General features: G+C 35.6%; 54 protein-coding genes and 1 pseudogene (1 of these 55 running past the window's edge). 26 read left to right on the forward strand and 29 right to left on the reverse strand.

Annotated features, from left to right (window positions below):
* Window positions 1-244: 244 nt before the first annotated feature.
* The 5 genes and pseudogenes from AC27VX_RS03540 to AC27VX_RS03560 form a co-directional block, all read left to right on the forward strand.
* Window positions 245-604 (forward strand): annotated as a pseudogene (locus tag AC27VX_RS03540) (RHS repeat domain-containing protein); the annotation flags it as partial.
* 945 nt (window positions 605-1,549) lie between these two features.
* Complete coding sequence (locus AC27VX_RS03545) at window positions 1,550-2,011, forward strand: hypothetical protein (protein ID WP_236859209.1); 462 nt, start codon at window positions 1,550-1,552, stop codon at window positions 2,009-2,011.
* Between the two features lie 40 nt (window positions 2,012-2,051).
* Window positions 2,052-2,258, forward strand: a complete 207-nt coding sequence (locus AC27VX_RS03550; RefSeq protein ID WP_488694324.1) for a hypothetical protein — start codon at window positions 2,052-2,054, stop codon at window positions 2,256-2,258.
* A 639-nt stretch (window positions 2,259-2,897) separates the two neighbouring features.
* A complete protein-coding gene (locus AC27VX_RS03555) occupies window positions 2,898-3,149 on the forward strand; it encodes a hypothetical protein (RefSeq protein ID WP_488693881.1) in 252 nt (83 codons plus the stop codon).
* A 146-nt stretch (window positions 3,150-3,295) separates the two neighbouring features.
* Window positions 3,296-4,327 carry an RNA ligase family protein gene (locus AC27VX_RS03560; RefSeq protein WP_488693883.1) on the forward strand — a complete coding sequence of 344 codons (1,032 nt, stop codon included), beginning with the start codon at window positions 3,296-3,298 and terminating at the stop codon, window positions 4,325-4,327.
* A gap of 165 nt (window positions 4,328-4,492) precedes the next feature.
* Here the strand turns inward: AC27VX_RS03560 and AC27VX_RS03565 are convergent, their stop codons facing one another.
* From AC27VX_RS03565 to AC27VX_RS03595, 7 genes are all read right to left on the reverse strand, one after another.
* Entirely contained in the window at window positions 4,493-5,665 is a 1,173-nt protein-coding gene (locus tag AC27VX_RS03565; protein ID WP_488693885.1) for a M28 family peptidase, read from the reverse strand.
* A gap of 189 nt (window positions 5,666-5,854) precedes the next feature.
* Window positions 5,855-7,030, reverse strand: a complete 1,176-nt coding sequence (locus AC27VX_RS03570; protein ID WP_488693886.1) for a M28 family peptidase — start codon at window positions 7,028-7,030, stop codon at window positions 5,855-5,857.
* Between the two features lie 68 nt (window positions 7,031-7,098).
* Window positions 7,099-8,274 (reverse strand): M28 family peptidase, encoded by a 1,176-nt coding sequence (locus AC27VX_RS03575; RefSeq protein WP_488693888.1) that lies wholly within the window; start codon window positions 8,272-8,274, stop codon window positions 7,099-7,101.
* 339 nt (window positions 8,275-8,613) lie between these two features.
* On the reverse strand, window positions 8,614-8,958 hold the full coding sequence (gene rplT, locus AC27VX_RS03580) for a 50S ribosomal protein L20 (protein WP_100375628.1): 345 nt from the start codon (window positions 8,956-8,958) through the stop codon (window positions 8,614-8,616).
* A gap of 118 nt (window positions 8,959-9,076) precedes the next feature.
* The gene (gene rpmI / locus AC27VX_RS03585) at window positions 9,077-9,274 is read right to left on the reverse strand and encodes a 50S ribosomal protein L35 (RefSeq protein WP_236859219.1); all 198 of its coding nucleotides are present in this window, start codon (window positions 9,272-9,274) and stop codon (window positions 9,077-9,079) included.
* A gap of 94 nt (window positions 9,275-9,368) precedes the next feature.
* Complete coding sequence (locus AC27VX_RS03590; protein ID WP_488693890.1) at window positions 9,369-11,138, reverse strand: DUF8728 domain-containing protein; 1,770 nt, start codon at window positions 11,136-11,138, stop codon at window positions 9,369-9,371.
* A 124-nt stretch (window positions 11,139-11,262) separates the two neighbouring features.
* Window positions 11,263-12,084 carry an alpha/beta fold hydrolase gene (locus AC27VX_RS03595; protein WP_488693892.1) on the reverse strand — a complete coding sequence of 274 codons (822 nt, stop codon included), beginning with the start codon at window positions 12,082-12,084 and terminating at the stop codon, window positions 11,263-11,265.
* A 283-nt stretch (window positions 12,085-12,367) separates the two neighbouring features.
* Here AC27VX_RS03595 and AC27VX_RS03600 point away from each other — a divergent pair, with 283 nt between their 5' ends.
* The 6 genes from AC27VX_RS03600 to AC27VX_RS03625 all read left to right on the forward strand — a co-directional run bounded on the left by AC27VX_RS03600 (window position 12,368) and on the right by AC27VX_RS03625 (window position 16,668).
* Window positions 12,368-12,493 (forward strand): hypothetical protein, encoded by a 126-nt coding sequence (locus AC27VX_RS03600; protein WP_488693894.1) that lies wholly within the window; start codon window positions 12,368-12,370, stop codon window positions 12,491-12,493.
* A gap of 74 nt (window positions 12,494-12,567) precedes the next feature.
* Window positions 12,568-13,095, forward strand: coding sequence for a hypothetical protein (locus AC27VX_RS03605; protein WP_488693896.1), 528 nt, complete (start codon window positions 12,568-12,570; stop codon window positions 13,093-13,095).
* A gap of 71 nt (window positions 13,096-13,166) precedes the next feature.
* Complete coding sequence (locus AC27VX_RS03610) at window positions 13,167-13,619, forward strand: hypothetical protein (protein WP_488693898.1); 453 nt, start codon at window positions 13,167-13,169, stop codon at window positions 13,617-13,619.
* Window positions 13,620-13,802, forward strand: a complete 183-nt coding sequence (locus tag AC27VX_RS03615) for a hypothetical protein (RefSeq protein ID WP_488693900.1) — start codon at window positions 13,620-13,622, stop codon at window positions 13,800-13,802.
* A gap of 26 nt (window positions 13,803-13,828) precedes the next feature.
* A complete protein-coding gene (locus tag AC27VX_RS03620; RefSeq protein WP_488693902.1) occupies window positions 13,829-16,036 on the forward strand; it encodes a tetratricopeptide repeat-containing sensor histidine kinase in 2,208 nt (735 codons plus the stop codon).
* 2 nt (window positions 16,037-16,038) lie between these two features.
* A complete protein-coding gene (locus tag AC27VX_RS03625; protein ID WP_488693904.1) occupies window positions 16,039-16,668 on the forward strand; it encodes a response regulator in 630 nt (209 codons plus the stop codon).
* A gap of 80 nt (window positions 16,669-16,748) precedes the next feature.
* On the opposite strand, the gene AC27VX_RS03630 is transcribed toward AC27VX_RS03625, so the two are convergent.
* Together AC27VX_RS03630 and AC27VX_RS03635 are read right to left on the reverse strand one after the other, a co-directional pair.
* Window positions 16,749-17,315, reverse strand: a complete 567-nt coding sequence (locus AC27VX_RS03630; RefSeq protein WP_488693906.1) for a hypothetical protein — start codon at window positions 17,313-17,315, stop codon at window positions 16,749-16,751.
* Between the two features lie 129 nt (window positions 17,316-17,444).
* Window positions 17,445-18,521 carry a resolvase gene (locus tag AC27VX_RS03635; RefSeq protein WP_488693908.1) on the reverse strand — a complete coding sequence of 359 codons (1,077 nt, stop codon included), beginning with the start codon at window positions 18,519-18,521 and terminating at the stop codon, window positions 17,445-17,447.
* Window positions 18,522-18,680: 159 nt separating this feature from the next.
* Between AC27VX_RS03635 and AC27VX_RS03640 the strand changes: the two genes are divergently transcribed.
* Window positions 18,681-19,241, forward strand: coding sequence for a hypothetical protein (locus tag AC27VX_RS03640; protein ID WP_488693910.1), 561 nt, complete (start codon window positions 18,681-18,683; stop codon window positions 19,239-19,241).
* Window positions 19,242-19,638: 397 nt separating this feature from the next.
* On the opposite strand, the gene infC is transcribed toward AC27VX_RS03640, so the two are convergent.
* Together infC and thrS are read right to left on the reverse strand one after the other, a co-directional pair.
* On the reverse strand, window positions 19,639-20,139 hold the full coding sequence (gene infC / locus AC27VX_RS03645) for a translation initiation factor IF-3 (protein ID WP_172625635.1): 501 nt from the start codon (window positions 20,137-20,139) through the stop codon (window positions 19,639-19,641).
* A gap of 164 nt (window positions 20,140-20,303) precedes the next feature.
* Complete coding sequence (thrS, locus tag AC27VX_RS03650; RefSeq protein ID WP_236859230.1) at window positions 20,304-22,223, reverse strand: threonine--tRNA ligase; 1,920 nt, start codon at window positions 22,221-22,223, stop codon at window positions 20,304-20,306.
* 618 nt (window positions 22,224-22,841) lie between these two features.
* Between thrS and AC27VX_RS03655 the strand changes: the two genes are divergently transcribed.
* Window positions 22,842-23,813 (forward strand): dipeptidase, encoded by a 972-nt coding sequence (locus AC27VX_RS03655; RefSeq protein ID WP_236859231.1) that lies wholly within the window; start codon window positions 22,842-22,844, stop codon window positions 23,811-23,813.
* A 181-nt stretch (window positions 23,814-23,994) separates the two neighbouring features.
* On the opposite strand, the gene AC27VX_RS03660 is transcribed toward AC27VX_RS03655, so the two are convergent.
* Window positions 23,995-25,539: a hypothetical protein gene (locus tag AC27VX_RS03660; protein WP_236859232.1), complete on the reverse strand. Its 1,545-nt coding sequence runs from the start codon at window positions 25,537-25,539 to the stop codon at window positions 23,995-23,997.
* A gap of 148 nt (window positions 25,540-25,687) precedes the next feature.
* Between AC27VX_RS03660 and AC27VX_RS03665 the strand changes: the two genes are divergently transcribed.
* The 4 genes from AC27VX_RS03665 to leuB are packed head-to-tail and all read left to right on the forward strand — an operon-like array spanning window position 25,688 to window position 29,999.
* Window positions 25,688-26,851 carry a 2-isopropylmalate synthase gene (locus AC27VX_RS03665; RefSeq protein WP_236859233.1) on the forward strand — a complete coding sequence of 388 codons (1,164 nt, stop codon included), beginning with the start codon at window positions 25,688-25,690 and terminating at the stop codon, window positions 26,849-26,851.
* 29 nt (window positions 26,852-26,880) lie between these two features.
* Window positions 26,881-28,269 carry a 3-isopropylmalate dehydratase large subunit gene (gene leuC, locus AC27VX_RS03670; protein WP_236859234.1) on the forward strand — a complete coding sequence of 463 codons (1,389 nt, stop codon included), beginning with the start codon at window positions 26,881-26,883 and terminating at the stop codon, window positions 28,267-28,269.
* Window positions 28,270-28,285: 16 nt separating this feature from the next.
* The gene (gene leuD / locus AC27VX_RS03675; protein WP_488693915.1) at window positions 28,286-28,894 is read left to right on the forward strand and encodes a 3-isopropylmalate dehydratase small subunit; all 609 of its coding nucleotides are present in this window, start codon (window positions 28,286-28,288) and stop codon (window positions 28,892-28,894) included.
* Window positions 28,875-29,999 (forward strand): 3-isopropylmalate dehydrogenase, encoded by a 1,125-nt coding sequence (leuB, locus tag AC27VX_RS03680; RefSeq protein WP_300685924.1) that lies wholly within the window; start codon window positions 28,875-28,877, stop codon window positions 29,997-29,999. Before leuD ends, leuB begins: the two co-directional genes overlap by 20 nt.
* Window positions 30,000-30,095: 96 nt before the next feature.
* Here leuB and AC27VX_RS03685 read toward each other — a convergent pair whose 3' ends face one another.
* The 11 genes from AC27VX_RS03685 to AC27VX_RS03735 form a co-directional block, all read right to left on the reverse strand.
* Window positions 30,096-30,284 (reverse strand): hypothetical protein, encoded by a 189-nt coding sequence (locus AC27VX_RS03685; protein ID WP_236859237.1) that lies wholly within the window; start codon window positions 30,282-30,284, stop codon window positions 30,096-30,098.
* 74 nt (window positions 30,285-30,358) lie between these two features.
* Window positions 30,359-30,505, reverse strand: coding sequence for a hypothetical protein (locus AC27VX_RS03690; protein WP_236859238.1), 147 nt, complete (start codon window positions 30,503-30,505; stop codon window positions 30,359-30,361).
* A gap of 57 nt (window positions 30,506-30,562) precedes the next feature.
* On the reverse strand, window positions 30,563-30,703 hold the full coding sequence (locus AC27VX_RS03695; protein WP_300685919.1) for a hypothetical protein: 141 nt from the start codon (window positions 30,701-30,703) through the stop codon (window positions 30,563-30,565).
* A gap of 15 nt (window positions 30,704-30,718) precedes the next feature.
* Complete coding sequence (locus AC27VX_RS03700; RefSeq protein WP_488693918.1) at window positions 30,719-31,324, reverse strand: DUF4230 domain-containing protein; 606 nt, start codon at window positions 31,322-31,324, stop codon at window positions 30,719-30,721.
* A gap of 2 nt (window positions 31,325-31,326) precedes the next feature.
* Window positions 31,327-31,890: a TlpA family protein disulfide reductase gene (locus AC27VX_RS03705; protein WP_236859241.1), complete on the reverse strand. Its 564-nt coding sequence runs from the start codon at window positions 31,888-31,890 to the stop codon at window positions 31,327-31,329.
* A 3-nt stretch (window positions 31,891-31,893) separates the two neighbouring features.
* Window positions 31,894-32,361: a pyrophosphohydrolase domain-containing protein gene (locus AC27VX_RS03710; protein WP_236859242.1), complete on the reverse strand. Its 468-nt coding sequence runs from the start codon at window positions 32,359-32,361 to the stop codon at window positions 31,894-31,896.
* Window positions 32,362-32,462: 101 nt separating this feature from the next.
* On the reverse strand, window positions 32,463-33,080 hold the full coding sequence (locus tag AC27VX_RS03715; protein WP_488693920.1) for an energy transducer TonB: 618 nt from the start codon (window positions 33,078-33,080) through the stop codon (window positions 32,463-32,465).
* A 117-nt stretch (window positions 33,081-33,197) separates the two neighbouring features.
* Window positions 33,198-33,617 carry a hypothetical protein gene (locus tag AC27VX_RS03720; RefSeq protein WP_236859244.1) on the reverse strand — a complete coding sequence of 140 codons (420 nt, stop codon included), beginning with the start codon at window positions 33,615-33,617 and terminating at the stop codon, window positions 33,198-33,200.
* 10 nt (window positions 33,618-33,627) lie between these two features.
* Window positions 33,628-34,344, reverse strand: a complete 717-nt coding sequence (locus AC27VX_RS03725; RefSeq protein ID WP_236859245.1) for a glycohydrolase toxin TNT-related protein — start codon at window positions 34,342-34,344, stop codon at window positions 33,628-33,630.
* Window positions 34,345-34,930: 586 nt separating this feature from the next.
* Complete coding sequence (locus AC27VX_RS03730) at window positions 34,931-37,864, reverse strand: reprolysin-like metallopeptidase (RefSeq protein ID WP_488693923.1); 2,934 nt, start codon at window positions 37,862-37,864, stop codon at window positions 34,931-34,933.
* Window positions 37,865-38,201: 337 nt separating this feature from the next.
* Complete coding sequence (locus AC27VX_RS03735; RefSeq protein ID WP_488693925.1) at window positions 38,202-39,341, reverse strand: acyl-CoA dehydrogenase family protein; 1,140 nt, start codon at window positions 39,339-39,341, stop codon at window positions 38,202-38,204.
* 190 nt (window positions 39,342-39,531) lie between these two features.
* Here AC27VX_RS03735 and AC27VX_RS03740 point away from each other — a divergent pair, with 190 nt between their 5' ends.
* The 6 genes from AC27VX_RS03740 to AC27VX_RS03765 all read left to right on the forward strand — a co-directional run bounded on the left by AC27VX_RS03740 (window position 39,532) and on the right by AC27VX_RS03765 (window position 46,643).
* Window positions 39,532-41,445 (forward strand): endonuclease, encoded by a 1,914-nt coding sequence (locus tag AC27VX_RS03740; protein ID WP_300685906.1) that lies wholly within the window; start codon window positions 39,532-39,534, stop codon window positions 41,443-41,445.
* A 403-nt stretch (window positions 41,446-41,848) separates the two neighbouring features.
* Window positions 41,849-42,454: a SatD family protein gene (locus AC27VX_RS03745; protein ID WP_236859249.1), complete on the forward strand. Its 606-nt coding sequence runs from the start codon at window positions 41,849-41,851 to the stop codon at window positions 42,452-42,454.
* 2 nt (window positions 42,455-42,456) lie between these two features.
* Complete coding sequence (locus AC27VX_RS03750) at window positions 42,457-43,152, forward strand: DUF3307 domain-containing protein (RefSeq protein WP_488693927.1); 696 nt, start codon at window positions 42,457-42,459, stop codon at window positions 43,150-43,152.
* Between the two features lie 36 nt (window positions 43,153-43,188).
* Complete coding sequence (purC, locus tag AC27VX_RS03755; protein ID WP_236859251.1) at window positions 43,189-43,911, forward strand: phosphoribosylaminoimidazolesuccinocarboxamide synthase; 723 nt, start codon at window positions 43,189-43,191, stop codon at window positions 43,909-43,911.
* A 142-nt stretch (window positions 43,912-44,053) separates the two neighbouring features.
* A complete protein-coding gene (purF, locus tag AC27VX_RS03760) occupies window positions 44,054-45,553 on the forward strand; it encodes an amidophosphoribosyltransferase (protein WP_488693929.1) in 1,500 nt (499 codons plus the stop codon).
* A 142-nt stretch (window positions 45,554-45,695) separates the two neighbouring features.
* Window positions 45,696-46,643, forward strand: coding sequence for a glycerophosphodiester phosphodiesterase family protein (locus AC27VX_RS03765; RefSeq protein WP_236859253.1), 948 nt, complete (start codon window positions 45,696-45,698; stop codon window positions 46,641-46,643).
* A 113-nt stretch (window positions 46,644-46,756) separates the two neighbouring features.
* Here AC27VX_RS03765 and AC27VX_RS03770 read toward each other — a convergent pair whose 3' ends face one another.
* From AC27VX_RS03770 to AC27VX_RS03785, 4 genes are all read right to left on the reverse strand, one after another.
* The gene (locus AC27VX_RS03770; protein WP_488693931.1) at window positions 46,757-47,473 is read right to left on the reverse strand and encodes a porin family protein; all 717 of its coding nucleotides are present in this window, start codon (window positions 47,471-47,473) and stop codon (window positions 46,757-46,759) included.
* A 789-nt stretch (window positions 47,474-48,262) separates the two neighbouring features.
* Window positions 48,263-48,856, reverse strand: coding sequence for a porin family protein (locus tag AC27VX_RS03775; RefSeq protein ID WP_488693933.1), 594 nt, complete (start codon window positions 48,854-48,856; stop codon window positions 48,263-48,265).
* A gap of 429 nt (window positions 48,857-49,285) precedes the next feature.
* Window positions 49,286-49,882 carry a porin family protein gene (locus AC27VX_RS03780; protein WP_236859256.1) on the reverse strand — a complete coding sequence of 199 codons (597 nt, stop codon included), beginning with the start codon at window positions 49,880-49,882 and terminating at the stop codon, window positions 49,286-49,288.
* A gap of 264 nt (window positions 49,883-50,146) precedes the next feature.
* Entirely contained in the window at window positions 50,147-50,788 is a 642-nt protein-coding gene (locus tag AC27VX_RS03785) for a porin family protein (RefSeq protein ID WP_236859257.1), read from the reverse strand.
* A gap of 582 nt (window positions 50,789-51,370) precedes the next feature.
* On the opposite strand from AC27VX_RS03785, the gene AC27VX_RS03790 reads away from it, so the two are divergent.
* Window positions 51,371-53,227, forward strand: coding sequence for a tail fiber domain-containing protein (locus AC27VX_RS03790; protein ID WP_300685889.1), 1,857 nt, complete (start codon window positions 51,371-51,373; stop codon window positions 53,225-53,227).
* Window positions 53,228-53,325: 98 nt separating this feature from the next.
* Here the strand turns inward: AC27VX_RS03790 and aroB are convergent, their stop codons facing one another.
* Complete coding sequence (gene aroB, locus AC27VX_RS03795; RefSeq protein ID WP_488693936.1) at window positions 53,326-54,372, reverse strand: 3-dehydroquinate synthase; 1,047 nt, start codon at window positions 54,370-54,372, stop codon at window positions 53,326-53,328.
* A 102-nt stretch (window positions 54,373-54,474) separates the two neighbouring features.
* Between aroB and AC27VX_RS03800 the strand changes: the two genes are divergently transcribed.
* The gene (locus AC27VX_RS03800) at window positions 54,475-55,656 is read left to right on the forward strand and encodes a pseudouridine synthase (protein ID WP_236859260.1); all 1,182 of its coding nucleotides are present in this window, start codon (window positions 54,475-54,477) and stop codon (window positions 55,654-55,656) included.
* Between the two features lie 190 nt (window positions 55,657-55,846).
* Here AC27VX_RS03800 and pncA read toward each other — a convergent pair whose 3' ends face one another.
* Window positions 55,847-56,452, reverse strand: coding sequence for a bifunctional nicotinamidase/pyrazinamidase (gene pncA / locus AC27VX_RS03805; protein WP_236859261.1), 606 nt, complete (start codon window positions 56,450-56,452; stop codon window positions 55,847-55,849).
* Between the two features lie 214 nt (window positions 56,453-56,666).
* Here pncA and AC27VX_RS03810 point away from each other — a divergent pair, with 214 nt between their 5' ends.
* Window positions 56,667-57,671 carry the 5' portion of a DEAD/DEAH box helicase gene (locus tag AC27VX_RS03810; protein WP_488693939.1) on the forward strand. It continues 138 nt past the right edge of the window, so only the first 1,005 of its 1,143 coding nucleotides appear in the window; the start codon lies at window positions 56,667-56,669; its stop codon lies off the right edge, out of view.

Raw genomic sequence — 57,671 nt, forward strand, 5'->3', positions numbered from 1 at the left:
TTGGTTAGATGGCTTCAAGTCTTTGTTGATAAGATTTGAAACGTTGGATATTACTTGGAAGAATCTGCACTTTTTGGTGTTTTCCTTAAGACTAATCAAAAAATTAAAAGTTTAAAAGTTTAAACAACTTCATTGTTAATTTACCCGCTGCAAAGTTTGTAACTTTGAGCTAATAATAAAAAAACCACCGCAATTGCGGTGGTTTCTTGCTGTAAAAGTGTTCTGTTTTGTAGATGAAAAGCTATATATTTATTTTAAAAACAATAAGTATATTTACCATTATACTGATCATTTAGGCAATGTCCGTTTAAGTTATATGAAAAATACATCAGGAGCAGCCCAGCCTATTGAAGAAAATAACTATTATCCGTTTGGATTAAAATATACTTCGGGAGGGAATTCTGGAAATCCAGTATATCAGTACAAATACAATGGTAAGGAATTGCAAGAAAGTGGGATGTATGATTATGGCGCGAGGATGTATATGCCGGATGATATCGGACGATGGGGTGTGGTGGATCCGTTGGCGGAGAAAACAAGAAGGTGGACACCATGTGTTTACGCAGCAGATAATCCTATAAGATTTATTGACCCTGATGGAAGAACTTGGGGAGACCCAAAAGACCAAGAGAGGTTAACGAAAAATGTTAATAATAGAATTGAGAGTCTTAATAAAAGTAATGCTGATATTCAAAACAAAATTGATAAAGGAGGTTTGAGTGAAAAAAAAATTGGAGTTTTTATTGCTCAAAGTTGTAAAACGCAAGAATTTAAAAATGAATTTTTAATCGGTACATACGTAAAAAAAGGAAGAACCGATAAAATAGAACTCAAAGATAACAGCTTGTATATCTTGTATAATTCTAAAAATTTAGGAGATTTAGCTTTAGACCAGTGTGATATTTTGTCTAAAGGTCAATGGAAGCAAATAAGTACAGATGTAGTGGATTTAACAAGCGAAAATTACTATTCAAAAGAAGATGGTTACAAGTATGATTTGAAACAAGAAACCAAATTTTCAAAAGATAGTGTGTATATTAATATAAATCTTCATAAAGATTTTGAAACGTCAATACCAACACCTGAGTTTAGTATTTTATTCAATTATAAAACTTCTAAACAAATAGAAACAACGAATAATAAAATTGTAATCTCAAAAAAAGACTATTCTTTAATCGGAGTGAAAAACCAAGTGAATTTAGATTTAGTTTTTAAACCAAGCGGGCAAACCCGCTATTATAATCGTTTAAGATATGAGATTCTTCAAGATTTTCCTTTGGATGTAGAGAAAAATAATTATTTTACGATTAGTCTTCCTAACTTCAATCAATGTTTTTACGAGTTCGAGCCATATTACCATAGTTACATCTATGTAAAGGATAAAAAAACTCTAATGTGGCAAGGAGAAGAATGGATAAAACAATAAACAAAAATCAGCTACGGCATCACAAGTTAATTTTACTGAAGCAATAAGGCCAAGAACTAGAAAAATTGTACCAATGTGTGATAACTGCAAAGCAACTTTTGGAAAATAAAAATATTATTATTTATGTACACAGAAATAGAACAACAGACCTTAGATATAGATTGGTTTTTTACAGATGGTAAGTATATAGGGTTTATAGCGTCTGGAGCTGGTAAATTACCTGAATCAGTAGCTACATCATCGGAAAATAATGAAAAGCTAGTGTCATATTTTAGAAATTTACAAGAAATATCGGAGGTAATAGTAAATCCAAAACTGAATGATTTATTGATCGAAATATTTGGAACAGGTGCTGATGAAAGATATTTATACGATTTTGTTTCTATGACCAAAAAAGGGTTTTATTCGTTTGATAAAATTTATTTAAATAATTTTCTTGACTATGATTATCATTTAGTAACAAGTCCTATGAATCCTTTGACTATAGATGATTTGCCTCAGGATATATTAAATATTATTCTGCAAACTAAGTATTCAGATGGTATGAAGAATGTTATAAATATTGGTAAAATAAACTCAAAGTAGCAGACTTTGAGAAGATAACACAAAAACCACTGCGAAAACGGTGGTTTTATTGTTCTATTTTGTATGTGAAAACAAAACAACCGCCTTTACAGATTATCTGGATGGTTTCCAATATACGGAAGGAAGTTTAAAGTTTTTTCCTGCCTCTGAGGGGTATTTTAATTTTGAAAATAATAAGTATATTTACAATTACACAGATCATTTAGGAAATGTAAGATTGAGTACCGCTTCAGCAAATGGATTATAAATACAATATCCGGGGATGGATGACTCAGAACTGAATTAGATGCATCTGGAAATTTTGTATTGCCATTTGGTCAAAGAAAATCATATTCCCCGCTGCGCAAAGTTTGTAACTTTGAGCTAATAATAAAAAAACCATCGCAATTGCGGTGGTTTCTTGTTGTAAAGAATGTTGTGTTTTTTATATATGAAATAGAACTGCTTAGGTTACAGATTTGTATTAAAATGAGTTTGGTATTGTTCGGGTTTCCTTCGAGTCTCCTTCGAGTGTTCTTCGGTAAAATGATTCTTTTTCCGAAGCTCATCCGAAGAAAACTCGAAGAGCTATCGAAGAAAACAGATCTGAAACCTGTCAAAAGATGTCAAAACCGGTCATTATTTTCAGGAGTGATTGCCTATTGAAAATTCCTTTGTAAATTCGTTCAGGGAACTCAAAAAATACATTAAAATGGTAAGAATAACAAAAGGAATCCTCTCTACCGTACCTGCAGAGTGTGGGTAAAGTAACAATAACAAATCTACAACGATTTTAGAGATCGTTTTGTATTGTAAAAAACGTTGTGTTTTGCATTCTTTCCAAGAATATTAGTACATAAGACATAGAGTTTTTAAATTTGGAAGACTAAAAATCTTATAAATAATTATGACAGAGGGAGAGTTAAAGAATATTAGTGATATATGTAATAAAGCTACAAAAGCACCATGGGTTTCATATATTGAGGGCCGGGATTTTGCATCAGGTTCAGGTTTTATAATGACAGGTAGTAATGAGGAGAGAGATTATGATATGGAGTTTGTAAAAATAAAACCCGAAGATCAGGATTTTATTGCAATGGCAAGAAATGTAATTCCTGTGTTAGTTGATGAAATTATAAAATTAAGATCCTCAGAATAAAAAATGCTTTTGCTCTAAAAAAGTAACAGAATCGTACGAAATAATCTATTTATAATGGCATTTAATAGGCCTTCTTGCGGTTATTTACGATTTACTTTTTTGAAATTATTTATCTTTACCAGCTAATAACTAAAATAACCATTCTCATGAGCGAATTCTCAGGATATGAAAAGATGCCCGATTCTTTGAAAAAACTTGGCCTTACCGAAAAAGATTTATCAAACATGGATAAATTAAAATGGGTGGCAACAGAAAAGATACATGGGGCCAATTTTAGTTTTTCTTATGAGAATGGCCTTCTTAGATACTCCAAAAGAAGAGAATATCTATCCTGGAATGATGATTTTTTTGGTTTCCAGCTTGTTGTAAGCAGACTGGAAGACTCAATCCTCAGATTATTTGAGCATCTGAGTAGTGAAATAGCCGGCAGTAAATATATTCTTTATGGAGAGCTGTTTGGCGGAGAATATCCTCATTCTGAGGTAAAGATTCCAAATGAAAATCTGCGGGCTATACAGACAGGGGTTTACTATGCTCCTGATATTCATTTTTATGCATTCGATATAGCCGTGGAAGATGAGTATGGATCCAAATATTATCTGGATTATGAAACAGTAGTATCTTATGCTCAGCAATTCAATGTTCCTTATGTGCGACCATTATTTATTGGTAAATTTAATGAAGCGGTTAACTTTAATATCAGGATGAATTCTCCGGTTCCGAAAGAGTTAGGATTTCCTGAGCTGGAGCATAATTTGATAGAAGGGGTAGTGGTAAAGCCTTACCAAAAGGAGCCCCTGTTATTCTCCAAACGTCCGATTATTAAAATTAAAAATCCGGAGTTTGAAGAAGAAGAAAAGTTTCATAAAGCAGAAAAATGGTCCTTTATACCTGATATTGCTTCTAAATCTGAAAACCTTTCCTTTATTATTTCCGAAATGAGAACATACGTATCTCAAAACCGCCTGCAAAGTGTAATTTCTAAAATCGGAGCAATAGATATTAATAATTTTCATCGTCTTTCAGAAATACACGTTGAATTTTTACAGGACGTTATTAGTGACTTCAATGAAAACAATGGAAATCTTTTAGACGATTTAATACAGGAAGATAAAGACTGGATTATAGAGCGGATTAAACCTGAAATACAAAAAATAACAGTTGAAGTAAAGTCTTAATGACCTGTTTGGAATCATAGAATAATACAATATAATTAACTTTATATAATGTATGTATATTGTTGTAATATAGTTTTTTATTGCGTTTTAAATAGATTATACTTTAATTATATAAAAAAACAGAGCAAAGGTGCTCTGTTTTGCATTTTTATAGCTTAGATAAATTTATCTCGCGATCAAAATATTTTTTGTAAAAGTCTGATCATTGACTTTTAAGACTCCAACATAAACTCCGTTTTCCAGACCTGAAACATTAATTTTTGTTTCATTGTTTACCTTTAGCATAGACCTTCCGGTAGAAGTGGTGATTTCAAAACTGAAGGTGGCTGCTTTAGGATCCGGTAGTTCAATATTTAAAATACTGCTTGCCGGATTAGGATAAATCTTCATCATTGCCAAAGAGTTTAAAGCTGTTTTAGCTGTTCCGGAAGTTGTAGAGGCAGCGGCGAAATGCTGCAGTGCACCAACGGTTGCTTTTCCGATATTGTAGACATACAAGGGATCTACATTGGCAAAAGTATCCTTACTTGTATGAGGATAGGAACTTCTTATCCTTTCAAAGAAACCGGTAATAACTTCACCTTTCTGCTCAAAAGGAATATAATCTGTGTCTTCGGCCGGATCTACCGCAGTCTGAAGAGGAGAGTAGAGTGCTGTACAGTTTCTGAGCTGCTGTGTTACCGCAGTGGACGCTGCATTATTGCTGGAGACCCCTCCCTGATCTTCATCACAGTAAACAGTATTGTTGTTATTTCCCTTTACTCCGCCTACCTGATCAAGATTAAAAACAAGTTTTATATCCAGTTTACGCACACCGCCTTGATATACAACGTTATTTACATAGTGGCTGCTTCCTCTGAGGCCCTGTTCTTCACCGGAAAAATGGATAAACTTTATAGAATATTCTGTAGGAACATTCTTTAATATCCTTGCAGCCTCCAAAATAATAGAGGTACCACTGCCGTTGTCATTGACTCCTGGACCGTTGATTGTATCAAAATGACCGCAGATAATAACATATTTATTAGGATATAGCGTTCCTGTTTTGGTGATAATAAGGTTCTTAGAACTGGTTGTTCCAAAACTGAAGGGGCTTTCCTCAATCTGGCTGGCCGTATAGCCATAAGAAAGGTACTTGTTTTTGATCCAGGTTAAAGCATTGGCGTTTGCTGCTGACCCCGTAGTTTTTATGCCTAAATTACCAAAGTCCTGAAGATTTGTAGTAATATTAGACTGAGTCACCATATCAGCTCTGTCTTTATAAGCCTGAATAAAGGTTTGGGCACTGATACTTGGCACGATCAGTGTGGCACATAAGAATGTGGTTAGTTTTTTCATATTATTTATTTTGTTTTGGTAACGCGAATGTAGTGAATAAATCACATCTAAGTGTTTAATAGTTTGAAAATATATTGTAATTCATGCTATATCGTTGATTAATAATTAATAAGAAAACCTTTGAAAATAATTCAAAGGCTGTATCAGTATCCTGTCTATAAACAAGATGTTTTTCTTAGTGATAATCGCTTATCTTTCAATCAAAACCTTTCTTACAATAGTTTGATCTCCGGACTTCAGAATCCCGATATAAGCACCATTTTCCAAGCTGGAAACATTGATTTTCTTTTCATTAAGTTTCTTTAAAATAGAGCGTCCTGAGAAATCAGTGATTTCAAAACTGAAGTTTTTAATACTTGAATCTGGTAATTCAAGATTAATGAAATCTTTTACGGGGTTAGGGTAGAGCTTTAAGCTTTCCAGTGAGTTTTTTATAACAGTTTCATGGGTTCCAAGAGTGCCGGTGGCAACGGCAAAATGTTGTAATGCACCTACAGAAGCTTTTCCGATATTGTAAATGTATACAGGATCCGTATTCACAAAGGTGTCATCAGTTGTGTGCGGGTAAGAACTTCTTATCCTTTCAAAAAAACCGGTAATGACTTCACCTTTCTGTTCAAAAGGAATATAATCTGTATCTTCGGCCGGATCTACGGCTGTCTGAAGAGGAGAATAAAGAGCTGTGCAGTTTCTCAGTTCCTGGGTTACTGTTGCTGAGGCTGCGTTATTTGAAGAAAGTCCTCCCAAATCCTGATCACAGTAAACTGTATTATTGTTGTTACCCATTACACCCCCAACCTGATCGAGGTTGAAAACCAGTTTGATATCTAAAACACGGTTTCCTCCCTGATAAGCGACAGTATTTACATAATGATTACTCCCCACAAGTCCCTGTTCCTCACCGGAAAAATGAATGAATTTTATAGAATATTCTGTCGGAACATCTTTAAGAATCCTTGCTGCCTCTAAAATAACAGAAGTTCCGCTGCCGTTATCATTGACACCTAGACCTGTGATGCTGTCAAAATGCCCACAGATGATCACGTACTTATTGGGATATAATGTTCCCGTTTTAGTAATAATTAAATTTTTAGAATTTTTATTCCCAAAGGTAAAAGGATCTTCTTCTATCTGGCCTGCAGTATACCCGTAGGAAAGATACTTACTTTTAAGCCAGGCTAATGCATTGGCGTTGGCTTGTGAGCCCGTAGTTTTTATTCCTAAACCGGCAAATTCCTGAAGATAGGTGGTGATATTTGTTTGGGTAACCATATTGGCCCTGTCCTGGTAAGCCTGCATAAAAGTTTGAGCACTAATATTCTGAGCAGCGATGGAGGCCAGTAAAAAAGTAGCGATTTTCTTCATTTATGATCTCTTATGGCGAATTTCTATTGAAGTTTATTGTCAAAAATATTCTCTCCGCCTGATATTATTTATTTCCCGATGATTAATTTCTTGGTTGTATTTTCCTTGTCTGTTTTTATAGTAACGGTATACACTCCATTGTGAAGACCTGAAGTATTAATTGTATCCTGATTCTCTGAATTCAGAACCAGATTTCCCGCCATATCGCTAATCTCAACCTTAAACTGTTTTACTTTTTGTGAAAATTCCACTTTAAGTACATCTTTAGCAGGATTAGGATAAATTCTGATGTTTTCTGCAGGTTTGGAAGATACCTTAGTTCCCAGCAGGGCATTGACTGTAGACGCAACGGCAAAATGCTGTAATGCTCCCACCGCAGCTTTACCTACATTGAAAACATATACAGGGTCAATGTTAGCAAAAGTATCATTTACAGAATGCTCATTCTCACTTCTTTCATATTCATAAAATCCGGTAATGGTATATCCTTTGGCTTCAAAAGGCATATAATCGGAGCTGTATGCATAAGAAAGATTGGTCTGAAGAGGAGAGTACAGGCTGGTGCAGGTCATCAGCTCCTGAGTAGCTGTATTGGATGCTGCATTATTTGAAGAGACACCTCCTGTATCCCTTTCACAGGTGATCTTATTGTTGGTATTTCCTATAAGTCCGCCTACCTGGTCGATATTTAAGACCAGTTTTATATCCAGTTTCCGGGTGCTGCCTTCGTAAGCTACATTATTTACGTAATGGGTACTGCCCACAAGGCCTTGTTCTTCACCGGAAAAATGAATAAACTTAATAGAGTATTCCGTAGGAACATCTTTTAATATTCTTGCAGCTTCCAGAATAATGGAAGTTCCGCTGCCGTTATCACTTACTCCTGGCCCTACAATCGTATCATAATGTCCGCAGATAATAACATATTTATCCGGATATAATGTTCCCGTTTTTGTGATGATTAGATTTTTTGAACTTGCACTTCCATAGGGGAATGTGTCTTCTGTAATACTGCTGGCAGTATATCCGTAAGACAGATATTTATTTCTGATCCAGTCAGAAGCATTTGTATTTGCCGCTGTACCTGTTTTTTTTACTCCAAAACCTGCAAATTCCTGAAGATTTGTAGTAATATTAGCCTGGGAAACAATGTCAGCCCGATCTTTATAGGATTGAATAAAACTTTGTGCGCCAATACTTTGTATAGCTACGGAAGCCAGCAAAAAAGCTGCAATTCTTTTCATTTTGTTTCTTTCTTTAGAGATTGCTAATATAATAATAAATCACTATTTCTGATTAATAATTAAGGTGGTCTGAGCTATTTTAATTGAATTTTCAATAATAGGATGTTTTGTCCTTTAATATATTATTATAAGAGATTGGTACTCATTGCGTAGGAAGAATTTCGTGAAAACCTGTTTTTTGCTGGTATACTAAACAAAAAATGTAAAGCCGAATTTATCTGTAATATAACTTCAATATTTTGAACGCGATCTTTACGATCAGAAAACATAAACATAAGGCATAAAAAAATCCCGGGAAAATCCCGGGACTTATATTGATAACAAAAATACTATTCTACATTATTTTACTTGATCTACAACAGCTTTGAAAGCTTCAGGGTGATTCATTGCTAAATCTGCTAAAACTTTTCTGTTAAGTTCGATGTTGTTCTTTTTAAGAGCTCCCATAAATTGAGAGTAAGACATTCCGTGCTCTCTAGCTCCCGCGTTGATACGAGTGATCCAAAGTGCTCTGAAGTTTCTCTTCTTCTCTTTTCTACCACGGTAAGCATATTGCATTGCTTTTTCTACCGCGTTTTTAGCTACAGTCCAAACGTTCTTTCTTCTTCCGAAGAAACCTTTAGCTTGCTTAAAAATTTTCTTTCTGCGAGCTCTTGAAGCTACTGCATTTACTGATCTTGGCATAATTTAAATTGTTTTTTTTGAAAAGGGCGGCAACAGAGTTACTCTTATTTGCACCGTTCCAGGGTTAAAATGATGAATTTGTTTGAATTCTTATAAACCGAATATAGATTTATAAAAACTACTTAATTGCTAATTGACGTTGAACGCTTTTTTCATCCACTTTTGCAACATAAGAAGTTTGCGTAAGATTTCTCTTCTGCTTAGTTTCCTTTTTTGTCAAAATGTGGCTTTTGAAAGCATTTTTTCTTTTAATCTTCCCGGTTCCGGTAAGTTTAAAACGTTTCTTAGCACCTGATTTCGTTTTTAATTTTGGCATTGCTTTGCTTTTTTATTGTTTTTGTTATCAATATCTGTTTTGGTTACCCCTAAAGACATTAGGAATAATAGTGTGCAAAAGTACAAAAAAAATCTCAATATTTCCTTTCCAGAACCAGACTTTCTAAAAACATATTGTTTTTCGGGGTCATCTCAATAGTTAATTGCCCGTTTTTGGTATAAATATCGGCATTTAGATCTGCATTTTTCTGTTCTGATTCTGCTATTTTCCAATTTCCAGCCTGAAGAGAGTCAATAGTAAGCTTGTACAAAATTCCTTTATGAATTTTTTTTACCAGTTTATTTCCGGAAAATACACTTTCATTATCTGATGAATGACCGAACAGATACCCTGGAATAATCAATTGATCTCTATTCTTCTTAATTCCTGTATTCTTACCATATTTATTAAAGAATAAGATATATTCCGGTTCCTCTGCCTTTGCTTTTATTTTAATATAGTTGTTGTTAAAAACCTTATTCTTAGTCAGCTGATCACCAATATTGAAATTAAGCTCACCACCAGTATGGAAGATTATAATATCAGGGTTTCTGCTCATCACATAATTAGCATCACCCAATTCGTGGGCTAAAGATCCGGTTCCGAAATTTTTAGGTGGATGTCGGGGGATATAATAATCATTAAGTCCTAACATATCAACTGTGGGTAATTCAGACGAGTAAGGAATACTCCCAGCAGCAGTGACTGCAACCAAAGTCTGATCCGGGAATGTCTTCTTTAACGTTTCCCCGAGCTTTATTCCTCTGAACTCCCATCTTTCATCAATGGCACGTACATTATCTGATATTTTAATTTGGCCTAAACCATTAATGAATAATATAAAAATGAAGATAAAACTTGATTTTCCAGATCCCAGATTGATTTTTCTGATATCATTTAATCCCCAGATAATAGAAAAAACAAACAGGATAAGAACAACATAATAATGCCTGAAAGCAGGGAAAATATCTCCGCCTACCAAAGTAACATAACCCACCCAGGAAACTGTCAATAATAATAAATAGTATCCGAAAAGGCGTTTTTTTCTTAAAAGGTAATAAAGAGCTGCTAATCCTAATCCGGATAATAGCAGAGTGCCCGAAAAGGCTTTAAAATTATAAAAACCACCACGCAAAACATGATGCATAGTAACCTTTACTTTAACCAATGCTGTGTTGGGCACTATTTCGCCATAAAAACGATAACGGAATGCCAGTTGACCCAATAAGAATAATGTGGGTATAATTGCTGTAGCCAGACCTATCCTAATGAACTGGTGTTTGTTCTTTCCATAACAAGCCAATAAAAATCCGGCCGTTAGAATAGTGAATAAAAAACCATCCGGCCTGGTAATCGCTAAAAGTCCTAACCAAAATGACAAAAGGTAAATGGTGTTGAAATTCTTATCATTAATGATCTTTGAAACCTCAATTAAAATTAAAGTTAAAAGAAGCACATACAATGGCTGTTCGAGACCTCCAACAGCCCATACAGGAAAGCAGGGAGTGGTAACCAATAAAATTACAGCAAGAAAGACATATTCTTTTTTTATACTCTGATTCTTAAAGTAATAAAGGATACTTCCCAGAGTTCCCAATGAGCATAAAATACCTAAAACTCTGGCAGCAAGAATAAGATCCATGCCCAGTTTTCCAAATACTGAAACGCCTAAAATCCACAGCAGATTCGAGTATCCTTCAACTGGCTGTCCATCATTCCATGTTAATCCCTTTCCTTCAATAAATCGTTGGACATACCGTAAGGAAATCAAACTGTCATCAGAAAAAAAAGGATAATAATAGAAGCATCCAAGGGAAAAAATAATGACTGCTATGAAAAAAAAGGATAAATATCCTAATCTCATGATTATTATATGTTTATGCTAAACGTTTCCTAAGCTTTTTAGGATAACGACTGCAAAATAACGAAAATATAAAAAAACTACAGATAAAATATCTGTAGTTTTCCTCTTTTTATATTCAATTCAATTATGATTTAAAGAATGCTAAAAGATCTCTGTTGATCGTTTCAGCTTCTGTAGTAGGCATACCGTGTGGGAAACCGGGATAGGAGATCAGTTTACCATTTTTAAGAAGGGTAGCAGCTACTTTCCCTGTTGTCTCAAATGGTACAATCTGATCATCTTCCCCATGCATCACCAAAACAGGAACATCAACACTCTTAAGATCCTCTGTGAAATCAGTTTCTGAAAATGCCTTAACACAGTCATAGTGAGCTTTTATAGAACCGCTCATTCCCTGTCTCCACCAGTTTCTCTGGATGCCTTCGGAAACTTTGGCCCCTTCTCTGTTATAACCATAAAAAGGGAAGGTAAGATCAATGAAAAACTGCTGTCTGTGTTTTGCCGTATTATTTCGGATATCATCAAAAACAGAAATCGGAACTCCGTTAGGGTTGTTCTCATTCTGAACCATAATCGGAGTAACAGCACTTACTAAAACAGCCTTCGAAACTCTTCCTTTGCCATGTTTTGAAACATATCTGATCACTTCACCTCCTCCGGTAGAGTGTCCCACATGAATGACATCTTTCAGATCCAAAGCCTGAACAATTTCAGCAACATCAGAAGCGTAAGTGTCCATATCATTTCCGTAAGGAGTCTGCTCAGATCTTCCGTGGCCTCTTCTGTCATGAGCAATTACTCTGTATCCCTGTTCCAGGAAGAAAAACATCTGTGCGTCCCAGTCATCGCTTGATAAAGGCCATCCATGATGAAAGAAAATGGTTGGTCCTTTGCCCCAGTCTTTGTAGTAAATTTCAGTTCCGTCTTTTAATGTAAGTGTACTCATAGGTTTATTTTTGTTAGATTAATACATGACAAATCTGTTTTCGATTTTCATATTCACAAATTTATATTGAAAATTTTCACTAAACATTGATCTAAGGTAATGTTTTGATTAAAATATCGAAGCAATAAAACATATCATTAACGTTAATTTAACAGGAGATTTAAAGAACTTTAGAACTTATAAAATTAAAATGTGGGTGATAATTGAGATTGTTTGACTTTTCCATTCTATTTATCTATAAAAGTTAGGTGAAAAAAATATTTTTGAAATCAAAAATTACCCGGTGGATCCATTCCAGGATGAAGATCTGTATTGTGAAGTAAAGGATGAGAATTTCAGATTATTGCCTAAAGAAATAAGGTTGAAAGCGAAAAAGCTATTGAAAGATGCCAGCAAAGGAATACACTAGATCTATTAAAAACCACTATTATCAGGGATATTTGTATCCGTTTCCTTTAATTATCTTTCATTAAAAATAAAGCGGTGAAAAACTTCATGATTTTAACCTCATTTTTAGCGTTGGTTAGCTGTAAAGCGGATGCTCAAAAATTAAAATTTTTTACGATTTTTAGTGAACCCAAAAAGGTTACAAAAAAAGTTTCGGAAACAGGTAAAACACATACATATAAAACTCGTCAGGAAGTTACAGAACGCCTTGATCTCCTCATTTTTATGCTTTCCAAAAATGATGAAACACTTAAATTTCGAATACAAGGAAATATCAGTTCCAGTGGGCATAGCATTCGTCAGGTCAGAAAAATGCGGTATGAAAAAGGAGAACAAAATGGCAATTTCATTACCCTTAGATATTTTGTGGAGATCAAAAAAATCCCAGGTAAAGAAAGCGCTGATGTAAAAGGTTACAATTATTCAAAAGACGAAACCTATACAATACCTAAAGATGTTAAAGTAATAAATATTGAATTGTACGAAGACCGGATTAATGATACATCAGTTACAAAACCAAAATTGATCGCTCAACAAACCTTTAATTTCTTTGATAGAATTTAAAGGTCTGAAAATGATAACACGCAATACAGACTTTGTATAAAATTGAATACATAATTATACACTAAGCTACAATGAAAAATATTTTTGTTTTCTCATTTTTGAGCGTAATTTTGGTAATGCTCTTAAGTTGCAAAGATCCTGAAAGAAAAAAAACAAATTTCCATAATTATCTGAAAAATACCAACTGGATTGTTGATAGTGGAGGACTGGTGATCCCAGATGGCGAAAAAACCTATAGCCTGTCTAAAAAAATAGATACTGTACTGATCTTCAATTTTCATGCAATCAACTTTTTGGATGAAGAAAAATTTGAAAGTTATGATAGCTGGGAATGTGGCAATGATTGTTTTACAGAAGTATTTGGGAGATATTATTTTACAGAAACCCACCAGATAGATATGAAAGTTGATAGTATCAATCAGTCGGGAACCTGCGAAGGGCCTACCAAGATTTTTAAGCCGTCAGAAGACATGTCTTTTAACCTTATAAAAGAAGGAGGACGGCTAAAACTCATAAGAAAATAGATGGAAAAACTATATGATAATAATTTCAACAGACTGGGATTGAAGGTAGAAGATAAAAGAAGATCAGAAAGATTGCTCCATTTGATAGTAAAAGATTCCGGCCAATCTTTCGGTGAACAACATGGTTTCGAAACCGAAACCGATCAGCCGGTATTTTACCTATATTTACATTCTTTACAATAACAAAATTCAATAAAGGTAAGGGTTTGATGTACAGGTGGTTATTTATATTTATTTTATGTATTTGTCCTTTTTTTGGTCAGGCACAAGATGTTATAAGCAAATTAGAGAAGGAATATGACAATGCTTCAAACAAAGCGATAGAACAGTTAGATCTCGCTCCTAAGTATGCAAAAGCGCTATTTTTACATAACTTAAAATCAAGATCCTACCAGATTTTAGATGCCAGTATTCCCATTGCAGCCAAACAAAAGGATGGGAAATATGCAACCATTTTGTATGCTGTTCAGGCCATGAATTATCGACTAGATAATAAAGGAACAGAGGCTTTAAAAAGTCTTGATCTGGCAAAGGCGTATAGTTTAAAAACCAACAGTAACGAGGCTAAAGGGTACTTTCAATACGCAAAGGGCTGGATTTTAATACGTAATAATAAAACGACAGATGCCGTTGCCGCTTACCTGAAAGCCATTGAACACTATGAAAATTCACCAACGACTTCTACGCTATACGGAAGATTTGCTACCGTAGTTAAAGAATTATCCACTATTTATTCCAATCTCAATGAATATCAGCTGGAAGAAAAATACAGTAAGCAGTTTTTAGTGTTGGCATCCAAACAAAATGATCCTAATCTTATCTTTGATGCATATATGCGAATGGGCTACGTATATGAACAAAAATATGCACAGAATCCCTCGAATATAGATTTTAGAAATAAAGCAGAGCAGTATTATTTGCAGTCTGTTAAGACTTTCAATAAAAATATGGAGGCTATGCTTAATAAGACCAATCTTTCTTATGCTGCCATCAATCTGGCCAATTTGTATACTGATTTTGACAGGGATAAGGCCATGCAGTATGCTCGGCTGGCCAATGCCGTGAGCCTGGAAACCGGCGAGGCTATTCATATCGCTTCTTCATTTGGTATTTTGGCGGAATTGGCTATACAGGATAAGAATTATGATCTGGCAAAGTCTTACTTTCTGAAAGCCTCTATGGAAATCGGGAAAAGCCCGGTTAGAGATCATAATATAGAATTGTCTATTCTTGAATCTTTATCCAGGATTAGTGAAGAGCAGGGCAATTACAAGGAGGCACTGACTTATTATAAAAGTTATGTGGATAAATACAAAAGTGTTTACGATCAGGAAAAACTCGATATTACCAAAAGATTAGAATCGCAGTTTGACAAAGAAAGACAGGAGCAAAAGTACATAAAGCTGCAGCTGGAAAGCGATAAGAAGGCACAACAAATTAAGCTGATCAACATATTGCGGGGACAACGTGAGCAGGTCTACAACAACTTGAAGCTGGTAGAAGAAAATCAACGGGAACGTCTGAAATTTTCAGAATTGGAATCAGAGAAAAAAGAACAGCAGCTTCGTCTGGCAAAGTTAGAAGCTGAACAAAAGAACAACGATATTAGCAACTTTAAAAAACTGTTGACATTCAAGGAAAAGATCAATACCTATTACATTGTTTTTATCTTCATTTTTATTATTTTGATTATCTTATTGCTTTATGCCTATAAGCAACGTGCAAAATCCATGAAGCAAAGAGACGAACTGCATGTCCTTGCTCTGGAAAAAGAGAAACAGAATTCAGAATTGTCTACCCTTACGGCTTTGCTGGAAGGTCAGGAGCAGGAGCGGGGCCGTTTAGCCCGTGATCTTCATGACGGATTAGGAGGACTGCTTTCAGGTACTAAACTTCAGTTGTCTTCTTTAGACCCTCACCAATCCGAAAATATTGAAGCCGAAATTTCAAAATCGATTACACAGATTGATGGTGCTGTAGAAGAATTGAGGCGGGTAGCGCATAATTTAATGCCTGATTTATTAATGAAATACGGTTTGGAAGCAGCCATTCAGGAGTTTGCTTCCCGCATGTCCAATACTGCATTGAATATCCACACAGAATTTATCAGTTATACGAATTCCATATCAGAAGAAAAACAGTTGATCCTATACAGAATCATCCAGGAATTAGTCAACAATGCTATTAAGCATGCCGAGACGTCCGAAATTATTGTTCAGATAAGCGAAGAGAAAAACGTATTAAATCTTACTGTAGAGGATAACGGTAGTGGCTTTGACCCTAAAACCTTAGACGTAAGAAAAACAGCAGGTTTTCATAATATAGAATCACGAGTCCAATTTTTAAAAGGAACGATGAATATCACATCCGAGCTGAATATTGGGACCAGTATAGAACTTCAAATTCCTATTCATTAGACATGATAAAAGTAGCCATCACAGACGATCATCCACTTCTAGTAGAAGGGTTGAAAAATATTTTAGGAAATAGCGATACAATAGATGTTGTAGATTGTTTCAAAAGCGCTTCGGAAATGAATGCAGGCCTGGCAAAACAAGACATCGATATCTTACTGCTGGACATCAATCTGGCAGATATCAACAGTATTGAACTTATAAAACCTTTAAAGAAAAAGTACGGGAGCCTCCATATTATTATGCTCAGTGTTCACAATGAACTTCCGGTGATCAACAGTACATTGTCCGAAGGCGCTTTAGGATACATTCAGAAAAATGCTTCCGTTTCCGAAATCCTGGAAGGTATTACTACCGTATATGCCGGTAACCAGTTTTTATGTTCGCAGACAAAGTCTGTTTTAGAGAAAAAAATTTCGGATGGTTTGCACCAGGTTCCGAAATTAACACGAAGAGAAAAGGAAATTTTGGCCGAAGCAGCAAAAGGGCTTACGACCAATCAGATGGCTGAAAAGCTTTTTATCAGCCCGCATACCGTGGAAAGCCACCGGAAAAATCTAATTGAAAAATTTCAAACTTCTAATCTTAGCTCTGCCATTAAACTGGCCATAGAATATGGTTTGATTATTGAATAGAACATTCATCAGTCAAAAAGGTCTGCTTACATCGTAAAAGCAGACCTTTTTTATATAATCAAATAATCAGGTGTGTAATCTTAATCTTGAAATTTCAATGTTGCTTTAAACAGATTTTTCTTTCCTGTTAAATCATATTCCTCGTTATATATTGGCTCATACATTAATAGATAAACGCTTCCGTCAAAATCTCTTAAATTGACAGGCTGATCTGCCATGATATCATAAAACCTTGTGACAGTACGCGTAGCCGTCCATTGTTTTGAGTTTCCTTTAGGATTTTTATCGAATCTGTGATCTTTTGCATCTGTATAATACCAGTAGGACGGAGCCTGATCCATTAAAAACAATTCCTTATCCTTGTTATACAGCTCCTCCGCCATACCCGTATTCTGAAACCATGCAGCCTCACTGTTGAAAGTCCCCAGAGCTCCTGCATAAATATCCTTATTCGTTGTTGCTCCAATTAAAAAACCTTCCATATTGTTAGACGTGATTTCAAATAGGAAAGGAGATCTTTTCAGATCATAAACATCATTTACAGGCTCAATTACTTTTCCGTCCTGCTTAATAATTACTTTTAACGATTGTGCAAAAGTCATTAAGCTTAGTAAAGAAAAAAGAACAGCTAAACTTATTTTTTTCATTGTATATTTTTAAATAATTGCAGCAAAGATATTGGACTTTGCCTCTATAAACACTGGCTGATTTCAGGGGTTTTTATTCTGTTTAAAACCCAGATTTCTCTTCCTGTTTTTTTCGCATGATCCTACCTACTAAAGCAGATTAGCTTTCAACTGAATTTTTATGAAAGAGGCCTTCTGTTTTTTACCATTTGACGGAGCTGAATTGGTAGGATATACTTCAGCATAAAAAGTATCATTCTCTGCCCAGTAAGCTTTTGACTCATCAGCTATTTTGAAGTTGGTAAAGTTTACATACAACAGATATTCCTGATTATGGCTTTGTTCCAGATATTTACTGATTGTAAAATCACTTCCGGTATCATGATTTGAAGAAGCATAGGAGATCAGACTTTTATGAGGAAGAATCTGAGGATAACCACCCGTAAATATGGCAAAATTGGCTGAAGATTTTACACTGTAAAAAGAGTAGTATACATCCGGTGTATCTACAGATTCTTCTTTAAAAATCTCTAACTGAAGATAGGGTGACTGTCCTACATATTCATTAGATAAAAGCCCATCTTCTGTAGATACATTCTGATGTTGAGCAATTACCTTCTCTTTTCCATTTTCATTGTATACCCAGTTTCCACCTTTCAATTGTATAAGTGGATTCTTTACTAAAACTTCGTCGATTCGTTTTTTAGAGACTGTTTTAAATTCCTGTTCCGAAACTTCTGTGATTGTGCCAAACTTTTTGAATGATTTATTCTTAAAATCATCAGTCCCTTTAAACGTACTGCTTCTGATCTGGTAAAGATCAAGACCCTGCAAAGTCATATCAAATGATGCGGTGAATTCTGATTTCAGGACAAAAGCTTCAATGCTGTTCGAAATATTATTGTTAATGCTGTAATGAATAGAGTAGAAGTCATCAAACTCTTCAAATCCATAATAATTATCAAGTTTATGATAAGCCGTTTTCAGGTAGGGCGCATCTTTATCCGGAGCGATAAAGAACCTTACAGAATCAAGCTTTGTAAATAATTGAAAGGGAACATCCTGCACATTGTCTACACCTTTTATCTTTTTGAAATCAGCAAACGTGATGCTTCTCTGTGTAACTGCAGCTTCGGGTTTATTCGTTTCCGGTGCTTTATTTTGCTGATTACATCCCACAAAAGCAACTATTATAGATGGCATAAACAATTGAGATAAGGTTTTCATTTTCTAAATTTTTGACCAAAGGTATCAGTATTCCGAGCAGTGACCAACAAAACTGTATTATACAGGGAATAAATGGCTGAAAACAGGGATATTTTGGATGATAAATTTTAAACAATTTTGCAACAGATAAACGTAGTACTGTAAATTATTTTAATAGAAATGAAAAATGTAATAATCAGCTGCTCGGCTGCGCTCGCCTTACTAATTTCCTGTTCGCCTTCCACAGAAAAAAAAGTAGATAAAGGAACTTCTACAGAGATAAAAAAAGACACTATTTCTGGATCTGAGCCGGTAAAAAATGCTATATCAAAAGTTGATATACCAGATGATTTTTCAGCATTAGTTCCTATTGATATATTGAATAGCAAAAGTACCGATGTATATGAAAAATATGGTATAGAATTCTCTGGAAACTGTTATTCATGTGATTTGGTAAGCCTATCCATCACAAAGGATAAAATGATATGGACCAATATCTGTGATGAAAAGGATACTTTTAAAATTGTTGATTTCTCAATCTCTGCTGAAGGGAACAAAATTATTTTAAAAACCTCAGAAAGAGTTTATATTTTAACTCAAATAGATAAAGCACCTGTTTACGAACTGGTTATCGAAGGTCAGAAACTGGATTTAAATAATAAAAGAATATCCAGATACTTTACAACCAAAAAAGCATTAGCTATGTTCAAAGAGCACGATTGCGGCGACTTTGAAGGATAGTACAATCTTGTAAAACTTATTTTAGAAAATTAAAAGTTGATCCGGACCATAAAATATGATGGGTCAACGGGCAGTCTTAAAAGTTGGGGGAGAATCTTTAATTACTTAAAAAAAACTTGCATTTAAAATGATTTACCTGTATAAAAAACACAAAAATAATATATAATTATTTTATTCGTAAGTAAGCTGTATAACCATTTATGGATATGCTTAGAAACAATCAAGCATTTCTGAAAACAGAGCATCCAATACCGTGAAATTTAAATTGCATGAGCCAGCTTCCCCAACTTTGACGATTGATCCGGACCAATCGTCTTTTTTTTATCTGTTTTAGAAGATGTCACCATAAAAAAACCTCAAATTTCTTTGAGGTTTAATATGTAAAATAATGACTTAATTATTTTGCTGGCTTTTTAGGACTCATCATCATGATCATCCTTTTTCCTTCAAGCTTAGGAAGCTGGTCTACTTTACCTACGTGCTCCAGTTCCTGAGCAAGTTTTAAAAGTAAAATTTCTCCCTGATCCTTAAAGATAATTGAACGTCCTTTAAAAAATACGTAGGTCTTTAGCTTAGAACCTTCTTCAAGGAATTTTTCAGCGTGCTTCTTCTTGAATTCATAATCATGGTCATCTGTCTGAGGTCCGAAACGGATCTCTTTTACAACCACTTTTACTTGCTTAGCCTTAAGTTCCTTCTGCTTTTTCTTTTGCTCATATAAGAATTTTTTATATTCCAATATTCTTGCAATAAAAGGTTCAGCCTTGTCAGAAATTACTACTAAATCCAATTCCTGTTCCGCAGCAATTTGTCTTGCCTTGTCAATTGGATAAATTCCTGGCTCTACGTTATCGCCCACCAAACGAAGCTCTCTCACACGAATTTTATCGTTGATCAAGTGTAAGTCCTCTTGTACCGGACGTCTTTGTGGGCCCCTGTTGTTAAATCTTTGTGCTATTGTATTATAATTTTATTGGTTAACTTTCTATTTATATTAAAGTATCGGGAAATTCGGAAATCAATAATGTCCGGCTCTCCCAATACCTTAATGCTCTAATTTTTTTATATTGCTGCTTCTTTTTTGAAGTAAGCAACGAAATCTTCCAGTTTCATCACGCCAAGATCTCCTTCACCACGTCTTCTTACAGAAATCGTGCCTTCATTCTCTTCATTTTCTCCTACTACCAGCATGAAAGGAATTTTATTCAATTCCGCATCACGGATCTTCTTACCTGTCTTCTCGTTTCTGTCATCAATCTGACCGCTAATATCGTGATTTTCCAAAAATTGTGAAACTTTTTTTGAATAATCTACATATTTTTCACTGATTGGTAGAATTATAAACTGATCAGGGCTTAACCATAGAGGAAAATCACCTGCAGTATTCTCCAATAAGATCGCGATAAAACGCTCCATAGAACCGAAAGGAGCTCTGTGGATCATTACCGGTCTGTGCTTTTCATTGTCATTCCCGATATAATGAAGATCAAATCTTTCCGGTAAGTTATAATCTACCTGGATCGTTCCCAGCTGCCATTTTCTTCCTAAAGCATCTTTCACCATGAAGTCAAGCTTAGGACCGTAGAATGCAGCTTCACCGTATTCAATAACTGTTTTTAAGCCTTTCTTTTGAGCGGCATTGATGATTGCACTTTCTGCTTTCTCCCAGTTTTCGTCAGAACCGATATATTTTTCTTTGTTTTCAGGATCTCTTAACGATACCTGAGTTACAAAATCTTCAAAACCTAAAGATTTGAAAACATAAAGCGTTAAATCAATTACTTTTTCAAATTCTTCAGAAAGCTGATCCGGAGTACAGAAAAGGTGAGCGTCATCCTGAGTAAATCCACGGACTCTTGTTAGTCCGTGAAGCTCTCCGCTTTGCTCATATCTGTAAACAGTTCCGAATTCGGCGTATCTTTTTGGTAAATCTCTATAGCTCCATTGTGAAGTTTTATAAATTTCACAGTGGTGAGGACAGTTCATAGGCTTCAGCAAAAATTCTTCTCCTTCATTTGGAGTTTTAATCGGCTGGAAGCTGTCTGCTCCATATTTATCCCAGTGTCCGGATGTTACATACAACTCTTTTGATCCGATATGGGGAGACATTACAAATTCATAACCTCCTTTTTTCTGAGCCTCCGAAAGGAAATTTTCCAATTTTCTTCTCAAAGCAGTACCTTTTGGTAGCCAAAGTGGTAAACCGGCACCTACTTTTTCAGAGAATGCAAAAATTCCAAGTTCTTTACCTAATTTTCTGTGATCTCTTCTTTTAGCTTCTTCTAATCTTTCAAGATATTCAGTAAGATCTTTCTGCTTAGGGAAAGAAATACCATAAACTCTTGTCAGCTGAGGATTCTTTTCACTTCCTCTCCAATAAGCTCCTGCTGCATTTAAAATTTTAACAGCCTTTACAATTCCTGTATTTGGAATGTGTCCTCCACGACATAAATCCGTGAAGTTATCATGAGTTACAAAAGTAATTTCCCCATCATTAAGATTAGAGATCAGTTCTACTTTATAAGGATTATCTGCATATGTTTTTAACGCGTCTTCTTTAGAAACCGGATATAATGAGAATGTTGACCCTTTCTTTGCATTTTCAAGGATCTTCTTTTCAATCTTTTCAAAATCTTTTTCAGATAAGCTTTCATCCCCGAAATCTACATCATAGTAGAATCCACTTTCAATTGCCGGACCGATGGTCAACTTAGCATTAGGATAAAACTCAAGGATAGCCTGCGCCAAAAGGTGGGCAGAAGAATGCCAGAAAGCTTTCTTTCCAAGATCATCATTCCAGGTCAAAAGCTGTACCGTAGAATCCGTGGTTATAGGCGTGGTTGTCTCTACTTGTGTACCGTTAACAATTGCGGAAATGGTATTTCTAGCCAATCCCTCGCTTATCGATTTTGCCACATCTAGAGGAGTAACTGCTCCTTCGAATTCTTTGACACTATTGTCTGGAAGTGTAATTTTTATCATTGTTTACTAAGAAATTTTAAGATGCAAAAATACGCATTTTTTGGATAAAATACTATATTAGCGTATATTTTTAGAATGAGAATGAATATTAAAAATTAAAAAGATACTGATCGTTTTATCTCACAGAGTTTAGTATGTAGTTTTTTACAGAAAAATGCATAGGATTTCCGGAACCGGAAACAAAATAGGGGAATCTATCCTTTTGGTGAGACCGTTTTGAGTAGAATATAAAAAACAATGAAGGTGTAAAAGATTGGCTTGTGCTGTAATGTTTTGTTCGTCAGCTTGTTGATTGTTTTTTTTATATAAGGTGATCATCTGGAGAATATAAATATTGACTGTTTTTTCTAATGGGCTTAATGATGTTTCTAATAAAAAAATACAGTTCAGACGATCGGAAATAAGAATGGAAATTTGAAAAATTCCACTTAACTATCATTTTAATTTTTCTGTTTCACCTTGAATAAAGTTGAAAAAATATAATTTAATTAGAAAAAAATAAAAACATCTGAAGGTTTTATCCTCAGTTGCAAAGAGTTTGTATAAGAAGTTCTGCCGATTGTATCAAAAAAGAACTTAACCTATTTAAAAATAAAATTTCCAATATTACAATTTAATATGAATACGATAAATGTTGATTTACACTGTGATTTGCTGTACTATCTTTTAGGATCAGGCTCAGCTGTTGATGACAAAGAAATAGGATGCTCACTGCCTTACCTTCAGGAAGGGGATGTAAAGCTTCAGGTAATGGCCATATATGCCGGGACAGGAGCAGACAGTACAATATATGGACTGGAACAGAGTAAATTGTTTTCAAATCTTATAAAAAATGAGAGTTTTTTCCTTTTTAATAATGAAAATTATAAAAAAATAGAATATAAAGATCGGGTAGGAGTCATTGCTTCCATTGAAAATGCATCCGCTTTTTGTGATGAAAATCAAAGTCTGGAAAAGGGTTTTGAAAATCTTGAAGCCATTATCAAAAACACTCAGAAAATTCTTTATATTGGCATTACCCATCACCTCGAAAACCGCTTCGGAGGAGGAAATAGTGCCACAGCAGGATTGAAAGAAGACGGAAAAGTTCTGATTGATTACATCGCTGACAAAAAAATTGCCATTGACCTTGCCCATACAAGTGATCAGCTGGCTTTTGATATATTCAGCTATATTGATCAGAGAAATTATTCAATCCCTATTCTGGCAAGCCACTCGAACTACAGAACAGTGTATAAAAACAACAGGAATCTTCCTGATGAACTGGCTAAAGAAGTCATTAAAAGAAAAGGACTGATTGGGCTTAATTTTATCAAGGATTATGTTGATCTTCAGCATCCGGAAAGGCTTTATGAGCATATTCAATACGGATTAGACCTTGGAGGGGAAGACAGTATTGCGTACGGTGCAGACTATTTCTACTGGAAAGACCATCCCGATACATCCCGTCATCCGTTTTTCTTTCCGGAACATTCCAATGCCTCTGTATATCCGGTAATCAATAAAGAAATTGAAGAAAGATTTTCACCTGAACTAGTAGAAAAGATAAGTCATAAAAATGCTTTGAAATTTATAGAAAGCCTTTATTGAAAATTAAACCGACTAATGTATTTGTTTTCAGATCATTACGGATTGTGTGTAAGCAGCAGAACATTGCTTTAACATCCCCAAATCTTCGATTTACCACCGCTCCGAATGAAGGAATTTCTGATTTCTTTATTTGGAGATTCGGGTAAATCGAAGATTTGTAGTTTAAAAAGGAATAAACAGTTTAATTTTTCCTTTTATATTTCACTTTCTGCTTGATAATTTCAATCACATCTACATTCTGTACCTTAGATTTTATCCACCCGTGTATATCAATATAAAATAAGGATCTTCTGTAATATTCATTTTTGGAAAACTCTTCCAGCTTTTTATCAAAACTTTCAAAAGCCTTTTGCCTTTGATCCCATACCTGATTATTCAGATTCTTAAAAAACTGAATGCTTTCAAAATGAAACTCTTCCGGCTTTTTCATCTTTCTGGCAAATTTTAAAGTAGAAGCAATAAATTCATCATAATCTTCATCATTTCCTGACTCGTATTTTGCCATTAAAATAAGGATTCTCGTATGAAACAGTAAATCTTCCTGTACGTTCCCTTTTGACTCCAGGACTCTCATAGAATATCCAATAGATTTTTCGAACATCTTGCTTCCGAAAAACATGGCGGCCATTTTAAGATAGAGAATCATAAAATGATGTTCGTCAATACGTTCTCTAAGTTTTTCCATTTTCAGTTCAATCTCCGGAATCAGCTTTGTTCCTGTGAAAAATTCTCCTTTTACAAAATGAATATTCATTAGGGTATTGTAATAAGTAAGGAAAATAAGAGACTGAAGATTTTCATTCTGAGCAAAACTTTCAGCATGTACAGTTGCATTGAAATTTTCAAAATGCTCTTCCAGAATATCAATATTTCCATATAGAAAAAGAATTTTGAGCAAATAAGTATTTCCTTTAATGTACCAGACAGGGTGGCTGAAGATCATTTCCGGCTTTTTATGAAAAAGATCAACCCATTGATAGGCATATTTCAAGGTGTACTTATAGTCCTGCAGAAGCTGGTTTTTCCAGACATGAGCTTTAAAATACCAAAGCTTTTCAGTGAAATTCAGCCTGTCGAGTTTAATATTTTTGATCTGGGAGTTGAAAACCTCAAGAACTTCTTCACGGTCTGTATCATTTTTTACATATCCGTGCGTAAGCATTTCACTGTATAATTTCAGCGAAAGATTAGATAATTTGGTTGTATAACGGTTTTGCCTGCTTATTTCCTGAGACTCGCGGATAAGTTCTTCGGCGCGTCCATTAATACTTCTTGTAATGAATTGTGACTCAATTACTTTCTCGAGATCGATGATTTCTGAGGCAATGCTTTTTTCATCCAGTTCCAAAGCAGATTGTTTTGTTTTGTCTAATATTTTTAAAGCCTGTTTATAAAGCCCTTTCTGATATAGAATATTGGCGAAATCAAGCTGTTCCCGAAGCTGAATTCTATAATTCTGATGGCTCGGGTTCATACGGAGACTTACCAGAATTTGTTTATAAAGATGTGCTTTCAGATTAGACAGCTGCTGTTTTGTAGATATTTTTTTCTCTACAATAATACTTTCATCATACTCTTTCATCTTATCTACTTCCGAAAATAACAACAGGAATTTGGCATCTACGTTAATTCCGAGACGGTTAACATATAATTTAAACTGTCGTTTTTCTGAAGTAGTCAATGACTTTACCAATACAAACAAAAAATCTTTCTGCAATTCTGCCATTGTAAATTTTTAAATATTAAAATACTGATTAATAAATAGATATATCGAATTCTTCAACTGTTGGATATTGTAATTTTCAGGAAAAGCGAAAACAAAAAAATATTGCAAGCTGTAGTTTTGAACCAAAATTAAGTAAAAAACTTCATTTATGAACTCCGAAAAAATTGAAATTTTTGATACCACACTGAGAGATGGGGAACAGGTTCCGGGATGCAAACTGAATACGGGACAGAAATTGATTATTGCCGAAAGACTTGATGAACTGGGAGTTGATATCATTGAAGCAGGATTTCCTATTTCCAGTCCGGGAGATTTTGAATCTGTTTCGGAAATTTCAAAACTGGTAAGAAATGCAAAGGTTTGCGGGCTGACCAGAGCCCATAAAAAAGATATTGACACCGCAGCTGAAGCTCTGAAATATGCAAAAAAACCAAGAATACATACAGGAATAGGCACTTCTGATTCTCACATCAGATACAAATTCAATTCTACAAGGGAAGATATTTTGGAACGCGCTGCTGAGGCCGTAAGATATGCAAAAAGGTATGTGGAAGATGTAGAATTCTATGCAGAAGATGCCGGAAGAACGGATAATGAGTATCTGGCGCAGGTGTGTGAAGCTGTCATTAAAGCAGGAGCCACGGTATTGAATATTCCTGATACAACAGGATATTGTCTGCCGGAAGAGTATGGACAGAAAATAAAATACCTGAAGGAAAATGTAAAAGGAATTGAAAAAGCAGTGCTGTCCTGCCATTGCCACAATGATTTAGGACTGGCTACCGCCAATTCTATTGCAGGAGCTGCCAACGGAGCCCGCCAGATTGAATGCACGATCAACGGATTGGGTGAAAGAGCAGGAAATACAGCTTTAGAGGAAGTGGTAATGATTTTGAAGCAGCATAAAAATTTAAATCTGTATACTGATGTTAATTCCAGAATGCTTAATGAAATGAGTGTGATGGTTTCTGACCTGATGGGGATGTCTGTGCAGCCCAATAAAGCAATTGTAGGTGCTAACGCTTTTGCACACAGTTCAGGAATTCATCAGGATGGTGTCATTAAAAACAGAGAAACTTATGAAATTATCGATCCTGCAGAAGTGGGAGTGAATGCCTCATCTATTATTCTTACAGCAAGAAGCGGGCGTTCGGCATTAGCTTATCGTTTTAAGAATATCGGTTACGAAGTGACGAAGAACGAACTCGATTATCTGTATCAGGAGTTTTTAAAAATTGCTGATCTTAAAAAAGAAATCGGAAATGATGACCTGAGTCTTATTATGGACGGTTTTAGTAGAAAAATAGGATAGGGTTGATTTAAAATCAAGATAAAGTAAAAATGAACAACAATAAAAAGACACTTTTTGATAAAGTTTGGGATGCTCACGTTGTAGAAACCATCCCGGATGGACCTCAAATTATTTATATAGACAAACACCTGATCCATGAAGTAACCAGTCCTCAGGCTTTTGCAGAGCTTGAATCCAGAAATCTCGAAATATTCAGGCCTGAGCAGATTGTGGCGACAGCAGATCATAATGTTCCCACTTTGAATCAGGAACAGCCAATCCGTGATGAGTTGTCCAGAAATCAGGTTCAGCAGCTGACTGAAAACTGCACAAAAAATAATATTGAATTGTTTGGACTGGGACATGATTATCAGGGGATTGTTCATATTATTGCTCCTGAGTTGGGCATTACCCAGCCGGGAATGAGTATTGTGTGCGGCGATAGCCATACTTCTACCCATGGAGCTTTTGGGTCTATTGCTTTCGGAATTGGAACCAGTCAGGTTGCTCAGGTATTTGCAAGCCAATGTTTGCTTCTCAACAAGCCAAAATCTATGAGAATTACTGTTAATGGGCAATTGAACGAAAATGTTCAGCCTAAAGATGTGATTCTGTATATCATTTCAAAAATCGGAACTGATGGCGGGACAGGATATTTTTGTGAATATGCCGGAAATGTATTTGAAGAAATGTCAATGGAAGGCAGAATGACTGTGTGCAATATGAGTATCGAAATGGGGGCCAGGGGAGGAATGATTGCTCCGGATGAAACAACTTTCAGATATGTAAAAGGAAGGCAGTTTGCTCCGAAAGGAGAGGAGTGGAATGAGAAAATAGCCTACTGGACTACTTTAAAAACAGATGAAGGAGCTGTCTTTGATGAAGAACTTACGTTTGAAGCATCAGATATTTATCCAATGATCACTTACGGAACGAATCCCGGAATGGGAATTTCTGTTCATGAAACAATTCCCGCTCCACAAAATGAATCTGAAGAAAAGGCATTGAAGTATATGGGATTGAAAGCAGGACAGGCTCTTTCCAGTATCAATGTTAACTATGTTTTTATTGGAAGCTGTACCAACGCCAGAATAGAGGATTTTCGTTCTGCTGCCCAATATATTAAAGGGAAGAGTAAATCTGAAGCGGTAAAAGCCCTTATTGTACCGGGTTCCCAGCAGGTAGTAAAACAGATTTATGAAGAAGGTTTGGATAAAATTTTCAATGAAGCAGGTTTCCAGATCCGCCAGCCGGGATGTTCGGCTTGTCTGGCGATGAATGATGATAAAATTCCGGAAGGTGAGTATTGTGTTTCAACTTCCAACAGAAACTTTGAAGGAAGACAGGGGCAGGGTGCAAGAACAATTCTTGCGAGTCCTTTAACCGCGGCAAAAGCAGCAATAGAAGGTAGAATTTCAGCTTTTGAAAGCTTGAACTAAACAGATTACAGAGCGCATGCAAAAATTAATTGTTATAAAATCGACTGCAGTTCCACTGCCTGCAGAAAATATAGATACGGATCAGATTATTCCGGCAAGATTTTTAAAAAGTATAAACAGAGAAGGTTTTGGTGAAAACCTGTTCAGAGATTGGAGGTTTAATATCCATACAGGAGAGGCAAATCCTGATTTTGTACTCAATAATCTCAAATTCAAAGGTGAAATTCTGGTAGCCGGAAATAACTTTGGCTGTGGAAGCAGTCGTGAACATGCAGCCTGGTCTTTGACAGACTACGGTTTTAAAGTTATCGTTTCCAGTTATTTTGCTGATATTTTTAAAGGAAATGCCTTGAATAACGGACTTCTTCCTGTAAAAGTTTCTGAAGAATTTTTAAAAGAAATTCTAGACGGAATTAATGAAAATCCGGATAATGAAATTGCTGTGGATGTCGAATTACAGTCCATCAGCTTCAAAGATACAACCGAAACCTTTGAGATTGATTCATATAAAAAAATATGCCTTTTAAACGGCTATGACGATATTGATTTTTTAATCAGCAAAAAACAGGCGATCAAAGAATTTGAACTAAAAACACACAAAACAAATGAGCGACAATTATTTTAAAATCGCAGTGCTTCCGGGAGACGGAATTGGTCCGGAGATCATTAAAGAAAGCATTAAAATATTGGATGCAATTACCGAAGTTTTCCAATGCAAGTTTCATTTTGAATACGGGCTGATAGGTGCTGAAGCTATTTTTAAAACGGGAAATCCTTTGCCTGAAGAAACGCTGAAAATCTGTAAAGAATCTGATGCGGTTCTCTTTGGAGCAATTGGTGATCCTGCTTTTGATAATAATCCGGAAGCAAAAGTAAGACCCGAACAGGGACTGTTGAAGCTTAGAAAAGAATTGGGATTGTTTGCCAATATCCGTCCCTTGAAAACGTATGATTCTCTGATAGAAAAAAGTCCGCTCAAAAGAGAAATTATTGAAGGCGCTGATATTCAGATTTTCAGAGAGCTGGTAAGCGGTATTTATTTTGGAGAAAAATTTACCGATCCGGAAGGTGAATATGCGTATGACATATGCAGCTATAGCAGAGAAGACATTATTCCCATTGTTCATATGGCTTTTAAGGAAGCTCAGAAGAGAAGAAAAAAACTGACTCTTATTGATAAGGCTAATGTGCTTGATACTTCAAGGTTATGGCGAAAGATCTGCCAGGAAATTGCACCGGAATATCCTGAAGTACAGCTTGATTATATGTTTGTAGATAATGCAGCCATGCAGCTGATCCTGAATCCTAAGCAGTTTGATGTTATTGTGACTGAAAATATGTTTGGGGATATTATTTCTGATGAAGCAAGCGTTATCGGGGGGTCAATCGGATTGCTGCCTTCTGCATCTGTAGGAAATGAGAATGCTTTATTTGAGCCTATTCACGGATCGTATCCGCAGGCAAAGGGAAAGGGAATTGCCAATCCTATAGCGTCCATTTTGAGTGTTGCTATGATGCTTGATCATCTTAATTTACAGCCTGCGGCAAGTAAATTAAGACAATCCGTAGAACATGCTATTGAGAATACATATGTGACCATTGACCTTAATACGAAGCAATATTACAGCACCAGTGAAGTGGGAAGCTTTATTGCGGATCACATTAAATATTCAGAAAAGTCTTATTACAATTTTGAAAATGTGAAAATAGGCAAATCAACCATAGTATAGATGTGAAAAAGTCCACTTAATTAGATAGTTAGAAGAAAATTGCCACCTCGTAAGAGATGGCAATTTTCGATTTTTTATGGTTCAATACACCGGAGATTATTTTTCCTTTGTATTGTCTGTTTTCCCTGATTTATTTTTGGAAGCTTTTTGAATGTCTTCTTTATCAATATCAGGTGGATTAGTCTTTTTAGATGAAGCAGGAATATTCTGGAAATCCTGATTCTGTTCTTTGTTTTCTGCCGTATTTGCAGACTCTTTCTTTTTGCTGTTTTCGTTTGAGCCCATAACTTTGAATTTTTAATGTCAAGAATATTGATAGTATCATTCAAAGTGTTTGCCAAAATGGGAAAAGTAAGCAATTATCCTCCTCGTGTTCCAGATTTAGCTGTTGAAGATTTTGGAAGTTCTTCTTTGTCAGACCCGGACTTCTGTTGAGAATCGTTTTCAGGATTCTGGTTTTGCTGAATTTCTCCAGACTTATTCCCTGTATTTTCTTTAGGATTCATAGGTTTAGGTTTTTAAGTTGAAATCATTGTTCTCTTTCTTAATCAGCCACTGACCCATTAGCCACCGTTCTTTCCTGATTTATTCGTGGAAGATTTTTGAATATCTTCTTTTTCCACTTTTTTCGGTGCCGGGTTGGTTTCCGAATCTTGGTTCTGCAACGCTTCTTCCGCAGCTTTTTTGTTTTCTTTAGGATCCATGGTATGTTATTTAACTTAGAGTCCTAATATACCAATTTTCCCGGTCTTATCCTCTATCGAATAATTTAAAGCCTTAGCTAAAACGAAAACATTGTTAAGGTTTTCCATTAACTGTTTACGGCCTTCGCTTCTCAGCTGATTCTGATCAATGGATTTAATTGCAGATTCCTTCGCTTTTTCCGTTACATTTTTAATATCCTTTTCTGAAATTCTATTAAAAAAAGAATCGTCCAGAGACTGAATCTCAACACTTGGGGTGATTCTGATATCTGCATCGGGAAGTTCAGTGATCACCAGTTTTTTGTTGATGGAATCCACTTCAATCTTCATTTTATTCAGATCATAAGATACCTGAGCATTGGTTTTGGTATAGGTAATAATACTGTTGCTGGAGACCTCATTTCCAAACACTTCATAGCCCATCTTGGTTTTCTGCATGCTGGATGTATTCTGCTCCATCACCACCATTTTATTCATCCTGGAGATCTGGTTGGTCAGGATATAATAATCTGAATGCTCAGTTTTTCCACCAAGATTCATGCATGACTTCAGACCGAAAAACAGAAGTATCATAACTCCTGCACCTGCGGCAAACGATAGAATTATTTTATTATTTCTCAAATCTATTTAAAAATTTCTTTGATGACGGATGAATCATTTTTTTTAAGAATTTCTGCTAAATCCCTTTCAATATAGCCTGTAGTAGGCATTTCTACAATTCTTCCAACCTCTTTTCCATATCTTTTCAATATGATGGTCGGAACTTTTTGTATATTATAAAGACTCTCATCTCCGGTAGGAGATTCCTTTTTACGGTTTACGGCAATAATGGTTAATTTGCTGTCAGGATAGCTTACCGCTTCCAGAATCTTCATCAACCTTGGAATATCTCTGTGGCTGTCTTCACACCATGAGCCCATAAAAACAATGACATCGTAAGAGCCCAGTTTTTCTCTTTTAAGCTCTTTGATAGCTTTCTCGTCCAGAGCATATTCATCGTGTTCCTTTACATACCAGTCAGCATAAGGTGCTTTTAGGAATTGCTCTTTCAGCTGATGTCCCAAAAGCATTTTACCGTCTTTCTCAGTGTCTACCTCACGATTAACGACTACTTTCTGGGCGCTGAACTGCTGAACAGCCAAAAATAAGCTTGAAAAGGCAACAAGATTTGTAATAAATTTTTTCATATTTTATTTCTCAATAATCGATTTTAAATCAGCAGGAGAATAGTATTTGTTTTTTAATACTTTATGATCAGCCTGTCTGTATACATTAAATTTTTCACCAGACTTTTCATAAAAAGATTCTACTTCTTTTTCCTTGTAGAATTCAACTGTTTCCTTTGCCTGTTCTTCATTATCACAGGCTTTCGACATATTGGAACGCTGAACCTCATTGAATAACTCTACAAATTTACTGCCAAGTCCGAATTCAAGTACTGCACCACTCAAAACATACTGCAAATCACAAAGTGCATCAGCAATTTCTACAATATCATTATCTGCAATAGCTTGCTTCAGCTCATTTAATTCTTCCTGTAGAAGTTCTACTCTAAGGCTGCATCTTTCCGGAGAAGGAATTTGTGGGGTATCTAAAATAGGGGCTTTGAAAGTAGTATGGAATTCTGCTACTTGGTTCAGACTATCAATTTTATCCATGAAATTTTTTATTTACCACAAAGATAGAAAACGATTTGTAAATTGTGAAATGTACAGGATAAAATGTATTGACAAAGGGAGCTTGCGTCCGGTAGGGGAATTTAATCGATTGAATTAAAATCAATAGGAATTCTGTACCATGATTTTACAGGTTCTCCTTTTCTTTTTGCGGGAGTCCATTTTCCTTTTATCTTTTTCATGGCAAACTTTACACCTTCAAGAAAAGTTTCGTAATTCTCCACTTTAGGCTCAATATCTATATCGGTGATAGTTCCATCTATATCTACCGCAAAAGAAACAAGAAATCTTCCTTTTGGTTGATAGGAATCCGTATCCAGATAATCTTGTAAGCTCTTTTTCATTTCTTTTCTGAAGGCTCCCATTCCGCCAGGGAGAGGTGCAGACTGGTAGGCTTTATTGATATCATAGTCGGATTTGTAATTTTCAAAAAAGTCTTTTGGTACAAATGGAAAATTGAAATAAGCGGCAATTTTTTTTCCTTTCACTTCTGCAGGCTGCCACTTTTTTAAATTTCCAAGGGATTTTACAGCAAGATCAAAAGCACATTTGTTTTTTGCTATAATATCTTCATCACCCTTCTTTTTTATTAAAGCCGGTTTTCCGTCCTCGTCAATCTTTAAATTGATAAAGTATATTTCAGTTTTTTCACATGGCTTTGAACCGCTTTTCAGAAAGTAATCCTGTATTTCTGAAAACATTTGTGCAGATCCTCCACTATAAGGAATGTTATTAAAATAAAAAGTCCACAATCTGGAAATTGTGAACTTTTAAAATTGTAAAACTTAGAGAAGTTAGGAACTTTTATTCTGTATAAATTATTCCAATTCCTGGTATTTCCAGACTCCTGAGATATTCAATACGGTTAATCCGGGTTGTTTTTCTCCGTAGCTGAACACACAGATGTATTTTGAATCACAGGAAACACAATGGGTTCCAAAATATAAAGTTGGCAATTCATTAACGGTTAGTTCTCCGAAATGCTGCATTCTGCCGGATGTTTCAGTAACCATTCCGTTTTTTAATAGTTCATTTTTAGAGAGCACTTTATCTTCAGTGTAAATTTGAAGAATCGGGAATCCGGATGCATAAGGGGTTATTTCTATTCTATTTTCAGAACCGCAGTCACAGCAGGTGAATAAGGTTGCTGCAGAAGGAATGATCTCATCATTGCTGAAATGATTTTTGATAATAAGAGCTCTTTTGCTAATGCTTATCTTTTTTGATATTGAATACATCTGAGTTTGTTTATGGCTGAATTACCGTGCCTACTAAGTTAGGATATTTTCCGCTTGGACTTTTCTTGATGGTCACTTTTATATAACCTTCTTCTGCAAGCTTATTCCATGTTTTTTGAAAACCTGTATTAATGTCAATCGGGATTTTCCACATCGTTTGTTTTCCTTTTCCAGCCTGATTAAACCAAGGAATGATGTCTGCAGTCTGAGTTTTAAACTGCATTGCATTATTCAATACATCAATCTCATAATAGAAATCATATTTATCTTCAGTTTGATTTAAAGCTCTCTGTGTGAATGTGTAAACATATCCATTGATGATAGGACTTGTAAAGCTTCCTCCCAGTGTAGGAGTGCCGGTTCCGTTATAACTGCCCACAGCTCCGCTGTATCTGTCGAATTTTTGTCCTGCCTGTAAAGCAACATCGTCAACGATATTATAGCCGCCATTAGCCGGTGGCCATCCGCCATTCAGGTTATTAGCTTTGAAAAGGGTTTCAAGATCGCTCCATTTGCCTTGCTTATAGAGGTCGTATATCTGGCTTCTGAGTGTGGCATTCACGCTGTTGTTGGGGTCGTAGGTTACAGCAAGTTCATCAGCGCTTTTGTAGAATACCGTTGTAACGTCACCTGGTGGATTACTGATTTCCTCTTCTCTGTCTGAGCTACAGGCTATGGAAAAAGAAGCGATCGTTAAAATAAAGAAGTACTTAAATAAATGTTTCATATAAAAAATTTAAAATTATTTGAAAATGAATGAGGTATTATAAAGGCATATGCTGTGAATACTCCTCTTTGAAACATTATCTTCTTTTTGGAGACCTTGTCAGGGTTATTTTTACAAAATTGGATTGATAGAGATGTTGATTACAAGTCTTACCCATAGGTTTTGTGATACTACGAAAGAAAGAAAATTAAGAGAAGCGAACAGAATATTTAACCGTAAAAAAACGATTTCCGTGCTCTTAATACCAGCTGGGTAAACGGTACAACAGAAAGGGTTCTATTGAGTGATAAAAGTAAATTAAAAATATTAAATATTAGTATTTTTATTTAAAATAAAAATTTATTAGTGGGAATTATTAGTAATAAATGGAATATGAATATGAAATTATAATAAAGTACGTGAGAGGTCTAAAGAGAAAAATATCTTCATAATTTACCAATTAGTTTTTATCAGATCAGTGCATCGAAATTGATAGGCTTTCGAAAAAATAATAGTAAGATGCTGAAACTTATGCATAAAACAAAAAAAAACGAGGCTGTCTCACTTTGGAGACAGCCTCGTTCACATCGTTTGAATTTTAAAGGTATTAGTCCTTAATGAATCTCTTCGTTGTTTCTCCAACCTGTAGCATATAAGCGCCTTTGATAAGACCGCCTACATTTACAGATCCTCTCTGAAGTTTTCCTGAATCGATTAGTTTTCCACCCATATCGAAGATTTTATAATCTTCAGAAGTTGTATTTGAAATATACAGTACATCTCTTACAGGATTAGGATACAATTTAATGTCAGTGATCAGATCTTTTGTGTTGATCAGATCTCCTTTTCCGGAAGAAACTATATTAACGGTATAATCTTCAACCTGACCATATGTATAAGCTTCACATGATGAAGTAGGAATGGTGCTGTATTTCATCATTACTCTCATTCTTGTAGAGCCTAAAACAGCTGTTGACGGAATTGTAACAGATCCTGTAACAGGAGTTGTTGTAGAACCAGCTTTAGACCATACCAGTTCACCGCTGTCTGCAAAGCTTCCGTTTCCGTTATAATCAATATAAACTGCATAAGCCTCACTGTAAACAGTAGAAGTCCATGACGGAGTTATAGAAATTGTATATACACTTCCTGTAGTAACATTGGTAGATACTGAAGTGAAGTTTTCATAACCTGCAGTTCCTGTTGATGTATTGTTGATTGTTCCGAATTTTACATTTCCGATTCTTTCATCAGCTGTATTGGATGCAGAAGCAGTACAATACGTTACCGTTCCTCCTCCTGAAAGAGTCGTTACGCTTACGGTATTGCTTGAAACTGAAGTATTTCCTGCGGCATCTTTAGCTTTAACAGAGAAAGAATAATTGGTTGATGAAGTTAAGCCTGTTACCGTGTAAGTAGTAGAAGCTGTAGAGCCAATTAGTGAAGCTCCCTGATAAACGTCATAACCTGTAACGCCTACGTTGTCAGTAGCGCCTGACCAGGAAAGATTTGTGCTGGTAGCGGTGGTTCCTGAGGCTGCAAGGGTAGGAGCTGTAGGAGCAACTGTATCAGAAGAGCCTGAGCCTGCATTTACGGAAATGTTAGCGTTGTTTACATCAAAGAAGATGTGATTGGACCCTTTTACCATGATTCTTCCTGTAGTGGTAGTAGCATTAGGAATCGTTACGGCTTGCGAGCCGTCATTTGGGGTTCCCGCCAGCAGGGTGGTCCATGTATTTCCGCTGTCTGTTGACCAAAGGATGTCTACATTGGCAGCATTTACACCATTTGCAGTCGTTCCGGCTACATCCCAGGTGATGTTCTGTGAACTGCCTCCGGTGTAAGTAGTTGTAGAGTTTTGAGAAGTTACTGTAAATGGTCCTGCTGTTGCATTCACTGTGATTACAGCATCGTCAGAATTATTTCCGGAACCTCCGGCTCTGTTGTCACGAACTGTAAATCTGAAATTTAATGTTCTTGCTACTGAAGATAGAGCTTCAACAGTGATTTCCGAACCTGCTGTAGTAGTTGCTCCTGTTAATATAGAAGCCATTCTTGGGAAATATCTTACAGGTTGGGTGGTAGGTGCCCATGATCTGAAATTAGGTCCTGAAGCTTTTGTCGCACTGGCTGCTGAGCTGGCACCTGTTTGGGAAGAAGAAGCATTGTCCATCTGCTCCCAGATATACGTTAGAGAATCTCCATCTGCATCAGTTCCGGATCCGGTAAGTACAAATGGGGTTCCTTTTGGGATCGTATAATCCAGGCCTGCATTAGAGGTTGGAATTGAATTCCCTGTACTTGTATTTACAGAACAGGTTTTTGCTTTAATGTTATTGGTGATTTGCTGAATGCTTATAGCATGGAAAAATGCATCAGAATGTGGCTGGACGTCCTGGCTGGTAATTCCGGCATATCCCATGATTGTTGATCCGGATCCAGGTTCCATATTAGCACCGGTTCCTTCATTATTCATGGAGAATGTATGGTTTCCACCGAACTGATGACCCATTTCATGGGCTACATAATCGATATCAAAATTGTCACCTGCAGGAATTGCATCTGCCGGAGAAGTGTATCCGCTTCCTTTTGAACCGTTGGTGCAAATACATCCAATACATCCGGCATTTCCTCCGCCTCCGGTTGCTCCGAACAGGTGGCCGATGTCATAATTAGCTTCACCAATTACAGAAGTAAGGGTACTCTGTAACTGAGAATTCCAGCTGCTCATTCCTGAGGCTGCTGCATAAGGGTCTGTAGATGCATTGGTATAGATAACGGCGTCATTATTGGCAATAAGGACCATTCTTGCGGCGAAATCTTTTTCAAAAACACCATTCACACGGGTCATTGTGTTGTTCATGGCTGCTAATGCCTGGGCTTTTGTCCCTCCGAAATACGTGGTGTACTCTCCTGTACAGGATAAAGCCAGTCTGAATGTTCTTAACTTGGCATCGTCAGCATTCGGTCTTGCTGCAAGAGCTGAGTTTGAAACTCCTTTTTTTGCGGCATCTACTACAGTACACTCGAATTTGTTAAGATCATCCTTTTTGTCGGACTTTCTGTATACAACGTAAGTAGAAAGGTCTTTGGAATAAGGTTCAATGAATACTGCAGATTTATCTCCGTAGATTTCCATGGAAGATAATCCAAGGGGGGAAATGCTGAAGTATACTGTAGAATTAGGGTCTTCAAGGCCTTGGCCTACATAAGATTTGATATCCGGATATTTTGCCGCCAATTCCGGGGCGAAGTTAGAATTTTCCCTTACTTTGAAATTTTCCATTCTGCCTTCAGAATTAGGGAAAGAAATGATGATTTCTGATTTTTCGCCGGCTGCCAGTCGTTTTGGAGCTCTTGCCAGAACATTCTTTAATCCGTCGATATTCAAGCTGTATACCTTGGGATTAGTAATGCCTGCTTTGTTTTCAAAGATCTCTGATGGTGTTTTTCTGGAGCCTTCAGACCAAAGACGATCAGTCTGAGCGAAAGAAATACCACTAATAAGCAGCATTCCGATCAGGGTTAGTTGTTTTTTCATATTAAATATTAATTTTGATTGTGGAATATCAAAGCTAATAAAAAATATGTTACAGAAAATAAAAATATTTAAGAAAAATTCTGATTATATATCTAATATATTATGCGATACATTGAATATAATTGAAATAAGCTTTAAATAGACGAAAACAGAAATTTTTCAAAGAGAAAAAAGTATAATTTTTGATCCTGTTAAAAATTACGAGTAAATAAAATGAGGGAAAATTTGAAATAGATGAGTTGTTAAAAAAAAGCTGCCTCAGAGGTGAGGCAGCTTCGTTTTATATGTTAATAAGATAACGTTCAGTGAGATCTTATCATTTGTGATCAATGATCAATTATTTTGTAATATCTCTTCCGATTACAAGTCTTTGGATTTCTGAAGTACCTTCACCAATGGTACAAAGCTTAGAATCTCTATAGAATTTTTCAGCAGGGAAATCTTTTGTATATCCATAACCTCCGAAGATCTGAACAGCATTATTTGAAATTCTTACACAAGCTTCAGAAGCATATAGTTTTGCCATAGCTCCTTCTTTTGTCATTTTCTGTTTAGCATTTTTTAGCGTGGCAGCTCTTTGGATAAGAAGCTCAGAAGCATCAATTTCTGTTGCCATATCTGCAAGCATAAAGTTGATTGCCTGGAACTCAGAGATTGATTTTCCAAACTGATGTCTTTCTTTAGCATATTTCAAAGCTGCTTTATAAGCTCCTCTTGCAGTTCCTAAACTTAAAGCTGCAATAGAAATTCTTCCGCCATCCAAAATTTTCATAGCTTGTTTGAATCCTTCTCCAACTTCTCCAAGACGGTGAGAATCCGGTACACGTACATTGTCAAAGATCAATTCTGCAGTTTCAGAAGCACGCATTCCTAGTTTATTTTCTTTTTTTCCGGAAGAGAACCCAGGCATTCCTTTTTCTAAAACGAAAGCTGTAGAGTTGTTTTTAGCTCCCTTTTCTCCCGTTCTTGTCATTACCACGGCAATATCTCCGGAAATAGCATGAGTGATGAAATTCTTTGCTCCGTTGATGATCCACTCATCACCATCTTTAACGGCAGTAGTGGACATTCCCCCAGAGTCAGATCCTGTATTGTGTTCTGTCAATCCCCACGCTCCGATTACTTTACCGGAAGCCAGCTGAGGAAGCCATTTGTTTCTTTGTTCTTCACTTCCAAATTCATAGATATGATTGGTGCAAAGTGAGTTGTGTGCTGCTAAAGAAAGACCAATTGATGGGTCTACCTGAGAGATTTCGTCCAGAATAGTAACATACTCATGATAGCCCAGACCAGAACCTCCGTATTGTTCAGGAACTACAACCCCCATAAAGCCCATTTCTCCTAACTGGTGAAATAAGTCTTTTGGAAATGTCTGGCTTTCATCCCATTCCATAATATTCGGTCGGATATTCTTCTCTGCAAATTCTCTAGCTGTCTCCGCTATCATTTTGATGTTGTCAATAGTCTCTGTATTCATATAGATAATAGTTAGTTCCCAAAGATAACCAAATTGACGGAATGCTAAAAAAATTATTTCACTCCTAATATTTTAGGGTTCAATGTTTTAATTTCCAATTTTTTATATTTTAAAAATTAATGTTTTGTTAATAAAATATTAAGGTTTCTACCTGTTTTATTTTACTATTTTAGTCCCCCAATTTTAAGGCATGAAAAAAATTCTACTTCCTATTATTTTTATTTCCTCTTATATTTCTGCGCAGGCTCCTGCCGGATATTATAACGGAACTACAGGATTGACAGGCTACGCGCTGAAATCAAAAGTTCACGACATTATTTCAGAGAAAGTGATCAACTGGCATTATGACGACCTTCAGGGGTTCTATGGTCAGACAGATCTAGATAAATATTATGATCACAATGCTTCGAATACTGAGTATTTACTGGATATTTATTCGGAAATACCTGCAGGACCAGATGCTTATGAATATAAGGTTAATCAGTTGGTTGGCGGTGTCGCTTCTGAAGGGTTAGGATATAACAGGGAACACATGATGCCGCAAAGTACATTCAGTACAAGCTCATCTATCAGTGATTATCCTATGTATTCGGATCTGAACTTCATTATCCCTGCTGATGCCTATATCAATCAGAGAAGAAACAATTACCCTTATGGAATGGGAGGGAATACCAACTTTTATAATTTTACCAATGGCTCCAGAATTGCTAATGCAGCTATTCCCAATTATCCGTATACGGGAAGGGTTTACGAACCTATTAATGAGTTTAAAGGAGATATTGCAAGAACATTACTGTATTTTGCGGTAAGGTATGAGGGTAAATTAGGCTCTTTTAATACAGCTTACAGCACGTCAGCTAATATAACACCCGCTACTGATCAATGTCCGCTTGACGGAACAGAAGAAAGAGCCGTTGATCTTCCTTATATAGCAATGCTGAAGCAGTGGAACGCTCTGGATCCTGTTTCACAAAGAGAAATTGACAGGAATAATGCTATATATAGTATACAGAAAAACAGGAATCCATTTATTGACCACCCGGAATGGATTGATATGATTTGGTCTGAAACTCCGGATGCAGTAGCACCGGCAGCACCAGGTTCACTTACTTCGTCTCAGCAGAATGCTTATTTTGTTAACCTGAACTGGGTTCCTTCGCCGGATACAGACATTTTAGGGTACAGGGTTTATATGAATGGTTCTGCAACACCTGTAGCAATTACGAAAGGATCTTCAATAAGTATAGACCACCTGAGCCCGTCCACAACCTACACTTTTACCGTGAAGGCTTTTGACAAAGGTTACCTGGAGTCTCCATTCAGTAATACGGTTACGGCTACTACTTTAGATTCAGATTATTATGCTAAAGATCTTATTATTACAAAATATATATCGGGAACCAATACTCCTGCGATCAAAAATAATGCGTTAGAAATCGTTAATAAAACCGGACATGAGGTTAATTTGAATAATTACAGAATTAATGTTCAGATGAAAAATAACAGTACCGGAGCTATCTACAATGCTAATACGTATGAACTGGAAGGGAAAGTAGGAAACAATGAAACCTTTGTTATTTTGAATCCAAGAGCAACTTTATCGTGCTATACCAATGATCAGGCAAGATTTGTGACTGCCTCTGATGCTTTGATGTTCTCAGGAGAAAATTATGTAGAGCTGGCTTATAATAAAACGGTTACAGTGGACGCTATTGGAGTGAAGTATACGAATAATACAAATGGAAATGTATCTTTATACAGGAAAAGCTCAGTCAGTCAGCCATCCAGCACTTTTACCAGCGGTCAGTGGGATTCTTATCCATCTAATTACTGCCAGAATTTAGGAGAAACTTTATCTACGGCAGAACTTATTACTTCTAATAATGAGTTTAGGATATATCCGAACCCTGTTTATGATAACCTTTTTGTGAGCGGAGAGACTCAGAAAGTGAAAACCGCACAGGTTATAGATCTTTCTGGAAAGGTAATTTATACGGAGAAAGATCCGTTCAGAAATAAGAAAAATATTTCTGTACAGGGGCTTTCAGTAGGCCTGTATATCTTAAAGCTTGATGATAAGGTATATCAGTTTATAAAGAAATAGAAGACAGAACCTTCGAATCCGGAGATAATGAAATGAATGTACAGACCTCACAGATTTTAAAAACCTGTGAGGTTTTTTTATAGGAAATCAGATTGTTCATAGCCCTGATAGGAGCGGTTACCCCACAGCAAGAGAAGGGATAAAGGGGTGGCGCGAGGAGTATGAGCGGATAGCAGGAATGGCTTCTTGTATAAAAAATGATAAAAATTGAAACATAAGTGGCTGTAATATTCATGGTTTTTATCTGATCTTTATCTTTTTGTAAATTTTCAATTTTATCTAAACCCTTAAAAACCTTCTGTTTATCATATAATTGATATAAGCATATTCACTAATAATCAATATCTATAAGTGTTTCTGCTTATATTTTTTATTTATAAGTAATTATGCTTATATTTGCAGGATGATAGCGGTCATTACCGGTGATATTATAAATTCACAGCATGCAGACACGGAAGTTTGGATTACCAGACTTAAAAATCTTCTCGACACCTGGGGAAGCGCTCCCGGCACATGGGAAATCTACAGGGGAGACGAGTTCCAGTTCAAATGCAGTATAGACTCTGTATTCTGGCATTTTCTAGCCATAAAATCTCTTATTAAAAGTCAGGAAAACCTTGATGTAAGGATTGCCATAGGAATTGGGGAAGAAAGTTTTTCTTCAGATAAGATCACTGAATCTAATGGTACAGCCTATGTACACTCAGGAAGATTGCTGAACGATATTAAAAACGACGGCCATACGGTTGCCATCAAAACTTCCAGCGACGCTGTAGACAGGGATCTTAACATCCTGCTGAAATGGTCGTCTAAAGATTTTGACAACTGGACTATGGCTACGGCAGAGATTATTCATGAAATGATCATGAATCAGGATATTACTCAGGAAGATCTTGCCAAGAGATTTGCTATTTCACAGTCTTCTATCAGCCAGAGACTGAAACGAGCCAACTATGAGCTCATCGTGGAAACCAATCAGTATTTCAGAAAGAAAATCTCAGAACTATAGGCATGATTTTTATCAAACTCATATTGGCACATCTACTCGGAGATTTTATACTTCAGCCAAATTCATGGGTTGCTGATAAGGAAAACTATAAACTGAAAAGCAGGTTTCTATATTTTCATATTCTGATTCACACGGTTTTAAGTTTTATTTTTCTTTGGGACATACAACTATGGTGGGTTGCCGTTTTGGTAGGGATTACCCATTTCATTATAGATGCTGCAAAGCTGAGTTTTCAAAATGTAAAAACAAAAAAAAGCTGGTTTTTTATTGATCAGTTTTTACATATTATGGTGATTGCAGGGGTTTCCTTTTATTTCGGAGAATTTACATGCAGCTTTTTACATAACCAGGAGTTTTTAAAAATACTGATGGCTGCTTTGTTTCTGACAACGCCTGCTTCTGTCTTTATTAAAATACTACTGTCATCATGGACTCCCGTTCCTGATGCTCAAAATACTATTCAAACCGAATCTTTAACAAGTGCCGGAAAATATATTGGAATTTTAGAACGCCTGCTGGTTTTTACATTTATCATGGTGAATCACTGGGAAGGCGTAGGTTTCATGGTGGCTGCCAAATCTGTTTTCAGATTCAGTGACCTTGTACAGGCAAAACAGAGGAAACTTACAGAATATGTGCTCGTGGGTACTCTGCTGAGTTTTGGACTGGCTGTCTTAACAGGAATAATTATTAAATAAATCAATAAATCTAACTACAATTTAGAAAGTAAAATTATGAGTCAAAAGAAAGAAATGTTGTACGAGGGTAAAGCGAAACAGGTATTTGCTACCGATAATCCTGATGAAGTAGTAGTACGTTTCAAAGACGATGCTACAGCATTTAATGCTCAAAAGAAAGGTCAGGTTGATCTTAAAGGAGAGATGAATAACGCTATTACAACTCTTATCTTTGAATATTTAAATGAAAAGGGAATCAAAACTCACTTTATCAAGCAATTGGATGAAAGAGAGCAGTTGGTAAAAAAAGTTTCTATCATTCCTCTTGAAATGGTGGTAAGAAACTATTCTGCAGGAAGTATGGCGCAAAGATTAGGAGTGGAAGAAGGAATTAAATCTCCGGTAACAATTTTTGATATCTGCTACAAAAAAGATGAGTTGGGAGATCCGCTTATCAATGATCACCATGCTGTTTTCTTAGGTGCTGCCACTTATGAGGAGCTTGATGAAATGTATGAACTGACTTCAGATATCAATGAAATCCTTATCGACCTGTTTGATAAAATCAATATTATTCTGGTAGATTTCAAAATCGAATTAGGAAAAACTTCAGATGGTGAAATCATCTTAGCTGATGAAATTTCTCCTGATACATGCAGACTTTGGGATAAAGATACCATGAAGAAATTAGATAAAGACAGATTCAGAAGAGACTTGGGAGAAGTTACTGAAGCTTATGTTGAAATCTACAACCGTCTTAAAAACCTATTGGGTAAATAAGACTTCAGATGTCATGCATCACCTGTCAGATATTGACGGTAAAAAACAATTTGTTCGTTAAAGACAAAGTTAAATTTGAAGCTAGTTTTTAGTCTGAAATCTGAAATCTAACTTCTAAGATCTACAATTAGAAAAAATAGAAATGAAAAGTTTAGACATTCATAAAAGTGAATATTTAAAACAGTTTGAAGACCAGATTTACGGAAGGAATCTTTTCAGAACTCAGGAAGAGGAAAGATTAGATGCTCCCAACGAAGAATGTGGGATTTTCGGATTGTATTCAGACAATGATCTGGATACGTTCTCTCTTTCGCAGTTCGGACTTTTTGCTTTGCAGCACAGAGGTCAGGAAGCTTGTGGTATTTCCGTTTTAAAGGATGGGAAAATCACCAATATGAAAGATGAAGGGCTGGTTTTAGATGTTTATAAAGACATTCAGGAGCCTGAAACTTTTATGGGAAATTCTGCAATCGGGCATACCCGTTATACCACTGCAGGAGATAAAAAGAAATATAATTTCCAGCCATTTTTCGCCAAAAACGAATATGATCAGATTATACTTTCTATAGCACACAACGGTAATCTTACCAATGCGAAAGAATTAAAAACTGAATTGGAAGCTGAGGGCGTAGTTTTCAGAGCAACATCTGATTCAGAGGTTATTTTAAGATTAATTCAAAAGAATCTTGACTTAGGACTTCGTGGTGCTATTAAAGCAACCATGGAGAAAATAAAAGGAGCTTATTCTGTAGTGGGAATGACAAGAAATAAGTTTTTTGCATTCAGAGATTTCAACGGAATCCGTCCTTTGGTTTTAGGAGCTATTGATGAGAGATCTTATGTAGTAGCATCTGAGTCTGTAGCATTAGATGCTGTAGGCGCTCAGTATGTACGTGATATCCTTCCTGGTGAGATCATTTACACCAGTGAAAATGAACCAGGGAAACTTCATTCTTATATGATGGATGAGGCAAAAGGAAAACAAAGAATCTGCTCTTTCGAATACATCTATTTTGCAAGACCTGACTCTACCTTAGAAAACATTAATGTTTATGAGATCAGAGAAAAATCCGGAGAGAAAATCTGGGAACAGTCTCCTGTAGAAGCAGATCTTGTAATCGGAGTTCCGGATTCCGGGGTTCCGGCTGCTATTGGTTTCTCGAAAGCTTCAGGAATACCTTTCCGTCCTGTTTTGATCAAAAACAGATATATTGGAAGAAGTTTTATCGTTCCTACTCAGGAAATGAGAGAAAGAGTAGTTAATCTGAAACTGAACCCTATTATTTCTGAAATGAAAGACAAGAGAGTTGTAATCATTGATGACTCTATTGTTCGTGGGACAACGTCTAAAAGACTGGTTAAGATTCTAAAAGATGCAGGAGTAAAGGAAATTCATTTCAGAAGTGTTTCTCCGCCAATTATTGCTCCATGTTACCTGGGAATTGATACTCCGTCAAAAGATGATTTGATTTCTGCAAATATGTCTACAGAAGAGCTTAAAAATTATTTAGGAGTAGATTCCTTAGAGTTTTTAAGTATAGACAATTTGAAAACTATTTTAGGATCTTCCAATCACTGTTTCGGATGCTTCACTGAAGAATATCCTGTAGGAAAAGGAGAGGAAATAGAATTATTCAGTTAATATATTTTTTTTGAATATAAAGAAAGTAGAGTCAGGCTTAGGTCTGACTCTTTTTCTTTTATAAATGTAGCAAAAGCTTAATATTCCTGTATTACATAGTACACAACTAAGTTTTAATTTTATCAGATTAAAATTTCAAGATATGAAAAGCATTTTTTTTACAGGGATATTTCTTGTATTTTCTCAATTTTATTCTTCTCAGACTTTTGATAAACAAGCCCATCGTGGAGGAAAATCTTTATATCCGGAGAATACAGTCCCGGCAATGAAGAATGCTTTAAAGATGAATATTACGACACTGGAAATGGATTTGGCGATCACTAAAGATAAAAAAGTAATTCTTTCCCATGATGCTTTCCTTTCTCCTGAGCTGGTAACAAAGCCGGACGGAACCTATATTCCGAAAGATTCCGGTTTCTATTATAAAATTTATGATATGCCTTATGCCAAGATTCAGACATTCGATGTAGGCTTAAAGAAACTCAATAATTATCCTGATCAAAAGAAAATGAAGGCTCGGAAGCCTCTTTTTTCAGAAGTGATAGATGCTTGTGAAGCATATTCACGTGAGCTTAAAAGACCTTTGCCTTTTTATAATATAGAAACCAAAACGCGCCCTTTCTCTGATCATATCTTTCATCCAGAGCCAAAGGAATTCGTAGATCTGATGATGAAGATTATTGTTGAAAAAGGAATCAAGGAGCGGGTAATTATTCAATCTTTTGATCCCAGAACACTGGAGATTATTCATAAAGAATATCCCAAAATAATGACTGCACTGCTGGTAGAAAAGGTAGATGATAAAAAAAGGGCTCAGCAGCAGGCTTATTTTAAAAATATCTCCTCAGAGAAGTTTAAGATGTATCCTGATCATATGAATGGAGTAGCAGAGGACATGAAATTCCTGAGTTTTACTCCAACAATCTACAGTCCTGATCATAATATTGTTACTGCCCAGCTTGTAAAGGAATGCCACGCATTGGGAATGAAAGTGATTCCCTGGACTGTAAATACTAAAGAAAGGTTAAAGGAACTAAAAGATATGGGAATAGACGGAGTAATCAGTGATGATCCACGGATATTTGAATAGTCTATCTATTACTTTCCTTTTAATGAAAGCATGTAAATAGCCGGAAGAAATTCTTCCGGCTATTTTATCAATGCAGAAATCTGCATTTGGGGTTAAAAAATTGGTTTTATTTATTAAAACTTGTAGTTTACACCTAATTGGAAAACTCTGTTGTTGTATGAATTCTCACCAGCAGCTCTTTCCTTATTAATGTTAGTCAAGCTATTTACATATCTTGCATTAATACCAATGTTAGAAGTAATATCATATCCCAGACCCAGACCCAAACCAAAGTTGAATTTGTTGATATCATCTTTGTTGATGTCTTCAGAATGAGAAACTTGTGTCGTGTTTGTTACATTACCTGAAGTGGTAGTAGTTGTAATATCACCTTTGTTTTTTCCATTGATGAAATAACTGAACTCAGGTCCAGCTTCAATATAGAATTTTTCAAAAGGTCTCATTTGAACCATTAATGGAACGGAGATATAATTCATTGTTAATTTATCCTGTACCTCAGTTTTAATTCTTCCTGTTGAAGTAGGAACGTCCGTAGAAGAGATAACATCTCTTGCTCCCATTTGGTTGTACATTACCTCCGGTTGAAAGCTGAATTGCTTAGAGATTGGGATATTTACAAACACTCCTGCATGAAAACCTATTTTTTGAGCATTAAGACCAAACTTCTGCTCACTGATGTAAGCTGAGTTACCTCCGGCTTTAATTCCGAATCTGATAGGCTGAACATCATTTTTTAGTGGTGATGCAGTTGCAGTTGCTACTTTTTGCATTTCCTGTGCAAAAGCTAGCGTACCAGCAGTTAATGCTAATCCTAAGAATAACTTCTTCATAATTTTATCTTTTAATTTTACTATTTGCTTTTTTAATGTGATTTATCAATCTCACTTGAATTATTTTGCAAATTGCTTGCCAAAGTATGAAAACACTTGTTTTAAAGGCTTTTGTGAGGTTTTTTAATTTGGTTTTATTTTATGTTTTTAATACTTTTTTATGAAATAATGTTTCTATAATATCACTTTTCTTAGAATATTTTAAAGCAAGAAAAGATTTACTATTTATAAATTAAATCGAATATTTTTTAAAAATACAAATGACTGAAAAGATAAAAATTGGGATTGGAGAAAATTTCAATGGTTAAAAATCTTATCTTGATACCATTTTTTTACAGGCGGCTTTCTTTTTTTGGTCTCATTTGTGTCCTTTTGATAAATCTCATTATAAGCGAAAAAGTCAGACTTAAATGAATAAACCTGACTTTTTCTATTGAAATCAAAATGTATTGTATAGTTAAAGTAATGTAATTCCATATTCCACTGTTTTCTACTTAAAAAATTCTTTGTACAGATATTTCGTTTTGAAATGCAGATTGATTTTTAAAAGAATCAATACATCTCATTTTTTACAACAGAAAGTATAAGTTGGAAATATTTTCGGAATAGGATACAGTCACAAATTTGTAGGCAAATTTCTTGCCAAAAGTAGAATAAGAAGGATGAAAACGGTGAAAAAATGAAGAACTTTCTTATATTGTATTGATAAATAAGTATATAAAAAAACCGACTATCTAATAGCCGGTTTATATCAAATATAAAATTTATTGTTAAAGCTAAACGTGATGTTTAGAATTTATAGGCCAATCCTACCTGGAATACCCCATTTTTAGATTTATCAGTGGAGAGGTCAGGTCGGTTTTTTATAACATCGTTTAAACCTGCAACATATCTTGCCGTAAGCCCAATGTTTTGAGTGAAATAGTATCCCGCACCAAGACCAATGCCAAAATCAAAAGTCCTGAAAATGTCTTTACCATCTGTAGAGCTTGATTTATATTTTAGCTTTGAATTGATCAGAAAGCTAAATTGAGGTCCTGCCTCCAAATATAAATTAGGAATTGCGTTATATTGAATCATCAATGGAACAGAAATGTAATCTAAGTTTACTTTTGCATTACTGTCGGCTTTAGCTTTTGCACCCATTCCGCTGTATAAAACCTCTGGTTGGAAAGAGAAGTCCTGTGCTACAGGAACATTTGCAAACAGCCCGCCATAGAATCCTGCTTTTGAGTTAGAATCACTGTTAGAAAGACTCGAAATATTAAGACCAGCTTTTAAACCAAATCTAACAGGAGAAGAAGACGTTGCAGCTGCAGCAGTTTTCTGAGCAAAAGTGAAACTACCTGCCATAATTGCAAGGCCTAATAAAATCTTTTTCATAGCTATTTTATTTAATGATTATTTAAGTTTTATTTAACACTTTCTCAGTGATCAAATGCTATGCCAAAATAGGAAATCATATTTTAAAATATTGAAAATCAGTTGAAGGTGGTGTCTTTTGTTTATTATGATACTTTTGTCACTAAATATTTTTTTATAATTATTTAACATTTTAAAATGAATAAATTCTATTTTATATACTCGTTACTTTTTTGAAGCAAAACCTTTGAATCATCTATTTATTGTTTGTGATAAAAAATATTCAATAAGTAGATTCTTGAATAATAGGAGGATTTTTTAGGTCTTTCCTTTAGGCTTTACTTATTTCTTATGAGTGTATTAAGGTTAAAAAGGAAAGAAGCTGCTTCAAAATGAAACAACTTCTTCTTATTAATTATAAAAATTTGAGGTCAAAATACAATTCAGTACTTAGAATTTGTAAGCCAAACCTACCTGGAATGCTCCGTTTTTCACAGAATCAGAACCATCAATTCTATTTTTTGCGATATCAGATAATCCCGCAACATATCTTACATTAACTCCGATGTTTTGAGTAAAGTAATATCCTGCACCAATACCAATACCAAAATCAAATCCTTTTGTCAAATCTTTAGTATCAATCTTTGTAGAGTTATCCTTCAATTGAGAACTTAACAGAATGTTAAATTGAGGCCCGGCTTCAAGATAAAGGTTTGGAAGTGCATTATATTGAAACATTACCGGTATAGACAGGTAGTCTAAATTAAGTTTTGAACTGCTGTCATATTTGTCTTTAGCTCCCATACCGCTATATAGTATTTCAGGCTGAACAGAGAAATCCTGAGCTACCGGAATTGTTGCAAATGCACCTGCATAAAATCCAGCTTTAGCTTTCAGATTATCCCCTGAAAGAGTAGACACGTTAAGACCTGCTTTTAGTCCAAATCTGATAGGAGATGAAGAGGCAGCTGATTTAGAAGTAGCAGTGCTTTGAGCAAAAGCGAAAGTTCCTGCAACCAGTGCAAGACCAAAAAGAATCTTTTTCATAGATTAGTTTTATTTTAATGTTGTTTAATCTCCTGCTTACTTGCAAATAATGTACCAACAGTGTTTTTCTGTCTTGCGTTTAATGCTTTTTGTTTAAAAATGTGATCAACAACCTGATAGACAGTATTAATGTTTTCGGATCAGAGATTAGACTATCAAGATTTAAGCCATTTCCGATATCAGAAGCTATTATAAAAAAAGACCAGATTAAAACTAATCTGATCTTTTATTGAATATAAAAAAATTTGTTAAAGAATGGTGTGCTTATTTAAATTTATAAGCTAATCCTACCTGGAATACGTTGTTTTTTACAGAGTCACCAGAATTGTTTTTATAAATATCTGTAAGACCTGCTGTATATCTGGCGGTAATTCCTAAGTTAGGAAGGAAGTAATAACCAGCTCCGATCCCTATACCAAAGTTGAATGTTTGGAAATCATCTTTGTTAAGAGTCGCAATTTGGGTACTGCTGTCATTGTTTGTAGAATTTTTGAATTTATCCTTAGCACTTACCAGGAATCCGAATTCAGGACCTGCTTCAAGGAAAAATTCCGGAGTTGCATTATACTGGAACATTACAGGTACTGCAACATATCCAAGGTTTCTCGAGTATTCACTTCTGTAAGTATTACCAAGTGCTGAATACTCTCTGGTTACTTTTGAACCTAAGTCGTTATAAATAACCTCTGGCTGTACACTGAAATTACTTGCTACTGGAATGTTGGCAAATACACCAGCGTTAAAACCGATTTTGGATTTAGAGTCACTTAAGTCTGCTCCGTTAGATAGTGAAGAAACGTTCATACCACCTTTTACCCCAAATGTTACAGGGTTCGTAGATGTCTTTTGTTGAGCGAATGCTAAGGTTCCTGCAGTTAATGCTAATCCTAAAATTAACTTTTTCATAACTTTTAATTTTTTAATTTTACTCTTTCTAATTTTAAATTTTACTACCTGTCAACATTTTCAGTTGAACGCAGAGTATCTTCCAAATTGCTTGCCAAAAATATATTTCAGAATTAAAATTAACTAAAAACAGGTTTGTTTATTGAAGATAATTGTATTTAATGTGTTGTTTTTCAGGTTTTTATGAATTTAAATAAACATTTGTTTAGAAATGATCTAAATTGACAATTTTGTCAAAAATTGGGTTAAAAAGTTGAACGGCTGATCATAATTCTTCCATTCATCATTCAATTTTTTTATAGAATCAATAATTTCAAGGATTTTTTTATTCTAAATTCATTCTCTATGTCGAAGGGTTTACGGGTTTTTTGCTTTTTAGTATATAATATTTGAGGCTGATATGACTTACTATCAGACAATATAGGATTTGAGATATTCCTTTAATCCAAATTCTGCAAAAGCATCTGCTAAACGTTATCTATCTCATTTTCTTTGCTAATTTTGCGTTTCTTATAAAATAATAACCTGATATTCTTACAAAATCGCTTATTGTATTGGTAAGAATTCATTAATTTCTACACCATGAAAAAATGCACGTTGCTGCTCTTATTTCTTTTTTTTGAAAATAATTTCCAAGCCCAGGTGGGAATCAATACAACAACTCCTAATGCGTCCTCAGTGTTAGACCTTGTGGGTTCTAATAAAGGCCTTTTGATCCCTAGAATTGCCCTGACAGGAAGCTCAGATACTTCTACAGTTCCGTCGCCTGCCAATTCTTTAATGATTTACAACAGTGCTGCTGCAAACGGTGTTGTTCCTGGATATTATTATTGGAGTACAAATGCCGGACGATGGGCAAAAGTCCTTGATGATCTTACCCCCATTGTAATGACAGGATGGAGCCTGACCGGAAACTCCGGGATGGTAAACGGAATTAATTTTATAGGAACTTCAGATAATGTAGATGTTATTTTTAAAAGAAATAATATTGTCTCCGGTGTATTAAATACCACTAATACGATCTTTGGGGTCAATAGTTTAACCGCTAATACTATAGGATTGAACAATACTGCGGTAGGAGTTAATAATTTGATTTCGAATACCACAGGAAGTATGAATACAGCTATAGGATCAGAGGTGTTGAGCAGCAACAAATCGGGTATACAGAATACCGGATATGGGTACCGGGCTTTATATTCGAATCTTGATGGAAATAATAATGTAGCCAACGGCTATTTTTCACTGTATGCTGCTAAAAGTACAATAAGCAACGTTGGTATCGGGGCGAGTTCACTTCGAGAGCTTATCTCCGGAGATGAAAATGTAGGGGTAGGAGGAGATACTTACCGAATGCTTCCCGGTGGAAGGGGAAATACGGCTATTGGAGGATCTGCCGGATATAGCTTAAATACGGTAAATAATTATAATACTTTCATAGGCTTCCGGGCAGCTGCAGGACTTGTTTCCGGAAAATCCAATACCATTATCGGCGCCAATGTGAGCGGTCTGCCTGCTTCACTTTCAAATAACGTTATCATTGCGGATGGTGACGGAAACAGAAGAATCAATATTGACCAGAACGGAAATATTGGTATAGGGACTAATACTCCCAAATTTCCTCTGGATATCAGGTTAAAGACCTCCGCATGGCCTCTGCCGGTATCAAGTATTACCTATTACGGAATAAGCCCGGATTCAGGCTCTTTTGATGGAATGTTAACTACTTACTCCAATTACACGAATGATATTGGTGCTTTCAATGCCAACACTTCTATTTATGCAGACGGAAATATTATATCGGTAGGAAAACTAAGTGTAGCACAGACCTCTCTTTTTTCTGATCAAAGAATTAAAAATATCATTGGTAAATCGGATAACGTAAAAGACTTAGCCATCTTAAAAAAGCTGAGTATTACCGATTATCAGATGAAAGATAAAGCTTTATATGGCACGCAGGAATTTAAAAAGGTAATCGCTCAGGAGGTTGAGAAAGTATATCCACAGGCAGTCAGTAAAAGTGGTGTGAAGGCTTTTATCCCCAACATCTACCAGTTGGCAAAACAAAATGGTGCAGTTTTTATGTTTGAAAAAGCTGTTGATATTGCTAAAGCAGATAAATTCCTTAAAATATATGATGAAACAGGGGAAATTATTTTGGAGATAAAAAGCAGTACACCTAACAGTATAACAGTTGATCTTGCAGATAAAAAGCTGAAAGGAAAGTTATTTGTTTACGGAACTGAAGTGTCAGACATAAGAACTGTAGATTACGATGCTTTATCTATGCTGAATATCTCTGCAACTCAGGCGTTGGTAAAAAAAATAGAAGCATTGGAAAGTGAAAATGAAACCTTAAAAAAATCGAATATAGAAATGCAGCATAAGCAGGTCCGTTTTGAAGAAAGGTTAAAAAAACTGGAATCTTCCTTTACAAGATAAAAATAATTTTGAACGGTATTAATAAGAAAGCCTGACTATTTAAAATCAGGCTTTTTTCTTTTACAATCAATAATATTGTTTAAAAATAAAAATTCGATTTAAAGGTCATTAAGTTTTCTATAAAAATGAATAGATTCCAGGATGTTTTTTGGACTGCACTGATGATCATAAGTACACGCACCAATTCCGGAAAGCAGAGAAAAATTGATTTTACTATCAATATTCTTTTTATCATTCATCAGCAATGCGGTAATATCTTCATCTTTAAAATCGCTGATATCAAGATAAGGGTAATATCTCTGGATATTTTCAATGATTATTTTCGAATCTTCTTCAGAAATAAGATTTTCAAGGTAAGCGAGATATGTTTCCGAAATCATTCCCATGGCAACCGCCTCTCCATGTAGAATAGGGTTTCCCTGCTGCAGGCATAAACTTTCAACGGCATGTCCTATAGTATGCCCAAAGTTTAATGTCTTTCTGATGTTTTTTTCATGGAAATCTTTTTCCACTACATTCTGTTTGATATCCATAGAGGTCTGAATGTGAGGTGTTACTGATCCTACATCCAGTTTATGGATCTGAATAAGCTGCTCCCAATGTGCTTTGTCAGCAATCAGCCCGTGTTTCAGCATTTCTGCAAATCCGCTTCTCAACTCTTTGAATGGTAATGTTTCTAAGAATTTAGGGAAAATAAAAATCTGTTCCGGGAAAGCAAAAGTGCCTACCATATTTTTATAATGCATCAGGTCAATACCTGTTTTACCGCCTATAGAAGCGTCACACATGGATAAAAGGGTAGTAGGGATGTTGATGAACTGTATACCTCTCTTATAAGTAGAAGAAACAAACCCTCCCATATCTGTGATCACACCGCCACCAAGATTGATGACCAGTGCTTTTCTGTCCGCCTGCATTTCTGTAAGAATTTCCCAAAGCTGATTTGCGGTCTGAATATTTTTCATTTCCTCACCGGCCTCAATTTCCAGAATTTCAAATCCAAGATCTGTTTCCATATTGCCTAAAAGAATAGGAAGGCAGTATTCATGAGTGTTTTCGTCCACTAAAATAAAAATTTTACTGAAAGTTTTTTCATGAAGAAACTCGTTCAACTGGGAGAAATTATCGTTTAATATTGTTATCATCTTCAAATATATGTAAGGTTAAAAAAGTAAACTATCCTGCAAAGTTATGATTCTTAATTTTTAACTCGTAACTAAATTACTATCTTTGCAGAAATTTTTAGAATGAGCAGAGATAATAATAATTCAGACAGACCAAAGAGACCAAGAATTTCAACCAAGAAAAGTTCTGATGATTCTCGTGCTTCCAGATCTGGAAATTCTTCAGGATCAGGATCTTTTAAAAAACCTTTTTCTAAAGACGGAGGAAGAAAAGGCCCAGAACATCAAGGATCCAACTCAAAATTTGAAAAGAAACCTTTTAAGAGAAATACAGAACGCTCTGACAGCTCCAGCGAAGATTCCGGTTCAAAAACTGAGAGCAGAGCTTACATTACGAATAAAAGTGAGAGCTACGAGAGAAAATCTTTTGGAAAACCTAAAAGAGGAGGAAAGAGCTTTGATACTAGAGATAAGTATGAAAGAGGCAGCCTGAAATATGGAAGAAGACCATCTAGCGGGGACGACAGAAATGAAGACAAAGCAAGATCTTTTGTACAGAAAAGAAGGCTTAACAAAATCGAAAAGGATGTCCACAAAGACACGATCCGTTTGAATAAGTATATTGCCAATTCAGGAATCTGCAGCAGAAGAGAAGCTGATGAACTGATTACCCAGGGACTTGTGGAAGTGAACGGGAAAGTAGTTGAGGAAATGGGGTACCAGGTACAGAAAACAGACAGAGTAGTTTTTGACGGACAAAACATTACTCCTGAAAAACCTGTTTATGTACTTCTGAACAAACCCAAAGGTTACATTTCTACCACGAAGGATGACAAAGCAAGAAAAACAGTAATGGATCTTGTGGCTAATGCTTCTCCGTACAGACTTTTCCCTGTGGGAAGACTGGATCGTTCAACAACGGGGGTTATTCTGTTAACGAATGACGGTCACATGACTAAAAAATTAACGCATCCATCTTTTGATGCTAAAAAGATTTATCATGTAACACTGGATAAGAAACTTACGGTAGAAGATTTACGTCTTATTGCTGAAGGAATTCGTCTTGATGAGGGAGTAGCAGTTGTTGATCAGATTTCATTCATCGAAGGAAAACCTAAGAATGAGATAGGAATTGAAATCCATATCGGATGGAACCGTGTGATCAGAAGAATATTCCAAAGATTAGGATATGAAGTGGAAGCTTTAGACAGAGTAATGTTCGCCGGAATGACGAAGAAGAACATCAAGAGAGGACACTGGAGAATTCTTACAGACCTGGAAGTGAATAATCTTAAAATGTTGTAAGAGCATTGTAAATGAAGAGGATGTGATTTTTTTAATTTCATATTGACAAAACTCTTTTAAAACGATCATTTTAAGTTTAAAGAATAAAAAAGCGCAGAATTTACTTCTGCGCTTTTGTTTTGGGATGATCTCATTAAGTATGAATGCTGAAATTTTAATAGGTGTAAAGTCACCATTCACCATAGAATATCTATCCTAATACTGTTACTCCTTTCTCTATCATGTCATAGATGGCATCTCTGCCGTTATCAGGCTTTACGTTTACCGCACGCGTTCCATTGAAATGAAGGCAGGTAACATAGCCATTAGCTACTGCATCCTGAGCCGTGAACTTCACGCAGTAATCCATTGCCAATCCTACGATTTCCAATAACTGGATATCATGGTATTTCAGGAAATCATCCAATCCGGTTTTCATAAAGTGATTGTTATCCTGAAAGCCACTGTAGCTGTCAATTTCAATATTTTTTCCTTTTTGTATAATGTGGGTTACTTTATCCTGATTCAGGTCTTTGTGAAATTCTGCACCAAAAGTCCCCTGAACACAATGATCCGGCCACATAAATTGTGGAACGCCGTTTAAAATAATGCTTTCTCCAACTTTTCTTCCATTGCTGCTTGCAAAACTTTTATGTCCCGCAGGGTGCCAGTCCTGGGTAAGAACTACCTGGTCATATTGATTTTCCTCCATCAGAAGATTGATGTACGGAATAATTTCATTAGCTCCCGGTACTGCAAGTGCTCCGCCTTCACAAAAATCGTTCTGTACATCGACTATTATTAACGCTTTTTTCATATTTTGATTTCTCGAATTTTTGATAAATTTACAAAACTAACAGACAAAAATTTGTCCAAAACTGAATTATCGGACAAATCGGCAATATAATTTGAAAAAATACTATAAAAAAAAGCAGGGGAAGTAAAAAAACATAAACTTTGTTTGTATCGATTCTCTTTCGAAGTGTAAACCAAATATCAATAGCTTATCTTTGCAGAAAATAAGTATTTTTATGTCATTTGAGTCTTTAGGATTATCACACAATATTATTCGTTCTGTTAACAAGTTAGGTTACTTAAAACCGTTTCCAATTCAGGAACAGGCAGTCCCTGTTATTTTACAAGGGAAAGATCTGATGGGAATTGCACAGACAGGTTCCGGAAAAACGGCTTGTTTTGTGATGCCGATTTTAGAAAAATTACAGAATTCAGAAGTTAAAAAAGACCGTAATGTTCAGGTTTTAATATTGGTGCCTACCCGTGAATTAGCCATTCAGATTGATGAGGTTTTTAGAGCTTTTACAGAAAACCTGAAAAGGGAAATCCGTACAATGGCAGTGTATGGCGGTGTATCCATCAACCCGCAAATGAAAGGGATGTTTGGGGTAGAGGTTCTTATTGCAACTCCCGGACGTTTATTAGACTTAATTGATCATAATGCACTGAGCATTTCCGGTATTCAGCATCTGGTAATTGACGAAGCGGATAAAATGTTTCAGCTGGGCTTTGGTGAAGAAATGAATAGGCTTTTTGCTGTAATGCCTGTGGTGAAGCAGACAACTTTGTTCTCAGCGACTTTAAATGATAAAGTTTCTGAAATGAAAGAACGGTTATCCATTAATCCTACCGTTATTGAAATAAAAAAAGAAGAAGTTGAAATTGATAATATCGAACAACTGGCCTATCATGTTTCTCCGGAAAACAAAGGTCCTTTTTTACGTTATTTAATTAAAGAAAAGAAGGTTGAAAAAGCTTTGATTTTCGTTTCTTCTACAAGATCTGCAGATAATTTGGTTGAAAAACTTAAAAAGAATAAAATTAAAGCAGTGGCTATCCACAGTCAGAAGTCACAAGGGGCACGTAGAAACAATTTGGAAGAATTCAAAGTGAATGGAGCTCAGATTTTGGTGGCTACAGACTTAATTGGCCGTGGTATTCACATTGAGTCTTTACCTTGTGTGATCAATTATGAATTGCCGCGTTCGCCTTTAGACTACATTCACCGTATTGGTAGAACA

It is taken from the genome of Chryseobacterium sp. 14P4.3.2, assembly GCF_057799275.1.

Excerpts from the sequence above, each read along its gene's own strand:
- AC27VX_RS03560 (WP_488693883.1), top strand. The coding sequence starts at position 3,296 with ATGAGCGAATTCTCAGGATATGAAAAGATGCCCGATTCTTTGAAAAAA.
- AC27VX_RS03750 (WP_488693927.1), top strand. The coding sequence starts at position 42,457 with ATGATTTTTATCAAACTCATATTGGCACATCTACTCGGAGATTTTATA.
- aroB (WP_488693936.1), bottom strand. The coding sequence starts at position 54,372 with ATGATAACAATATTAAACGATAATTTCTCCCAGTTGAACGAGTTTCTT.
- purC (WP_236859251.1), top strand. The coding sequence starts at position 43,189 with ATGAGTCAAAAGAAAGAAATGTTGTACGAGGGTAAAGCGAAACAGGTA.
- AC27VX_RS03565 (WP_488693885.1), bottom strand. The coding sequence starts at position 5,665 with ATGAAAAAACTAACCACATTCTTATGTGCCACACTGATCGTGCCAAGT.
- AC27VX_RS03630 (WP_488693906.1), bottom strand. The coding sequence starts at position 17,315 with ATGAAAAAAATAAGTTTAGCTGTTCTTTTTTCTTTACTAAGCTTAATG.
- AC27VX_RS03695 (WP_300685919.1), bottom strand. The coding sequence starts at position 30,703 with ATGGATCCTAAAGAAAACAAAAAAGCTGCGGAAGAAGCGTTGCAGAAC.
- AC27VX_RS03785 (WP_236859257.1), bottom strand. The coding sequence starts at position 50,788 with ATGAAAAAGTTAATTTTAGGATTAGCATTAACTGCAGGAACCTTAGCA.
- AC27VX_RS03715 (WP_488693920.1), bottom strand. The coding sequence starts at position 33,080 with ATGTTTTCAGAAATACAGGATTACTTTCTGAAAAGCGGTTCAAAGCCA.
- AC27VX_RS03705 (WP_236859241.1), bottom strand. The coding sequence starts at position 31,890 with ATGAAAAAATTTATTACAAATCTTGTTGCCTTTTCAAGCTTATTTTTG.
- AC27VX_RS03640 (WP_488693910.1), top strand. The coding sequence starts at position 18,681 with ATGAAAAATGTAATAATCAGCTGCTCGGCTGCGCTCGCCTTACTAATT.
- AC27VX_RS03620 (WP_488693902.1), top strand. The coding sequence starts at position 13,829 with ATGTACAGGTGGTTATTTATATTTATTTTATGTATTTGTCCTTTTTTT.
- AC27VX_RS03800 (WP_236859260.1), top strand. The coding sequence starts at position 54,475 with ATGAGCAGAGATAATAATAATTCAGACAGACCAAAGAGACCAAGAATT.
- AC27VX_RS03590 (WP_488693890.1), bottom strand. The coding sequence starts at position 11,138 with ATGAGATTAGGATATTTATCCTTTTTTTTCATAGCAGTCATTATTTTT.
- AC27VX_RS03610 (WP_488693898.1), top strand. The coding sequence starts at position 13,167 with ATGAAAAATATTTTTGTTTTCTCATTTTTGAGCGTAATTTTGGTAATG.
- AC27VX_RS03730 (WP_488693923.1), bottom strand. The coding sequence starts at position 37,864 with ATGAAAAAACAACTAACCCTGATCGGAATGCTGCTTATTAGTGGTATT.
- AC27VX_RS03770 (WP_488693931.1), bottom strand. The coding sequence starts at position 47,473 with ATGAAGAAGTTATTCTTAGGATTAGCATTAACTGCTGGTACGCTAGCT.
- rpmI (WP_236859219.1), bottom strand. The coding sequence starts at position 9,274 with ATGCCAAAATTAAAAACGAAATCAGGTGCTAAGAAACGTTTTAAACTT.
- AC27VX_RS03740 (WP_300685906.1), top strand. The coding sequence starts at position 39,532 with ATGAAAAAAATTCTACTTCCTATTATTTTTATTTCCTCTTATATTTCT.
- AC27VX_RS03685 (WP_236859237.1), bottom strand. The coding sequence starts at position 30,284 with ATGGGCTCAAACGAAAACAGCAAAAAGAAAGAGTCTGCAAATACGGCA.
- thrS (WP_236859230.1), bottom strand. The coding sequence starts at position 22,223 with ATGATAAAAATTACACTTCCAGACAATAGTGTCAAAGAATTCGAAGGA.
- AC27VX_RS03735 (WP_488693925.1), bottom strand. The coding sequence starts at position 39,341 with ATGAATACAGAGACTATTGACAACATCAAAATGATAGCGGAGACAGCT.
- purF (WP_488693929.1), top strand. The coding sequence starts at position 44,054 with ATGAAAAGTTTAGACATTCATAAAAGTGAATATTTAAAACAGTTTGAA.
- AC27VX_RS03775 (WP_488693933.1), bottom strand. The coding sequence starts at position 48,856 with ATGAAAAAGATTTTATTAGGCCTTGCAATTATGGCAGGTAGTTTCACT.
- AC27VX_RS03765 (WP_236859253.1), top strand. The coding sequence starts at position 45,696 with ATGAAAAGCATTTTTTTTACAGGGATATTTCTTGTATTTTCTCAATTT.
- AC27VX_RS03625 (WP_488693904.1), top strand. The coding sequence starts at position 16,039 with ATGATAAAAGTAGCCATCACAGACGATCATCCACTTCTAGTAGAAGGG.
- AC27VX_RS03570 (WP_488693886.1), bottom strand. The coding sequence starts at position 7,030 with ATGAAGAAAATCGCTACTTTTTTACTGGCCTCCATCGCTGCTCAGAAT.
- AC27VX_RS03690 (WP_236859238.1), bottom strand. The coding sequence starts at position 30,505 with ATGAATCCTAAAGAAAATACAGGGAATAAGTCTGGAGAAATTCAGCAA.
- AC27VX_RS03575 (WP_488693888.1), bottom strand. The coding sequence starts at position 8,274 with ATGAAAAGAATTGCAGCTTTTTTGCTGGCTTCCGTAGCTATACAAAGT.
- AC27VX_RS03720 (WP_236859244.1), bottom strand. The coding sequence starts at position 33,617 with ATGTATTCAATATCAAAAAAGATAAGCATTAGCAAAAGAGCTCTTATT.
- AC27VX_RS03780 (WP_236859256.1), bottom strand. The coding sequence starts at position 49,882 with ATGAAAAAGATTCTTTTTGGTCTTGCACTGGTTGCAGGAACTTTCGCT.
- AC27VX_RS03790 (WP_300685889.1), top strand. The coding sequence starts at position 51,371 with ATGAAAAAATGCACGTTGCTGCTCTTATTTCTTTTTTTTGAAAATAAT.
- AC27VX_RS03595 (WP_488693892.1), bottom strand. The coding sequence starts at position 12,084 with ATGAGTACACTTACATTAAAAGACGGAACTGAAATTTACTACAAAGAC.
- AC27VX_RS03710 (WP_236859242.1), bottom strand. The coding sequence starts at position 32,361 with ATGGATAAAATTGATAGTCTGAACCAAGTAGCAGAATTCCATACTACT.
- AC27VX_RS03660 (WP_236859232.1), bottom strand. The coding sequence starts at position 25,539 with ATGGCAGAATTGCAGAAAGATTTTTTGTTTGTATTGGTAAAGTCATTG.
- rplT (WP_100375628.1), bottom strand. The coding sequence starts at position 8,958 with ATGCCAAGATCAGTAAATGCAGTAGCTTCAAGAGCTCGCAGAAAGAAA.
- AC27VX_RS03635 (WP_488693908.1), bottom strand. The coding sequence starts at position 18,521 with ATGAAAACCTTATCTCAATTGTTTATGCCATCTATAATAGTTGCTTTT.
- AC27VX_RS03545 (WP_236859209.1), top strand. The coding sequence starts at position 1,550 with ATGTACACAGAAATAGAACAACAGACCTTAGATATAGATTGGTTTTTT.
- AC27VX_RS03555 (WP_488693881.1), top strand. The coding sequence starts at position 2,898 with ATGACAGAGGGAGAGTTAAAGAATATTAGTGATATATGTAATAAAGCT.
- AC27VX_RS03615 (WP_488693900.1), top strand. The coding sequence starts at position 13,620 with ATGGAAAAACTATATGATAATAATTTCAACAGACTGGGATTGAAGGTA.
- leuD (WP_488693915.1), top strand. The coding sequence starts at position 28,286 with ATGCAAAAATTAATTGTTATAAAATCGACTGCAGTTCCACTGCCTGCA.
- leuC (WP_236859234.1), top strand. The coding sequence starts at position 26,881 with ATGAACAACAATAAAAAGACACTTTTTGATAAAGTTTGGGATGCTCAC.
- AC27VX_RS03745 (WP_236859249.1), top strand. The coding sequence starts at position 41,849 with ATGATAGCGGTCATTACCGGTGATATTATAAATTCACAGCATGCAGAC.
- AC27VX_RS03725 (WP_236859245.1), bottom strand. The coding sequence starts at position 34,344 with ATGAAACATTTATTTAAGTACTTCTTTATTTTAACGATCGCTTCTTTT.
- pncA (WP_236859261.1), bottom strand. The coding sequence starts at position 56,452 with ATGAAAAAAGCGTTAATAATAGTCGATGTACAGAACGATTTTTGTGAA.
- AC27VX_RS03655 (WP_236859231.1), top strand. The coding sequence starts at position 22,842 with ATGAATACGATAAATGTTGATTTACACTGTGATTTGCTGTACTATCTT.
- AC27VX_RS03665 (WP_236859233.1), top strand. The coding sequence starts at position 25,688 with ATGAACTCCGAAAAAATTGAAATTTTTGATACCACACTGAGAGATGGG.
- leuB (WP_300685924.1), top strand. The coding sequence starts at position 28,875 with ATGAGCGACAATTATTTTAAAATCGCAGTGCTTCCGGGAGACGGAATT.